Origin of the sequence: Bacillus sp. MUM 116, from assembly GCF_001866655.1 — a bacterium.
Classification (GTDB): Bacteria; Bacillota; Bacilli; order Bacillales; family Cytobacillaceae; genus Neobacillus.
Genome location: NZ_MLYR01000086.1, coordinates 57,672 through 115,342, shown reverse-complemented (window position 1 = coordinate 115,342; position 57,671 = coordinate 57,672). Strand labels below are relative to the sequence as shown.

The 57,671-nt window shown below is 37.2% G+C and carries 62 protein-coding genes (2 of these 62 cut by a window edge); 32 read left to right on the top strand and 30 right to left on the bottom strand.

Annotated features, from left to right (window positions below; genetic code table 11):
• Positions 1-678 carry the 3' portion of an alpha/beta fold hydrolase gene (locus BIV60_RS20305; RefSeq protein WP_071357531.1) on the top strand. 135 nt of this gene lie to the left of the window's left edge, so 678 of the gene's 813 nt are visible here — the last part of the coding sequence; its start codon lies off the left edge, out of view; its stop codon occupies positions 676-678.
• 673 nt (positions 679-1,351) lie between these two features.
• Positions 1,352-1,768, top strand: a complete 417-nt coding sequence (locus BIV60_RS20300; RefSeq protein ID WP_071357530.1) for a VOC family protein — start codon at positions 1,352-1,354, stop codon at positions 1,766-1,768.
• A gap of 243 nt (positions 1,769-2,011) precedes the next feature.
• Here the strand turns inward: BIV60_RS20300 and BIV60_RS20295 are convergent, their stop codons facing one another.
• On the bottom strand, positions 2,012-2,239 hold the full coding sequence (locus BIV60_RS20295) for a hypothetical protein (protein ID WP_141770502.1): 228 nt from the start codon (positions 2,237-2,239) through the stop codon (positions 2,012-2,014).
• A gap of 709 nt (positions 2,240-2,948) precedes the next feature.
• On the opposite strand from BIV60_RS20295, the gene BIV60_RS20290 reads away from it, so the two are divergent.
• Entirely contained in the window at positions 2,949-3,455 is a 507-nt protein-coding gene (locus tag BIV60_RS20290) for an exosporium protein C (protein ID WP_141770506.1), read from the top strand.
• Positions 3,456-3,780: 325 nt separating this feature from the next.
• On the opposite strand, the gene BIV60_RS20285 is transcribed toward BIV60_RS20290, so the two are convergent.
• The 3 genes from BIV60_RS20285 to BIV60_RS20270 all read right to left on the bottom strand — a co-directional run bounded on the left by BIV60_RS20285 (position 3,781) and on the right by BIV60_RS20270 (position 8,009).
• A complete protein-coding gene (locus tag BIV60_RS20285) occupies positions 3,781-4,068 on the bottom strand; it encodes a hypothetical protein (protein WP_071357528.1) in 288 nt (95 codons plus the stop codon).
• A gap of 1,266 nt (positions 4,069-5,334) precedes the next feature.
• The gene (locus BIV60_RS20275; protein ID WP_071357526.1) at positions 5,335-5,967 is read right to left on the bottom strand and encodes a hypothetical protein; all 633 of its coding nucleotides are present in this window, start codon (positions 5,965-5,967) and stop codon (positions 5,335-5,337) included.
• Between the two features lie 338 nt (positions 5,968-6,305).
• Positions 6,306-8,009 (bottom strand): hypothetical protein, encoded by a 1,704-nt coding sequence (locus BIV60_RS20270; protein ID WP_071357525.1) that lies wholly within the window; start codon positions 8,007-8,009, stop codon positions 6,306-6,308.
• 272 nt (positions 8,010-8,281) lie between these two features.
• On the opposite strand from BIV60_RS20270, the gene BIV60_RS20265 reads away from it, so the two are divergent.
• The 7 genes from BIV60_RS20265 (at position 8,282) to BIV60_RS20230 (ending at position 13,827) form a co-directional block, all read left to right on the top strand.
• Entirely contained in the window at positions 8,282-8,806 is a 525-nt protein-coding gene (locus tag BIV60_RS20265; protein ID WP_071357524.1) for a DUF2695 domain-containing protein, read from the top strand.
• Between the two features lie 224 nt (positions 8,807-9,030).
• Entirely contained in the window at positions 9,031-9,342 is a 312-nt protein-coding gene (locus tag BIV60_RS20260) for a hypothetical protein (RefSeq protein ID WP_071357523.1), read from the top strand.
• An 828-nt stretch (positions 9,343-10,170) separates the two neighbouring features.
• On the top strand, positions 10,171-10,614 hold the full coding sequence (locus BIV60_RS20250; protein WP_071357521.1) for a WapI family immunity protein: 444 nt from the start codon (positions 10,171-10,173) through the stop codon (positions 10,612-10,614).
• Positions 10,615-10,917: 303 nt separating this feature from the next.
• Complete coding sequence (locus tag BIV60_RS20245; RefSeq protein WP_071357520.1) at positions 10,918-11,103, top strand: hypothetical protein; 186 nt, start codon at positions 10,918-10,920, stop codon at positions 11,101-11,103.
• A gap of 141 nt (positions 11,104-11,244) precedes the next feature.
• Positions 11,245-12,231, top strand: a complete 987-nt coding sequence (locus BIV60_RS20240) for an NAD(P)-dependent alcohol dehydrogenase (RefSeq protein ID WP_071357519.1) — start codon at positions 11,245-11,247, stop codon at positions 12,229-12,231.
• A 465-nt stretch (positions 12,232-12,696) separates the two neighbouring features.
• Complete coding sequence (locus tag BIV60_RS20235; RefSeq protein WP_371261570.1) at positions 12,697-13,125, top strand: sigma-70 family RNA polymerase sigma factor; 429 nt, start codon at positions 12,697-12,699, stop codon at positions 13,123-13,125.
• Positions 13,126-13,647: 522 nt separating this feature from the next.
• Entirely contained in the window at positions 13,648-13,827 is a 180-nt protein-coding gene (locus tag BIV60_RS20230) for a hypothetical protein (protein WP_071357517.1), read from the top strand.
• A 375-nt stretch (positions 13,828-14,202) separates the two neighbouring features.
• On the opposite strand, the gene BIV60_RS20225 is transcribed toward BIV60_RS20230, so the two are convergent.
• Positions 14,203-16,251, bottom strand: a complete 2,049-nt coding sequence (locus tag BIV60_RS20225) for a sigma 54-interacting transcriptional regulator (RefSeq protein WP_071357516.1) — start codon at positions 16,249-16,251, stop codon at positions 14,203-14,205.
• 330 nt (positions 16,252-16,581) lie between these two features.
• Between BIV60_RS20225 and BIV60_RS20220 the strand changes: the two genes are divergently transcribed.
• Together BIV60_RS20220 and BIV60_RS20215 are read left to right on the top strand one after the other, a co-directional pair.
• On the top strand, positions 16,582-17,340 hold the full coding sequence (locus BIV60_RS20220; protein WP_071357515.1) for a gamma-glutamyl-gamma-aminobutyrate hydrolase family protein: 759 nt from the start codon (positions 16,582-16,584) through the stop codon (positions 17,338-17,340).
• Positions 17,341-17,485: 145 nt separating this feature from the next.
• Positions 17,486-18,916, top strand: a complete 1,431-nt coding sequence (locus BIV60_RS20215; RefSeq protein ID WP_071357514.1) for a YfcC family protein — start codon at positions 17,486-17,488, stop codon at positions 18,914-18,916.
• Positions 18,917-19,258: 342 nt separating this feature from the next.
• Here the strand turns inward: BIV60_RS20215 and BIV60_RS20210 are convergent, their stop codons facing one another.
• The 3 genes from BIV60_RS20210 to BIV60_RS20200 form a co-directional block, all read right to left on the bottom strand.
• The gene (locus BIV60_RS20210; protein ID WP_071357513.1) at positions 19,259-20,446 is read right to left on the bottom strand and encodes an AraC family transcriptional regulator; all 1,188 of its coding nucleotides are present in this window, start codon (positions 20,444-20,446) and stop codon (positions 19,259-19,261) included.
• Positions 20,447-20,527: 81 nt separating this feature from the next.
• A complete protein-coding gene (gene hutH, locus BIV60_RS20205) occupies positions 20,528-22,087 on the bottom strand; it encodes a histidine ammonia-lyase (RefSeq protein ID WP_071357512.1) in 1,560 nt (519 codons plus the stop codon).
• A 45-nt stretch (positions 22,088-22,132) separates the two neighbouring features.
• Entirely contained in the window at positions 22,133-23,515 is a 1,383-nt protein-coding gene (locus BIV60_RS20200) for an MFS transporter (protein ID WP_071357511.1), read from the bottom strand.
• Positions 23,516-24,362: 847 nt separating this feature from the next.
• Here BIV60_RS20200 and BIV60_RS20190 point away from each other — a divergent pair.
• Positions 24,363-24,896: a GNAT family N-acetyltransferase gene (locus BIV60_RS20190; protein ID WP_071357509.1), complete on the top strand. Its 534-nt coding sequence runs from the start codon at positions 24,363-24,365 to the stop codon at positions 24,894-24,896.
• A 204-nt stretch (positions 24,897-25,100) separates the two neighbouring features.
• Here the strand turns inward: BIV60_RS20190 and BIV60_RS20185 are convergent, their stop codons facing one another.
• Complete coding sequence (locus BIV60_RS20185; protein ID WP_071357508.1) at positions 25,101-25,307, bottom strand: YvdQ family spore coat protein; 207 nt, start codon at positions 25,305-25,307, stop codon at positions 25,101-25,103.
• Positions 25,304-26,002, bottom strand: a complete 699-nt coding sequence (locus BIV60_RS20180) for a VIT1/CCC1 transporter family protein (RefSeq protein ID WP_071357507.1) — start codon at positions 26,000-26,002, stop codon at positions 25,304-25,306. The genes BIV60_RS20185 and BIV60_RS20180 overlap by 4 nt, the downstream gene beginning before the upstream one ends.
• A gap of 307 nt (positions 26,003-26,309) precedes the next feature.
• Between BIV60_RS20180 and BIV60_RS20175 the strand changes: the two genes are divergently transcribed.
• From BIV60_RS20175 to BIV60_RS20160, 4 genes are read left to right on the top strand one after another with little or no spacing between them, the layout of a single operon-like run.
• Entirely contained in the window at positions 26,310-27,200 is an 891-nt protein-coding gene (locus tag BIV60_RS20175) for a ubiquinol oxidase subunit II (protein ID WP_256218478.1), read from the top strand.
• A 21-nt stretch (positions 27,201-27,221) separates the two neighbouring features.
• Positions 27,222-29,225: a cbb3-type cytochrome c oxidase subunit I gene (locus tag BIV60_RS20170; protein WP_071357505.1), complete on the top strand. Its 2,004-nt coding sequence runs from the start codon at positions 27,222-27,224 to the stop codon at positions 29,223-29,225.
• 5 nt (positions 29,226-29,230) lie between these two features.
• Positions 29,231-29,842, top strand: coding sequence for a cytochrome (ubi)quinol oxidase subunit III (locus tag BIV60_RS20165; protein WP_071357504.1), 612 nt, complete (start codon positions 29,231-29,233; stop codon positions 29,840-29,842).
• Positions 29,843-29,878: 36 nt separating this feature from the next.
• Positions 29,879-30,157 (top strand): cytochrome o ubiquinol oxidase subunit IV, encoded by a 279-nt coding sequence (locus BIV60_RS20160; protein ID WP_071357551.1) that lies wholly within the window; start codon positions 29,879-29,881, stop codon positions 30,155-30,157.
• A gap of 492 nt (positions 30,158-30,649) precedes the next feature.
• Here the strand turns inward: BIV60_RS20160 and BIV60_RS20150 are convergent, their stop codons facing one another.
• Positions 30,650-31,537 (bottom strand): LysR family transcriptional regulator, encoded by an 888-nt coding sequence (locus BIV60_RS20150; protein WP_071357502.1) that lies wholly within the window; start codon positions 31,535-31,537, stop codon positions 30,650-30,652.
• A 151-nt stretch (positions 31,538-31,688) separates the two neighbouring features.
• On the opposite strand from BIV60_RS20150, the gene BIV60_RS20145 reads away from it, so the two are divergent.
• Positions 31,689-32,906 carry an MFS transporter gene (locus tag BIV60_RS20145; protein WP_071357550.1) on the top strand — a complete coding sequence of 406 codons (1,218 nt, stop codon included), beginning with the start codon at positions 31,689-31,691 and terminating at the stop codon, positions 32,904-32,906.
• A 332-nt stretch (positions 32,907-33,238) separates the two neighbouring features.
• Here BIV60_RS20145 and BIV60_RS20140 read toward each other — a convergent pair whose 3' ends face one another.
• On the bottom strand, positions 33,239-33,493 hold the full coding sequence (locus BIV60_RS20140) for a hypothetical protein (RefSeq protein ID WP_071357501.1): 255 nt from the start codon (positions 33,491-33,493) through the stop codon (positions 33,239-33,241).
• 26 nt (positions 33,494-33,519) lie between these two features.
• On the bottom strand, positions 33,520-33,960 hold the full coding sequence (locus tag BIV60_RS20135) for a hypothetical protein (RefSeq protein WP_071357500.1): 441 nt from the start codon (positions 33,958-33,960) through the stop codon (positions 33,520-33,522).
• Positions 33,961-34,357: 397 nt separating this feature from the next.
• Between BIV60_RS20135 and BIV60_RS20130 the strand changes: the two genes are divergently transcribed.
• A complete protein-coding gene (locus tag BIV60_RS20130) occupies positions 34,358-34,783 on the top strand; it encodes a GNAT family N-acetyltransferase (RefSeq protein ID WP_071357499.1) in 426 nt (141 codons plus the stop codon).
• A 213-nt stretch (positions 34,784-34,996) separates the two neighbouring features.
• Here the strand turns inward: BIV60_RS20130 and BIV60_RS20125 are convergent, their stop codons facing one another.
• Entirely contained in the window at positions 34,997-35,932 is a 936-nt protein-coding gene (locus tag BIV60_RS20125) for a substrate-binding domain-containing protein (protein ID WP_071357498.1), read from the bottom strand.
• Positions 35,933-36,084: 152 nt separating this feature from the next.
• Between BIV60_RS20125 and modA the strand changes: the two genes are divergently transcribed.
• Complete coding sequence (modA, locus tag BIV60_RS20120; protein ID WP_177177352.1) at positions 36,085-36,897, top strand: molybdate ABC transporter substrate-binding protein; 813 nt, start codon at positions 36,085-36,087, stop codon at positions 36,895-36,897.
• A 6-nt stretch (positions 36,898-36,903) separates the two neighbouring features.
• Positions 36,904-37,560: a molybdate ABC transporter permease subunit gene (gene modB, locus BIV60_RS20115; RefSeq protein ID WP_071357496.1), complete on the top strand. Its 657-nt coding sequence runs from the start codon at positions 36,904-36,906 to the stop codon at positions 37,558-37,560.
• Between the two features lie 193 nt (positions 37,561-37,753).
• Here modB and BIV60_RS31040 read toward each other — a convergent pair whose 3' ends face one another.
• A complete protein-coding gene (locus BIV60_RS31040; protein ID WP_083402354.1) occupies positions 37,754-37,852 on the bottom strand; it encodes a YjcZ family sporulation protein in 99 nt (32 codons plus the stop codon).
• Positions 37,853-37,930: 78 nt separating this feature from the next.
• Between BIV60_RS31040 and BIV60_RS20110 the strand changes: the two genes are divergently transcribed.
• Together BIV60_RS20110 and BIV60_RS20105 are read left to right on the top strand one after the other, a co-directional pair.
• The gene (locus tag BIV60_RS20110; protein WP_071357549.1) at positions 37,931-39,064 is read left to right on the top strand and encodes an aminotransferase class V-fold PLP-dependent enzyme; all 1,134 of its coding nucleotides are present in this window, start codon (positions 37,931-37,933) and stop codon (positions 39,062-39,064) included.
• Positions 39,065-39,237: 173 nt separating this feature from the next.
• Positions 39,238-39,966 (top strand): MOSC domain-containing protein, encoded by a 729-nt coding sequence (locus BIV60_RS20105; RefSeq protein WP_071357495.1) that lies wholly within the window; start codon positions 39,238-39,240, stop codon positions 39,964-39,966.
• Between the two features lie 212 nt (positions 39,967-40,178).
• Here the strand turns inward: BIV60_RS20105 and BIV60_RS20100 are convergent, their stop codons facing one another.
• A complete protein-coding gene (locus tag BIV60_RS20100; protein ID WP_071357494.1) occupies positions 40,179-40,886 on the bottom strand; it encodes a hypothetical protein in 708 nt (235 codons plus the stop codon).
• Positions 40,887-41,168: 282 nt separating this feature from the next.
• Between BIV60_RS20100 and BIV60_RS20095 the strand changes: the two genes are divergently transcribed.
• From BIV60_RS20095 to BIV60_RS20085, 3 genes are all read left to right on the top strand, one after another.
• Positions 41,169-41,813, top strand: coding sequence for a DUF7010 family protein (locus BIV60_RS20095; RefSeq protein WP_071357493.1), 645 nt, complete (start codon positions 41,169-41,171; stop codon positions 41,811-41,813).
• 50 nt (positions 41,814-41,863) lie between these two features.
• Entirely contained in the window at positions 41,864-42,457 is a 594-nt protein-coding gene (locus tag BIV60_RS20090; RefSeq protein ID WP_071357492.1) for a dienelactone hydrolase family protein, read from the top strand.
• 237 nt (positions 42,458-42,694) lie between these two features.
• Complete coding sequence (locus BIV60_RS20085; RefSeq protein WP_071357491.1) at positions 42,695-43,276, top strand: DUF3995 domain-containing protein; 582 nt, start codon at positions 42,695-42,697, stop codon at positions 43,274-43,276.
• Positions 43,277-43,426: 150 nt separating this feature from the next.
• Here BIV60_RS20085 and BIV60_RS20080 read toward each other — a convergent pair whose 3' ends face one another.
• On the bottom strand, positions 43,427-43,762 hold the full coding sequence (locus BIV60_RS20080; protein ID WP_071357490.1) for a L,D-transpeptidase: 336 nt from the start codon (positions 43,760-43,762) through the stop codon (positions 43,427-43,429).
• A gap of 406 nt (positions 43,763-44,168) precedes the next feature.
• Here BIV60_RS20080 and BIV60_RS20075 point away from each other — a divergent pair, with 406 nt between their 5' ends.
• The 3 genes from BIV60_RS20075 to BIV60_RS20065 all read left to right on the top strand — a co-directional run bounded on the left by BIV60_RS20075 (position 44,169) and on the right by BIV60_RS20065 (position 47,055).
• The gene (locus BIV60_RS20075; protein WP_177177351.1) at positions 44,169-44,591 is read left to right on the top strand and encodes a hypothetical protein; all 423 of its coding nucleotides are present in this window, start codon (positions 44,169-44,171) and stop codon (positions 44,589-44,591) included.
• Positions 44,592-44,908: 317 nt separating this feature from the next.
• Positions 44,909-45,604, top strand: a complete 696-nt coding sequence (locus BIV60_RS20070; protein ID WP_256218476.1) for a MerR family transcriptional regulator — start codon at positions 44,909-44,911, stop codon at positions 45,602-45,604.
• 227 nt (positions 45,605-45,831) lie between these two features.
• Positions 45,832-47,055 (top strand): MDR family MFS transporter, encoded by a 1,224-nt coding sequence (locus BIV60_RS20065; protein ID WP_071357488.1) that lies wholly within the window; start codon positions 45,832-45,834, stop codon positions 47,053-47,055.
• A gap of 60 nt (positions 47,056-47,115) precedes the next feature.
• On the opposite strand, the gene bcaP is transcribed toward BIV60_RS20065, so the two are convergent.
• A complete protein-coding gene (gene bcaP, locus BIV60_RS20060) occupies positions 47,116-48,507 on the bottom strand; it encodes a branched-chain amino acid transporter BcaP (RefSeq protein WP_071357487.1) in 1,392 nt (463 codons plus the stop codon).
• A 1,475-nt stretch (positions 48,508-49,982) separates the two neighbouring features.
• Here bcaP and BIV60_RS20050 point away from each other — a divergent pair.
• A complete protein-coding gene (locus tag BIV60_RS20050) occupies positions 49,983-50,183 on the top strand; it encodes a hypothetical protein (protein WP_071357485.1) in 201 nt (66 codons plus the stop codon).
• Positions 50,184-50,405: 222 nt separating this feature from the next.
• Here BIV60_RS20050 and BIV60_RS20045 read toward each other — a convergent pair whose 3' ends face one another.
• A complete protein-coding gene (locus tag BIV60_RS20045) occupies positions 50,406-50,588 on the bottom strand; it encodes a Fur-regulated basic protein FbpA (RefSeq protein WP_071357484.1) in 183 nt (60 codons plus the stop codon).
• A 512-nt stretch (positions 50,589-51,100) separates the two neighbouring features.
• Between BIV60_RS20045 and BIV60_RS29815 the strand changes: the two genes are divergently transcribed.
• Entirely contained in the window at positions 51,101-51,247 is a 147-nt protein-coding gene (locus tag BIV60_RS29815) for a hypothetical protein (protein ID WP_177177350.1), read from the top strand.
• A 140-nt stretch (positions 51,248-51,387) separates the two neighbouring features.
• On the opposite strand, the gene BIV60_RS20040 is transcribed toward BIV60_RS29815, so the two are convergent.
• The 11 genes from BIV60_RS20040 to BIV60_RS19995 all read right to left on the bottom strand — a co-directional run bounded on the left by BIV60_RS20040 (position 51,388) and on the right by BIV60_RS19995 (position 56,878).
• Positions 51,388-51,534: a YvrJ family protein gene (locus tag BIV60_RS20040; RefSeq protein ID WP_071357483.1), complete on the bottom strand. Its 147-nt coding sequence runs from the start codon at positions 51,532-51,534 to the stop codon at positions 51,388-51,390.
• Positions 51,535-51,602: 68 nt separating this feature from the next.
• Positions 51,603-51,821, bottom strand: coding sequence for a DUF2922 domain-containing protein (locus tag BIV60_RS20035; RefSeq protein ID WP_071357482.1), 219 nt, complete (start codon positions 51,819-51,821; stop codon positions 51,603-51,605).
• 36 nt (positions 51,822-51,857) lie between these two features.
• Positions 51,858-52,076, bottom strand: a complete 219-nt coding sequence (locus BIV60_RS20030) for a DUF1659 domain-containing protein (RefSeq protein WP_071357481.1) — start codon at positions 52,074-52,076, stop codon at positions 51,858-51,860.
• Positions 52,077-52,327: 251 nt separating this feature from the next.
• Complete coding sequence (locus tag BIV60_RS29810; RefSeq protein ID WP_177177349.1) at positions 52,328-52,465, bottom strand: hypothetical protein; 138 nt, start codon at positions 52,463-52,465, stop codon at positions 52,328-52,330.
• 334 nt (positions 52,466-52,799) lie between these two features.
• Positions 52,800-53,549 (bottom strand): ABC transporter permease, encoded by a 750-nt coding sequence (locus BIV60_RS20025; RefSeq protein ID WP_071357480.1) that lies wholly within the window; start codon positions 53,547-53,549, stop codon positions 52,800-52,802.
• Positions 53,550-54,311: an ABC transporter ATP-binding protein gene (locus BIV60_RS20020; RefSeq protein WP_071357479.1), complete on the bottom strand. Its 762-nt coding sequence runs from the start codon at positions 54,309-54,311 to the stop codon at positions 53,550-53,552.
• A 172-nt stretch (positions 54,312-54,483) separates the two neighbouring features.
• The gene (locus tag BIV60_RS20015; RefSeq protein ID WP_071357478.1) at positions 54,484-54,825 is read right to left on the bottom strand and encodes a DUF1048 domain-containing protein; all 342 of its coding nucleotides are present in this window, start codon (positions 54,823-54,825) and stop codon (positions 54,484-54,486) included.
• Positions 54,826-54,896: 71 nt separating this feature from the next.
• Positions 54,897-55,217 (bottom strand): PadR family transcriptional regulator, encoded by a 321-nt coding sequence (locus BIV60_RS20010; RefSeq protein WP_016131412.1) that lies wholly within the window; start codon positions 55,215-55,217, stop codon positions 54,897-54,899.
• Between the two features lie 346 nt (positions 55,218-55,563).
• Positions 55,564-55,911: a VOC family protein gene (locus tag BIV60_RS20005; RefSeq protein WP_071357477.1), complete on the bottom strand. Its 348-nt coding sequence runs from the start codon at positions 55,909-55,911 to the stop codon at positions 55,564-55,566.
• 240 nt (positions 55,912-56,151) lie between these two features.
• Positions 56,152-56,445 carry a DUF2653 family protein gene (locus BIV60_RS20000; protein WP_177177348.1) on the bottom strand — a complete coding sequence of 98 codons (294 nt, stop codon included), beginning with the start codon at positions 56,443-56,445 and terminating at the stop codon, positions 56,152-56,154.
• 16 nt (positions 56,446-56,461) lie between these two features.
• The gene (locus BIV60_RS19995; RefSeq protein ID WP_071357475.1) at positions 56,462-56,878 is read right to left on the bottom strand and encodes a hypothetical protein; all 417 of its coding nucleotides are present in this window, start codon (positions 56,876-56,878) and stop codon (positions 56,462-56,464) included.
• Between the two features lie 541 nt (positions 56,879-57,419).
• On the opposite strand from BIV60_RS19995, the gene BIV60_RS19990 reads away from it, so the two are divergent.
• On the top strand, positions 57,420-57,671 hold the 5' portion of the coding sequence (locus BIV60_RS19990) for a beta-propeller fold lactonase family protein (RefSeq protein WP_071357474.1). Its footprint extends 714 nt past the window's final position; 252 of the gene's 966 nt are visible here — the first part of the coding sequence; its start codon is at positions 57,420-57,422; the stop codon falls past the right edge of the window.

The following is a 57,671-nucleotide window of genomic DNA, read 5'->3' as shown; positions in this document are numbered from 1 at the left end:
AACCTTGCTGACAGATACACAGTTATTACATACGACCGTCGTGGACATTCTCGGAGCATTCTTGACAACCCAGCCGGGGATTACAGCGTAAGCATTCACAGCGAAGACGCTCACCACCTGCTATCCGAACTGACCAATGAGCCTGTATTCGTATTTGGAAGCAGCTCTGGTGCTGTCATCGGACTCGATTTATCCATACGTCACCCAGAGCAAATACGAGTATTGATACCACACGAACCAGTGTTATTGCAACTATTATTCGGAAATGATCTCGAACAGGCAAAGCAATTCTTAGAATCCCTTAAGAAGAATCATCGAAGCGAAGTTTTAAAATTATTGTCAACATCGGAAATGGATATTAGCAATTCCGAGCAATCGAAGGATGTGATTACGCACCGTCTTTTAAGTAATTCAACTTACTTTGTTAAAGATGAAATTCCAGGGATTATAAACTACTCATTAGATATAGATGCATTGAAGACTGCATTAAAATCTTCATCGATGCAGGTACTTCCAGCAGGTGGAAGTGCTTCACGAGATTTTTTTACTTACGGATGCTCAGTAGCATTAGCCGAACAGCTTGGAACGAATTTTGTGGAGTTTCCTGGGCATCATGGGGGTTACAACTCAGAGCTTCATAAAGAGTTTGCTGAGAAGTTGCACGATGTTTTTCGTTAAATTGATATAATTCGGTTCCTTTTTGTGGTTGTTTAAATAATAACCAAGGATTGTGAAATGGTGTACTTAAAGTAACGGGTGCTTATGTTAAAGAAGGGATCGCTACGGTGGTCCCTTCTTTTTATTGAACTAAAGTGGCAGTTTAGTCGAATAAGGATTTAATGACAAAAAAAGATATTATATCCAATTATTAATCCAATATGAGGTATTGTTTAGATATTATTTATAAATGGGGGTTATAAGAAAAAATGAAACGATTAATCACAATTATAATACCGTTACTTGTTTTATTAGGCATGAGTTACGGTATACCTTTAAAAGCGGTGGACCATATCACCAAATTTCCATCTCAATAACCGATATTAGGGACAGAGGTTGGGAAGGTAAAAAATTATGAAATTGATGATTACGAGGATGGAACACTTCACTTTTATTGTCCAGAGATTGAAGTAATGTCGGTCAATGAAACAAATTATTTTATTTGAATTTATCAACAAACGGATGCTTGAGTTGAACAAAAGGGTCGCACTACGGCTCTTTTTCTTGTTCCACTAACGGGGCAGGATAGTTGAAAAAGGATTTTATTTCCAAACAAGAGGGAAAGATTATAATAAATATTGAATTTATATAGGGGTGAGTAATCACTTCATCTCTATATCAGGAGGCTGTTAGTATGTCGAGAGAATTATGGTTGAACCTGCCAGTGCGAGAACCAGAACGGGCAAAGGCGTTTTATACGCAGCTCGGTTTTCGGTTGAATGAGCGGTATGCGAGTCAAGACGGCTCATTCAGCTTGATAGTCGGCGATAATCAGGTTGTTTTAATGCTCTTCCCGGAATCCGCGTTTCGCGGTTTTACTGGTAATGCGGTTGCGGATTCGTGGCAAGGTACTGAAGTGTTATTCTCTCTGGGGGCGAACTCCAGGGATGAAGTTGATGAGCTCGCCTTGAAAGCCGAACGTGCCGGCGGTACTGTATTCAGCAAGCCTGGTGAAAAGGGTGGCTGGATGTACGGCTGCGGTTTTACGGATCCGGACGGTCATCGGTGGAACGCTTTGTATATGGATATGAGCAAAATGCCGAAAGGCTAAAAACCGATTCGCCATTTCGAGACGAGTGTTTAAAAAGAACGTAAAGCCTTTTTTTCTTCAACTAAAGGGTGCGATACTTCAAGAAGAAGGTCGCCTTTTTTCTTTTTCTACAAGAAAGATTGTGAAATGTTGTACTTAAACTATCGTGGCAGTTTTGTGAAACAAGAATGAGTTAAAAGGGTAGATCCCTACAGAGAGAAAAAAGCTGGAATAAACCCAGCTTCCATCTCTCCAGTTACGATTTTAGAAAGAGAGATTATCAAGATAAAGGTCAGTGTTTTTTACAATTTTATGGAAATTTAAAATTTCCTCACACGGAATCATTGCATCATCATGTCCTGTAACAAGTAGAAGGTGCTCTTTTTTTATCGCTGCTTCTATGTCCGACGATGTTTCCAGCTTCTCGCCGGATATTTTGAAAATAAATCCTATAAACGGATTCTTTCTGAGCCTTGTATTGACAGCGAACATTAAGATCCCTCCCCCATCGATACTTTCCACCTTTATATTCATATGTGCGCGATAGTTTTTCAGAACCGTACCCATAGAACTCATTATACGATTACGATAGCCTAGAACCATTGACAGCGAGCCTACACCCTTTGTAATCCCAAGAATTAGAGACGGGAAAAAACACTCCCGCCCCCTAACCCTTAAGATTATGCGACCAAGGGTCAATTACAGTAAATGAACCTAGCGACCGAACTCTCTATTTGCGCGTATAGTTATTGAGCCAACGTAGCAGTTTAGTTCAATTTGAAATCACAAAAACTAAATAAAAATGCTTCTGAAATCAGTGCCATATTTAACTTATTGTCAAATCAGTAGCTCTTATATTTGAAACTTTTGGGGAATTTTTTCACAATTGCAGCAGTTATTATGTTCGCCATTTGTAAAGCTTCCGCCTCATTTTTATCAAACACGGCAATACTAGTTTTAATATCTTTTTGGAGGATAAATACTGCTTCCATTTTAGTAAGGCTAGATGCTCGAAAATTGGTTACGATCTAGACAAGTGGTTTTACTTTATAAAACACATAAACAAAATAATTTGTAATTGGAAACTATTTCAACATTTACCCAAGCACTCTATTAAATCCTGAATATATAGATAGTACAGACTTTAAAGCGAGGTGATTATATAATGCTGGATAATAAAAATGAACCCGGTTGGTCGGATATGAGTGGAGCAGTTCAACCGAATGGAGGAAGTGGCTCAGGTTCCCCCTTAAGAGTCTTTGAAATTTTAGATTTCCAAACAGTCCAACCAAGGAATAGCACGAATCCTGGCGATCCCGAGCCTATTCCCCACAGTCCTAATCGTCTAACACTTGCAACACTCATTGTAACTATTCCAAGATTTATTACAATTAATACAGTCGAATTGATTGCCACCGTAGGTGTACAGGGTTTATCCGGAACATCGCAATTAAAATTTCGTATTTTCCGCGATGGTGCACAAATTTTTCAAACACAGACTGGAGTCGAATCAGATCCTACATCAGAAGTATTTTATATAGAAACATTCCAAGCCATCGACAATAATTTAAGATTTGGAACTCATACGTTCGTGCTGACCGTTGAAAATGCGACAGCAGGTACAGAAGCAGCTGTAGTTGGACCTATCTCGTTTAGTGCATTAGCAATTAGACGAGGCAGGACAGGCTCTGAAGGATCCTGCGACTAAAAGTCGATACTGAAATAAACAAGTAAAAGAGATTATCCTTTCAGGATGATCTCTTTTTGTTGGGAAATGTATATGAGAATTTTGTGCGTCTAACAACAAAATAGCATTTCTCCACGAGATAGATGTAATTTTAAGTGACTTAAATAATGAATAAGAAAATTATTAAGTAAGGTTTGAACATGATTGTGAAAAAACATACTTAAGTAACGGGTGCTTATGTTGAAGAATAGGGGCTGCTTCGGCAGCCCTTTTCTTGTTCGATATACACAGAGATAAAGTGTTTTTACTGAGTTGTTGTTATAAAGAATTTTGCTCCCTTTGCAATTCAATTTATTTGGATTGTGGAAACCACCAAATGATTATGGTCCACCTCTATATGATACTGTTTTCCATTTGCTCCTTTTACTAAATAAATCAGATCTGCACCAATTAAAGATCCAGTTTTTGAATAAAGGGAATACGAGATCATTTTTGTACCTTTATCTTTCATCGCTTGCCTTAAACTTTCATCAAGAGTTGACCGGTTTATGTAGTTTGAAAAAACAATAAAAATAATGACGGCAACTACTACTGCAACAAGAAAGTACCAACCTTTTTTATTAGCTTTAGACATGGGTTCCCTCCTAAACTGTTTTAATAATAATTTTATTATGATTATTCAGAATATTGATTAATACATGAATAGAATTCAATTAAATTTTAATAAGAAAGGTTGAGAATTTTTGAGGTAGTAAGCTTATTCAATAATGAAATTTGGTTGCATGACAAAATGGGGCTAATACAAAGGTACTTATAAATAGAAGAAACTCATCAAAACAATCTTTTTTAACTAAAGCAAGGAATTATTTCATATTCAACTAACAGGTCAAATTGTGGAGGAAACAGTACGAGTAAGAACACTGTTCCTAGACTGTTTTGTGAAGTGTTTCACTTAAACTATCGGGGCAGGTTAGTTAAAGAAGGAATTGGAATATTTTTGGAGAATTTTTAATGGAAAGGGGGAGTAAATTTTATGAAGAAGTTTTTCAACTGGTTGCTAACATATGACAAATCATTCGATATAAGTTCTTTAATCACCGTTATAGTTGCGTTATCTTTTATAAACTTATTTGATTATAAGCCCATTAGAAATAATCTTTTTTTATTAATTCCATTTTTAATTATTGTTTCAATAGCTATGAAGATATGTGAGTGGATATTAAGAAGTATTTTCCGAAAGCTGAATTTTAAAATAAGTAAATCCTATTTTTATGTTGCGATATTTTAGTAATAACGGTTACAACATTTATAAAGGCATTCATCTAAAGGATGCTATACTTTCACAACAAATGGACTGTTTCAGCAGTCCTCTTTCATTGTCGTTATTCAAATAAAGGGGCAGGTTAGTTAAACAAAAAGAAGGAAATTTAATGGGAAATGCCGAAACAAAGAATGATAAAAAGGGGTGATTTGAGTGGGTTTTTTTCAAATACTTTCCATTTTTATTGTCTTTTACATAATAAGATACTTTATGGACTCCAATTATAAAAATAGAGCAAAAAAATATGTAGTAATGGACATATTCATTACTTCAGTTTTAGCAATTATTGTAGAGTTAGGAATACGTTAGCGGAACCCTCTATCAATCGCAGCAAGAGGATGCTCGATTGGATTATCGGCGTATTCATATGGGTGTTGATGCCTGAAATGACATCTTTGTGGAAATGGTGATGATGAAACAATTCCTCAAGTTTAAGAAAAGCTAATTTCTCAATGACCTGGTATCATAACCCGAATTAATCCCCCAATTGATTAAGTCGGTTCTTGCTTGAATGAATTCATTTCGAAAGAAAATTATTACCATTTTATTTTCAAAAATAAAAAGGAGACCTATCCGGTCTCACATTGTTTGGTCACCTAAAATTTTTTCGAAATTTTTATATATGGCATACTTTTGAAGACCTTTTGTTTCTTTTACAGCTTGAATTGCACAGATTTTGGCTTTTTCATTATTACCTTCCTTAAGATAAACTTCAGCCATTATTATAAGCTTCATCCATTTTGGAGAATTAATTTTATTCGATATTGTGACAGCATCTTGAAGATTACCTTCCTCTACACAAACTAAAGCTCGATAATATTCCCTATATTTTAAAGGCTGTATCCCTTCTAAGTGTGTTTTTGCCTTTTCGGTATCATGCTTGTATAGGGAATAGATAGTAAGAAAAAGTGCATGCCTAAATGGAGCTTTATATTTTGATAATACCTTTTGAATAGCATCCTCAACATCATTTTCCAAATTGTTTGCAATTGAAAAATTTAAGTCATAAAAAGGTTTTTTCCGGTTTTTAATTAAAAATTTTTCTGTTTTTGAAATGTCGTTAGTAAATAAAATAGGAGAAAACAATATAAACAAATAAGCACTTGCTACTGCGGCAATACAAATAAGAGATAATATCCAATTAACGGAGAAAAATCCTAATGCAAAACCTAATACAAGCATAATTCCGATATAGAATATAAAATTTTTCATTAAATATCCTCCATAGCGCCGTTTTCAATATTCACCTCCATCTCCTGCCACATTTTGTTTGAGAAGGAGATGGATTCGAGAATTATAACACAAACACAACCTTTATTCTTCAGGGGCAATTTACCAATATTTTTTAAATGATTCAATTTATTTTTCTTTAAATCCTTCTTTGTTTTTGTCTCGTTTGTTCGGATCTTCTAAAAATACGAGGTCGTGAACGACTAAAAAGGTTTTTAAATTAAATGATATAATTTATCTAAGCTCTTTTCTCAAAGTTTGTTGCTTATACATAGAACAACTAAAAAAACGCCCAAAGACGTTTTTTTAAGTTTTGATATTTAGTGTTTTTCAATTAAAGGCGGTTCCTGTAAGTGCTTAGTCATATTGTCCAAAACGAAAGAAAACTCACTATAGTTTACAGATTCAAAAGGGATTTCCATCGTTAACTTTCCTTTTTTGTCATAGACAGAAATTAATTTAGCTGTACGATCAAACAAGCGAGATTTAAAATTCGCTTTTCTTACCGTTACTTCTTTGATATTTTCCAGTTTAATATTTTCTTCATTATTACGGTCTAGAAGCTTCAATAAAGAACCAGTTATATGTATGATTCGCCTTGATTGTTTCCATTTCCGAAAATGCAGAAAGAGGATAATCAAAGCAAAACAAATGGTTAAAATTATATATACCATATCCATTGTAGAAAATGCTTTGTAAGCTCTTGCAACAAGCACCACATATACAAGATAAAACCAAGGTTTAATTGTAGATTTACTTGAATAAAAAATTTCCGAATCGCTTTCGTGTCTTTCCATTTCTCGATTTTCCAAAAAGGATTGAATATACTCTTCTCTAGTGCGGTCAAATTCCCCTTCTTCTAAAAATGTACCCTCCCACATATCGATAGAATCATTGTCTTCCTCCAAAGCGTATGCTCCAACCCATGCAGGGGTTTTAGAACCTTCAGAAACTACAGACGCAAAGTAATAACGAACAGGTTGATTGTATTGATTTGTTGTATCAACCTTTTCAATCAAGTTTATATTATCAGGGAAAAATTCATGCTCTGTGACAATGTAATGAAACAAATGACATTTAGCAAAAAATTCTTGTTTGTTTTCTTTTACGGGAAACATACTATCTTTTTGGATTCGTAGTAATTCCAAATAAAAAAATTCTGAGGATTCTATATTGGTTGCACATTCCGCTAAAAAATCGTCATTCACCGGGATATTGCGCTGTAAGGCAGTTATCACGGCGCTACTCTTGATTATAGGGTCTTTGTATTGAATGGCTTCTTCGATTAATGTTTGAAACTCATCATTCCAATAATATTCCATTAAAGATAAATACAAAGTCATATTTGACCGAATGATTAGATACGTTTCCTTCCAAGAGCTAAAAACAAATCTTGGATTATAGTCTTTGTTATAATCGATATAAAGTTCCCTTTGTTTATGGTAGTCATCCAACAAAATAGGGACGATATAGTCCGGTTTAAAATCTTGTAAATATTCATTATCCAAACTAAAGGATAGAAATTTATAAAATACCTCCTTATATTCATCATTCTCAAAATGTTTATAGTGCTTTTTGAGAATCGCAATCACTAAAGAAGGTATTTTGAATAATTCTTCTAACGGAAAGATCGCCTGATTAATGGATATATCATCATCTATCATGTTCAAAATAGTGGATTTATGTTTTTCCCCGTCCGTTAAACACAAATAACGAATGACTTCTTCTTTTGCAGCCATACTAAAATGAGGGTAATATTTAATTAATGACTCTGCAACCACGGGAATAACAAAGTTAGTAGCAAAATGAATCAGTTGATAGCTAGGGTCATCCCAAATATCAACTGGTGGAGGAAAGGGGTTTCCCGCTTCTTTTATTAACCATTCTAATGTTTTAGCATTAACCGTTAAATTTTCGATCTCTTCTATTTCCCATAGCATTTGAACAGATTCAAATCGAATATCTGGGTTCGGATTATTAAAACCTTTGACAATTTGTTCAAACTCTCTATTATTTATAGCCACATGACACCTCCGGTTGTATAAGATAAGATTATATCCTTAGTGTGTTTTATTCAATATTAATCTTGTATCCTTCCTTGAATCGTATAATTCGTTTATTTTTATATGTTATTAAGTTATTTCAAACTTGTTAAAAACAACAATGTGTACGAAAACAGCCTTTATCTAAGATAAAATAGGAGGAAACTGGCGCCGATTCGCTTTTTAAATGCGGTCCATTATTTAAAATATTGGCTGTTTTTGTAAACTTTGCTGCTCTTGAATAAGGTGGTTTAATGGATAGATTAAATGAATTAAAAGAAATTCTAATAAAAGGACAACAATTATCAATGCAAGGTTCCCTACAAAGGAGAGCTCCATCAAAAAAAGCCGTACCTTTTTTATTGAGTGCTCGGCAAGGTTTAAAGGAATTTGTTATTGATAATCCGAATAATGCTTTGGCTTGGCGTTTGCTTTCCCAGGCAGAAGAATGCTTGTTGAATTACAAAGAAGCTATCATCTGTCAGGAGAAAACAATGGAATTAGGTCACAGAGACCGTAAGGATTTAAAAAGACTGGCACTGTTAAAAGAATACGGTGGTAAGTGGGAAGAGATAAATCTATCTCCAGACCAGTTGGAAACACTTGGGGCATTTTTGGATGAGATGATAAATTCAGAAGGATGCGACCATACACATAAATTAACAAAGAGTTGGCTAGAAAATAACGTTCCTAAAAGCAAAATTTCAAAAATCATAAAAGCTATGCGGAATCAGGGAGGATTTTGTGATTGCGAGGTCCTTTTAAATGTTGTGGATTAGACATAGATTATTTCTTTCACTACCATGGAAGAACGATAAAAATTCCATCCTCTGTGGTGCAGCCATGCTGCATGGATGGCTAACGGGTGCTTATGTTCAATAAGAGGTCGCTGCGGCGACTTTTTTTCTTGATCCACTAACGTGGCAGTTTTGCTGAAGAAGGAAAAACAAATTTTATCACGAATAATATCTTACTTAGAATGGATTACTTAGGAGAAATAAATATGACTATTGATTTAAAAAGAACAATAAAGGTATGTAATGAAATCAATGAATTGATTAAAGAAAGGGAACACATTGAAGTAATAAACAAAGAGGAACTAGAAGATAAAGTAGATAATATGAAGGAATTATCTATTACAATAAAGGATTTGAATGGAATAATAGATACTTTATCTAATCCAAGTCAGTTATCTTCTCAAGAAATTGAAAGTTTATTTCTTAAACTCCATATTCTTTTTTCAGATTATATCTGGCACGTAGATGAAGTACATGAGTTAATTAAAAACATAATTGCAAATTTTCCAGATAAGTAAACATAGTATTAAAATAGTCGTTAAATTGTGAAATATTGTACTTAAGCTAATGGGTGCATTAGTTTAATTTAGGAGAGAAAATATAGTGGATGACAAGATTATGGAAACACCATTTCCAGAACTATACTCAAAACTTGCGGTAGCTCCCTTGTATATAATTCAACTGATATTTTGTATTGGCTACTTAATTTTCACACGAAAAGAAAAAGGGATACTTATATCTATATTTAAAATTTATTGCATTTTTATAATTGTTAATTATCATATTGCACTTTATTTTCGTTTTTTTCACTAACGGGTGCTTGTGTTTAAGTAGGGACCGCTGCGGGCGACCCTTTTTCTTATGCAACTAACGATAGCAGTTTAGCTGAAGAAGGTTAATTAATAACAAGCAGAGAATTATTATGTATATAAATCGAGTGCAATAGTTCAACAATAAACTAAGTTTAGGTAGTGTGATTTATTTGGTGGCGGTAGATATTTTTCTATATTCATTAGTATTAGCAATCTCTTATGTGACTTTTTGGCCGTTGTTTATTTTAATAACGATTGTGCTTTTAATATTTTCTAGACAACGATGGTGGATTAAGCTTATTTCTTTAATTCTTGCTATACCAATTGTTATTTTATTTATGATTTTCCTCCCCCAATTATAAAAGCGTTGTTTTCGCCATTTTCTTATTTAACTATCGGGTGCATTACTGGAACAACGGAAATGCACTTTCTTCTTGAAGTAACGGGGCAGGATAGTTGAAAAAGAACCTGTTAAGTTTTGCCTAATTTTGCTATTGTGTAATTAATGGTTGCGATGAAAAGAGCTGATTATTTGTGAATACATTTGAAATTGTTGGTAAACAAGGGTTCATAAGAATTGAATTAATTGAAGTGTTTGGTTTCCCAAATGGAACAAGTTATTTGGGTGGTTATGATGTTAAAGGAAAGATTGAAATTAAGAGTGGAAATTACTACGTCAAAGATGCAGAACTATGGTTTTCAACTGGACAGGTATACCAGCTCTTGACCCTGTTGAAAAAATGTTATAACGATTTAGAAGGTGATTTTACCTTTTCGGATTCAGAGAATAATCTTAAAATTGACCTAAATTTTAATAATTTTGGTCAGATAAATATTCAAGGATACTTTCAAGAATTTACTCACCAAGAAAATATTCTGCAATTTGAGTTTGAAAGCGAACAAAGTTATTTGGTATCAACATTACTTCAGTTGAAAAATATTGTTGACCAATACGGTGACTTAAAGGGTAAAAAATAGATTCTTTCTTAATTGTTCTAACGGAGGCGTTTCTGTAAAAGCAGGGACGCTTTTTTATTAACGTCTCAGGTTTGTTGAAGAAGGAATCAATTTATTTACGTTGAATTAATATAAATCACATTTTCAGACCGAGGTGTAACTGGTGGGCAAGAACAAATATGTAGGAAGCTGGTCAGAATCAAAATTTATTGAGATTGACTTGGCGTTAAATAAAGAAAATTTAGTTGAATTATTGATGAGTGTAGTAAATAGCAGTAACAAATTTTCACATCTACAATTTGTAACTGGTGTGATAAACAGTATATGAAATATATTGATAATGATAATGTTTATAACAGCGAGTTATATAAAGTTTTAGAAGATATTTCTGCACAGTGGGATTTATATTTAACAAACACTTACTCATTAGAGGAACTACAACAGTTGGATTTTTCTAAAGTTAAACTACCTAAAGAATGGTTTGACGGCTGGTTAAAAGAATTATCTTAAAATCTTTTTATTCGAGTTTGTGAAGTAATGTTCTTAAAGTAACGGGCAGGATAGTTTAAGAACTGTTATCGGACTATTGGTCTAATTTATTCCTAATATTCGTATTTATATTAAGGAATAAAACGAATCTGAGGTGGATAAATGAAAGCCATTGTGTACACAAGGTACGGTCCCCCCGATGTTCTTGAACTAAAACAAGTAGAAAAACCTATTCCGAAAGAAAATGAAATCTTAGTTAAAGTAAAAGCCACAACCGTAACAGTAGCAGATATAAGGTCACGGAGTTTTACAGTTCCTCCTGCTTTTTGGCTACCCGCACGAATCACACTAGGTTTTAGACAACCCAAAAAAGAGATATTAGGAATGGAGTTAGCTGGAGAAGTGGTATCAGTTGGAGAAAATGTTAAACAGTTTAAGCAAGGAGACCAAGTTTTTGCGGCATCCTTGGTTGGATTTGGTGCTTATGCCGAATATAAGTGTTTGGAGGAAGATGGACCTGTCGCTATTAAGCCTTCCAATATAACTTATGGAGAAGCTGCTGCCATTCCTATTGGTGCTCGTACAGCATTGTATTTTCTTAAGAAAGCGGGTGTAAAGAGCGGTCAATCGGTTTTAGTGTATGGTGCTTCAGGAAGTGTAGGAAGTTATGCAGTTCAGATTGCCAAATATTTCGGAGCAAACGTTACAGGGGTATGCAGTACCACGAATTTGGAATTAGTAAAATCTCTGGGAGCTGACAAAGTAATTGATTATACAGCAGAGGAGTTTTCTAGTACAGACGAAACATATGATATCATCTTTGAAGCGGTAAACAAGAGCTCTTTTTCAGCTTGTATGAAATTGTTAAAGAACAATGGTACCTATATAAATGTTACTGAACCGCTGCCAAGTGTTCAAATGCTATGGACTAAATTGACGAGTGGCAAGAAACTATTATTGAGTCGAAATCCACCTGAAACTTCAGAAGCATTAAACTTCCTTAAAGAACTTGTAGAGATGGGTAAGTTAAAAGTGGTCATCGACAGATATTATTCGTTTGATGAAATTGTGGAAGCTCACAGATATGTCGAAAAAGGACACAAGAAGGGAAATGTTGTCATAAATGTTGAACATAACAACAAATCCTAATAAATGAAGCACTAAATGCATGCCCTATGGTGAATAAATTTGTAGTGTAAATCACCAATTTTGAATAATAAGATTGTGAAGAATTGTACTTAAGCTAACGGGTGCTTGAGTTGAACAAAAGGGTCGCAGCTGCGGCTCTTTTCCTTGTTCCACTAAATGACAGTTTAGTGGAACAAGAAATTGTTACAGATGAGAGGAGATTCATTATTAAAAGTGTAAAATGTTTTTGTACAATATACTTTGGCACAACGTAATAAAAAATTATCATTACTTTAAAAGAGCTAAGCTTTGTAGAGAAGCATAGCTCTTTTTTGTTATCAAAAAAGGAATCTAAGGGATTGGAAGAAAAGTATGGATTTGCTGAAAGATAAATTTAGTAAAAAATGCAATTTTTTGGTAAGTTAAATCGTGGATGTGATGAAAGGGGGATTGGTAGTGGAGCTTGAAGGGGTTTTTAAACTCTATATGAATGATTTATACCGTTATTTGTATTCCCTTTCCAAAGATCACTATATAGCGGAAGATCTTGTGCAAGAAGCTTTTTACAGAGCATTTACAACATTGGAAGATTATGAGGTTCGTAATATTAAGGCTTGGTTATTTAAAGTTGCTTATCACGCGTTTGTTGATTATAAGAGAAAAAACAAGCGAATGATTATTGATCATTATTTGACTTTAGATACAGACATTAACCCAATAACTCCAGAGAAAAAAATGTTAGAAAAGGAATCATTAAGTCTGTTATTACGGGATTTAAATGGGTTAAAGGAAAAAGAAAAGGACGCAATTAACGCAGGATTGTTGTTGAAAACAGTAGAAATTGCCGATTTCTTTGTATATAGGCTTCCTATAATTGGATTGGTGTTAGGAGTTAGGTTTAATATCCAAAGGTAGATCCCGACTATACTCATGGTGGGGAGTTGGATTAAATATGTTTACCCTATTGTTTATTTTCTTGATGTTTGGGCTTGCATGGATAGTCAGTGGAAAACCATAACCAATAGAGTGAATAGTGGTCGAAGTAGTTCTAAAACACAATTGTACCTAGAGCTAACTTAGCACAAGGTCAAATATTTTTGGCTAAAAGTAAGGAATTAGGAAGGTTTTCTGGTTTCGATACCATTAAACAGATACTCCTTATGGAACTAACGGGGCGTTGATCTACGAAGGATTAATGCTCTTTTTTTGAGGCCTCTTCTTGTGCTAAAGTGGCAGTTTAGCACAAGAAGGACTACAGAAAGAGAGTACATTCAGATTAGCGTGTTATTGTAACAAATAGACATAGAGCGCCTTCTTTCGCAAGAACCAGAAGAACAATGTAAAATAAATTCAAAAAATAGTAAAAATTATGTATTCTGATGTTACCTCAGGTTTATTATCCTAGTATTTAGTACCTAAATGCTGGGGAGAGTTGTTATGTCTTTATACGAAAAGTTACCAATAGAAGCTCTAGTGCAGTTTCATTATGAAATAAGAAAGAATATTGAGAACGGAATATTGTCAGAGAAAATGAACTTTGAACTAGAGCTTATCAAAGCTGCTACGGCAAAAAGGGGCGTTATGATTATTGAACAGTGTTCAAATAAATGTAAATAAGTGAACGGCAAGGGCATATATGTGCGCTCTTTTTTTCTTCGCGTTGTTAATGAAGCCGATGACGACATAGAGCACCTTCCTTCGTCAAGTAGTAATCAAGTAACGCCGTTCTTAGTTCCCCGAACATCAGAATAATATCAATTTAAATAAGGCACCATCTTTTTTTGTTTTAATCGATATCATAATATTGGATTTATACCTTATATTAAGATTGTGAAATATTGTACTTACGCTAACGGGTGCGTTAGTGAAATAAGTTTGGGCTACTTCGGCAGCCCGGAATTGCAAGATCTAAAATGTGGTATCTTGATATAATAAAAGCATGGTCTATTACCAGCAAAAAACTTAGAATTGTACTGCACCGATGAAAAGTAATCAAAGGTTACATTCCAAGTTTGTGGTTATAATCTCCCGACCTTTTCTTGTTAGATTAATTCCTCCCCTTCCTCTTTTTGTTTGTAAATACCCTCGACTTTTTAAAAAATTCAACCGATGTCTAACCTGTGCCTCAGATAATTTTACTTCGACTTCTTGGCTCTTTTCAGAAATAATCCTTCTTCCGATTACTTTTCCTTTTTCTTCATAATTCATGATGAGGTTAAGGATGAAAAGTGATTCTTCATCAAGAGTGATTGAACCTGAATAAAAGGTCCGTATGCTCTCGATCGGGTCAGTATCTGTTTTCCTTTGCGGAGGTTTTTGAAAATAATGTTGATTAGGCAAATCATTCTTCGTTATTTGGTTTCCGGTACGGACAGCAAGCATATAATCCATGGTATTTTTAAGTTCTCTTACATTTCCATACCATGGATACCCTTGAAGTTCTTCAATTAATTCTGGTTCAATTTTGACCTTACTGTCCGATCGCGCAACAAAATGTTTAGACAATAATTCAATGTCATTTGAACGAGCCCTTAATTCGGGAAGGTGTATAAAGAGTACCTTAAGCCTATGGTATAAGTCTTCTCTAAACAAATTTTCTCGAATCATTTTAAGTAGATCCTTATTGGTTGCGGCAATAATCCGAACGTCTATGGGGATAATTTGGCTTCCGCCCACACGCATGATTTCTTTTTCCTGCAATACTCGAAGTAGTCGTGCTTGAAGTTTTAGACTAATATCTCCAATCTCATCCAAAAAAATAGTGCCGCCATTTGCTTGCTCAAACAATCCCATTTTTCCGCCCTTTTTTGCTCCGGTAAACGCTCCGTCCTCATAACCGAATAGTTCACTCTCGACTAAATCATCCGATAAAGCACTAAAGTTAACGGCAAGAAAAGGGCCGCTATTTCGAAAAGAAGCATTATGAATGGCACTTGCAAACAACTCTTTTCCGGTACCACTTTCACCTTCAATTAAAACAGTTAAATCAGTCTTAGCTAACCTTTTGGCAATTTGTTTCGTTTCTTGGATGGTGGAGCTAATCCCAACGATATCATGAAAGGTGTATTTTGCTACGTATCCTTTTTTAACAAATTCTTTTCTCAATTTACGTTCAAACTCAATGGTCTTAAGGGCATTTCTAAAAGTAACAATAATTGATTGATCATTTATATGCAGACGTTCTACGATCACGTCCAAACCGTTTACAACAAATATACTGCTTTCTTGTTGACTGTTTGAAAGGATAAACGTTACCAAATCAGTATTATCAATAATGGTATCAATAGGATGACCAATAGCATTTTTGCTTTCTATTTTAAGCATATTTTCCAGGATTTCATTAAAAACAACAATCCTTCCTTTACAATCAATAGCTAGTATCCCATCACCAACACCATCAATCACTTGGTGAAGTTGTCGATGAGCTTTAGCTAGATTCTTCGTTAAATCTACTATTTTTCGATAGTACCTCTCAGAAACATGGTTACCGTATTCCTCCATTAAACGGAATCGCTCCAGAATGGACATAATCGTAGTAATATCTATTAGTCTATGACCAATATTAATCACTTTTTCTACAAAGTTGGGGATAATTTTAAGTTCGCCAGGTGTGATGGCAAGCTTGATCCTTTGGATATTCGTTTTTCCAGGATAGTACGGGATATATTCAATATGGTTCAGCCCCAAATGACGCATGGTTTCAATCGATTCATATACAGTTTCAGGATTATCATTCACATATAGGGCTTGTGTTCCTTCTGGCAAAAATAAAAGTTGATCCACGTTTTCATAATTTAATGTTCGTTTTGTTATGATTACTTCGCAGTTGTCCCCAATAAAGCCTTTGACCTCTTCTTTCATCATATTAGAGAGTAACACGATTAAGGATGAATGAAATACTCTTGGGATACCTTCTTCTACAGAAAAACTTTCAATATCTATAAAATCACTTACCATCTCCGCTAATTGTTGATGGAGGGCTTTTCGTGTTTCTTTGAACCCGGTAATCAATACAATGTGGTTGTTTTCAAATTCGTTCATAGAACACCTCTTTAGCTTGCATCTAATTGGTCTAAAATTGGTTATTTAATTTGGTTATTGCATAGCCAAATAATAACCAATTATAATACATATCAACATAGCAAGCACTAGTAAAATAACAAAATATTTAAAACGATGGGAATAATCATTTGAATTTTAATGTTGGTACGATATTTGCAAGTATAAATAGTGTGTAAAGAAATGATGAAATTAGTAGAGTAGTAATCCACATATTCGAATTCTTTACCATTTCCTAGAAAAAGGGGGAAGAGAATATAAAATCACTTAGTGAAAGACAACAAAACCATTTAAAATATGAGGTGTGAGGAAATGAAACCACTAATTGGCGTTACCGGGTATTATGTTGACCATAGCGAAATAGGGAAGGAGGGCTTACGGGGGCTCCCAGGTCAAGATATGGCTATCTTTTCTTATGACTACATCCGTTCACTTCAACGGGCGGGTGCAACGGTTGTTCTACTTCCAATCGAAGAAGTTGATCAAATCGATTCCACACTTAACCATTTAGATGGATTGTTATTGGCTGGCGGCGCAGACATCAATCCACTTTATTATGGTGATATTCCCCAATCGTATTTAGGCACTGTAGAGGAAGAGCGAGATAACTTTGAATTAAATCTGGCAAGGCAGGCTTTAGAAAGAGATATTCCTATTCTAGGAATCTGTCGAGGATTACAGGTGTTGAATGTTGCAGCTGGCGGGTCTCTTTATCAAGACTTGGAACATGAGATGGGTCCTGAACATTTCCATGCTCGGGAACAGTTTCGTAAATGGCAAGGCTCCCATTCTGTAAATCTTCTTGAAGGGAGAAAAATTTATGAGGCGATTGGCGAAAAATCCTTAATGGTTAATTCTTTTCATCATCAAGCAGTGAAAACGCTGGGAAGAGATTTTGAAGTGAGTGCTTGGTCCTTTGATGGTGTAATAGAGGCCATTGAATCCACAGCTCATCATTATGTAGCAGCAGTTCAATGGCATCCAGAAATGATGTCGGAAAGGGATGTGCTGCAGCAGCGTTTATTTAACTACTTTGTGAATGAAATTAGTAATACGGTGGTTAGATCCTAGCGTGTTATAAGTAAAAGAAACGTTGGAATTCAATTACCTCTTAAAGATTTCAAGAGTTATTTGTAATATGACGGCCTGGTACACTCGACAATTGAGTTAACCAGTCTGTCGGTTGCCAAAAATTTATTGAAAAGGGGATCGGTATATGAGTCAAATGTCAGAAAAAGTACTTTCATTCGAGTCAGGAGAAAAAAAGGAAAAAAGGGAACGGAAAATAAACGTATTTGCACTGTTACTTGTCTTTTTAGTCATTGCAACCATTATTACACATATAATGCCAGCTGGAGAATATACACGTATTGAAAAAAATGGGTATACGACAGTAAATCCAAATTCATTCAAATGGATTGCATCAGCGCCGGTTGGATTCTTTGATATGTTAAAAGCTATTCCTACAGGGATGGTAGAAGCGGCTAATATTATCTTTTTTGTTCTTATTATCGGAGGATTCTTTGGTGTATTAAAGGCATCAGGTACGGTTGAGGCTCTTGTTTCAACGATGGCAAAGAAACTCGCGAACCGCGAAAAGTTGATGATTCCTATTATAATGCTATTCTTTGCACTTGGCGGATCATTAATGGGAATGGCTGAGGAAACCTTGGCTTATGTACCTTTGTTTATCCCACTGACTCTTGCGATTGGATTTGATACTATAACAGGAACTGCGATTGTATTGGTAGGGGCGTCCGTCGGTTTTACAACCGCAATTATGAATCCGTTTACAGTGGGGCTTGCGCAAGGAATAGCAGGTCTTCCTATGTATTCGGGGATGGGGTTCCGTCTGGTTTTATTCGTAGTCATATATCTTATTGCTGTTACATTCGTCTATCGTCATGCCATGAAAGTCAAGAAAAATCCATCAAAGGGAATTTTTGGGAAATTTGATACAAGTAGGTCAGATACCCTATTAACAGCGAAAGTAGAGTTAACAACAAGGCATAAATGGATTTTAACAGCATTTTTTATCAATTATGTTATTCTTGTATTCGGTGTTATTAAATACAAATGGTATATAACAGAAATTGCATCCTTATTTATTATCTTAACTATAGTCATTGCAATCCTCGGCAAGATATCTATTGATGATACCGTAGAATCTTTTACACAAGGATCGGCATCTTTAATCAGCGGAGCATTAATCATTGGTGTATCACGCGCCATTCTGGTCGTATTGAATCAAGGGCATATTATTGACCCCCTACTTCACCAAGTATCGGAAGGAATGAAACATATTCCTGCATTTTTAAGTGTTGTCGGAATGTACAACTTTCAAGCGACTATCCATTTCATTTTGGCATCAGGTAGTGGCCATGCGATGTTGACAATGCCTATAATGGCACCGCTTTCAGATTTATTGCACATTACACGCCAAACAGCAGTATTATCCTTTTCATTCGCGGATGGTATTGGAAATATTATTTTTCCGACAGGTGGTACGCTAATGGCTGGGTTAGCAATTGCAGGAATTTCCTGGACAAAGTGGGCAAAATGGATTCTCCCTTTGATTCTAATTGAATACTCAATCGGTTTAATAGCGGTTATCATTGCTCATGCTATCGGATATGGTCCATCCTAATATAGGACGGTTAGTTTTTGTAGTGGGGATACCGACTAAGATAAAGGCTGTATATAAATATAATTGGGATTATAAAAAGTTAATTTATTTGGATCGGCAGAAGGAAGGTAAAATGTTGCCTGATGCTGACTTTGACAATGATATTTAAGCAATAGGTATATTTTTATCTTTAAAAGTTTGTTTCCAAAAGTAACAAGTTCCTCCATAAAAGGGCGCAAGAATTGAACAATGATGGACTGTTTCAAAAAGTTCCTTTGATATAAAAAGACGACTCAAAATTGAATCTGTGAATTTTGAGTCGTCTTTTATTTTGAAGTTGCTTTAAAGACCCATAATAAATTTTTAAATCTCCATCTTTAACCGCCGATATTCCGTTGGGCTGGACTTCATATATTTTTTAAATAATCGGCTAAAGTAATTAGAATCATGGAAACCCACTTGATTAGCAATTTCCTGTACGGGAAAATCAGTTTTTTCCAAATAAAATAAGGATTTATCAATTCTAAGTTTATTAAAAAAATCCATGACACTGATTCCAACTTCTTTTTTAAAAAGATGGCTAAAATGATATCTACTTAAGTGACAATAGTGGGCAATATCTTCTAAAGAAACTTCTTTTTGATGATTCTCTTTCATATAACGAATCGCAAGTTTAATATTGGATGAAACATCACGAGTATAGATATTTTCTACCTGTTCGGTTAACCATTCTGCATATTTGCAAACTTTCATAACAAATTTGTCATATCGGATCGTATGATAGAGATCTTGAATCACATTTGCCGTATTGGTCAAAATCGAGACAGGACTTACTCCGGCTTCTAACACAATTCTAGACATCATCATGAGCAGATCAATGACCTCAGATTTAAAAACATCTTCATTATAGTTATAAATCTCAGCAACTCTATTCATGATTCCTTTGATTTGAGTCAAGACCCCTTCTGTGTGCCCGATTCTAACGATCGAAAATAGTTCCGACTTTTCTTTCGTTAAAGGAATCATAAATGATTCAACCATGTTTTTTCTCATATCTGTGTGAAAAATTAATTTATTCCCTTGAAAAAACCTTCCGGACATTGATTTTTTCGCTTCTTCATATGAACAAATAAGGTGAGCAGGGTCATCATAAAAATTTCCTATACCAATCGAAACATGTATGCCAATTAGATCGGAAGCCTTTTGAATCTCTCCCGCAAGTGATAGGACTTCCCTCTTTCTATCTTGTCTATTCACCTCATGAAAATCCAGTAAGAGCGCTAGAACCCCCTCTTCCGTCCATGTCCATAAAAATGGAATAGGTAAGAGGATGTCTAATTCATCTAAAAGCTTTCGTCCAATATTGATTTTCCATTCAATCGATTTTCCCTCAGCCAAATCTGGATAGCGGTCCATCGAAACTAAAACAACTACATTGGGCTGAATTTTCACGCCATACTTTTCTTGCAAATCCTTAAAAGGTGCTACATGTACAAAGGTTCCAGAAATCAAAAGCTGAGAAAAAGATATTTGTGTCAATTCTTCGACCATATTCTAAGCCCCCAAAATAGAATGGAAGCTATTCTACTCGAATGAAAATGAGTAAAAAAGCTTCCATTATTCTAAACCATCCTACCAATCTAGTTTACCAATAATTAATTCTCCAGCGTTTAGGATTTCTCCTTCACTAATAAGGTTGGTAATATATTGTATATCCGGATAGAAATATCGATCTTCTTCTATAGTTGGAACTACATTCCTAATTAGCTCATAAACCTTTTGGCTGACAGGGGAAGGTTTTAAAGGTTTATGAAAATCCAAGGCTTGAACAGCTGCCATCAGTTCAAGTCCTAAAATATACTCCAGCTTTTTAGCGATTTGATAGGCTTTTTTAGCTGCAAAATAGGCAAAACTGACAACATCCTCTTGATTTGCACAGGTTGATGTATTATCAACGGTTGCGGGATGAGCAAGAACCCTTATTTCATTAATCAGCCCTGCTGCAGTATACTGTGGAATCATATAACCGCTGTTTAAGCCTGGTTTTGCTACGAGAAAATTCGGAAGTTCACTTACATGAAAGTTGACGAGCCGGTCTAGCCTTCTCTCTGACACCTTTGCGAGATTGGCCATCGCGATGGCTATCGTATCCGCATAAATACCGACGAATGTTCCATCAAAATTCCCTCCCATAAGGGCATCTCCCTGATCCTCTGTGAGAATCAGTGGATTGTCACTTGATGAGTTTATCTCATTACAGATGGTAAATTCCGCATCTTTTAAAACCTTTTTTACGGCTCCATGGACTTGAGGAATACATCTCAGGCTAAGAGCATCCTGTAATCGGTAATCCTGATATTTTTCAGCAATCTCACTGCCTTTGAGCATATTTATAATGTTTCGTGCTGTACCAGCTTGCTCTTCATGTTTCTTAACCGAATGGGTTCGTGGATCAAAGGCTTTAAGAGTTCCCTTTAACGCTTCTAAAGACATGGCACCCACAATATCCGCTGTTTTTGCTGACTGAATACTGTTATAAAGAGCTAATGACGCGAAAGCAGTGACCGAAGTCGTACCACTTATAAGGGCTAATCCTTCCTTACAGCCCAATGAAACAGGCTGTAAACCTGCTTTTTCTAAAGCTTCACTCCCAGAAATCAGCTCACCATTGTACCATGCTTTTCCTTCCCCTATTAACACTAAGGCCATATGGGCTTCCGGAGATAAATAACCAACCGACCCTTCTCCAGGGGCAAAAGGAACAATTTGGTGATTGAGCAGCGACCTTAAAAGTTCTAAAGTCGCTAAATTTACACCAGATAAACCATGCCCTAAATTTACCAGAATCATGAATTGGATGGCTCTTACAACTTCTTTTTCCAGCGGAGCACCAACAGATACAGCATGAGAACGAATGATATTTTTTTGAAGGGCCTCAGCGTCTTCTGAGGAGATATTTTTTGTTACGTTACTGCCAAATCCCGTTGTGACTCCGTAAATCACCCGGTCTTCGTCCAAAAACTTTTCAATGACCGATCGCGAAAGATTTACTCTGTCACGGTAATCTTGTGAAAATAAAACCTCTGCATCATATTTAGAAACAGCAATGATTTCATTTATCGTAATATCTCCATCACCTAATGTAACTTTTTTTATTTCCTTTGGGTGGGTGTTTGAAATGTCAGTAATCATTTTCCTTCCTTACTCCCTTCCGTCATTACTAAGAAATAAATGTTATCATCCTACTTCAGCACTCTTTCCCTCTGCATTTATGCTACTAGCAACATCTAGATTTGGATCACTCTCTCCATTCAAGCTAAGTGATTTCGTTTCTGGTGCCCATGCAATCGAGATGACTGTACCAAGAAGGAGAACCGCCGTCATCCCCAACATGGTGGTACCCAATCCATAAGAATGAAGTGTAATAGGCAAAAGGAAGGTTCCAATTGCGGAGCCGATCCTACTGATTGCTGAAACAACCCCTATTCCTGATGCACGAACTTCGGTAGGGAAAAGTTCAGCGGGGTAGACCATTGTAAGATTCCCAGCAGCAGCCATGATGAAAGTAAATATAATAAAGGCCGTCATGATTAAAAAATGTGAATTGGTGTTTGTGATGCTAAGTATAAATAAAGTGACGCTCATGATTGCAAAAGTATAAATGGTAAAACCTCTCCGGGAAAACTTTTGTATGCACCAAAGACCAGCGATAGTACCTACGAGCAAGAATAAATTCAATAACATGTCCACTAGGAAGGTTTCAGTAAAACCCATGTACTCTAGGATCACTGGAAGGAATGTATAAATAGCATAATAAGGAAGGACCTGACAGGCATAAAAGAGACCACCAAATGCTGTACGCTTCCAAAGATTCCGACTAAAAAGATGCTTAAAACCTGTTATCTCCTTGGACTGATGACTGATTGCATTATCAATATTAATATCAACATCTTGACCTAAATACTTTTTCACAATTCTTCGCGCTTCCTCTATACGCCCAACACTGACAAGCCATCCTGGCGATTCAGGCGTTCCGATTCGCAGCACAAGCACAATAAATGCAGGAATTGCCGCACTAACAAGCATCCATCGCCAAGATTCCGGTCCAGTCTTTGCCATGTAATAACCAACTAGATTAGAAGCTACATATCCAACCGTCCATATAACATTTAAAGAAGCTAATAAGAAACCACGATACTTTCGGGGAGCAAACTCGGCAAGTAATGTCGTCCCTACAACGAAGTCCCCTCCAAGAGCGAATCCAATCAACAGTCGGAGAATGAACAAGGTTACTGGATCATTGACAAAGAACTGCAGCAACGAAGCAATGGTAATTACAAGAAAGTTAAGTTGGAAAATTTTTTGTCTGCCAATACGGTCGGACAATCTACCTAGTACTAAACAGCCCAAGAAGATTCCAATTAAGGCCGAACTTCCAATTAACCCCTCCCATACCGAGCTCAATTTCATTGCCGGACTAAGAAGGGCAATAGCCATTCCGATAATTCCAAGGGCATAACCGTCTGAGAAATTTGCCCCGAATGTAAGGGCTGTGATTTTTAAGTGAAATCTATTTAGCGGAGCGTCATCTATCTTAAATGTTTGTTCGTTCACGTTCACAGGAAATTCCCCTCTCTGCTTTTTGATTTTTCAGATATATTTTTAAAAAAATTAAACTACTCAAAATCCTCCCCCTCAATGCCACATCTATTTAAGCGCTTTCAATTGATTAATTAATTAGTAATTAATTAATCAATTAGTATGATAAAGTGATTATATCTATTTTAATATCATTTTACTCTAGATGATATTTCGAATCATTAGCACATTATTGCTATTTTTAGAAAATTCATGCTCCCCGTAAAGAAAACTCGCCGATTGGGCAAGCTCGTTAGTGATTCAAAAATATTAATAAGCATACTGCCATAACATACTTTAGTTAAATGCTAGAATCATGGGACGGTTTTGGCAAAAACATGAGAACTATCCCTGTGGAACCAAAACGAATGAGTAGAAGTCTAGTTTGTCAAAAATGGTACAATTATGTGAGATAAAGTCATTGTTTGATAGTTTGGGAGAAATAAATCGGGAAAAGCAAAACGAAATTATCGACAAAATATTTCCTCGGAAACAGGACAATGTTCGTTTTTCAAAAGGCTTTGTGGTGGTTTTTATCAAACGTTTGATTGAAAAAATAAGTATCAGAACATGTCGGTTTGTAAACGATTTGGTGTTATTATCAAAGTAATGTTATATTCGGTGAATTTCGGATCATTCCTTATTAGTTCAAATACAAATAAAAATGATAGCTGAAAATAAAGTTCTTCAATTTAAAATAAAATGGTAAAAAAACAGTTATGATAGTCCATTAAAGGGCCATTTTGTTTAATAAAACTAGTAAAATATGGATTATGATGTTAAAGACTACCATGTTTTCATAATAATCATTATAGAATGGGGGAGCTTGATGAAGGACTCTATTGTGTTACGTATAGTAGATATTGGAAACCTAGAAGATTTATCGTTTGTAAAGAAAGCAGCACAATTATTACAGGGACTCGTTTCAAACGGTGCAGCAATTGGGTGGGTTGATCCGCCTTCAACAGAGGAGGTGACTGGCCTACTTCGAGAGTTGGTCATCGCAAGTGGAAATAATAACGCATGCCTAATTTCGATTTGGGTCGATCAAGATCTTGCGGGTATTGGGTATTGGAAACGGTATAGCCGCCCGACCCATCATCCACATGCCGATATAGAAAAAGTGGCAATTGACCCACGTTATCAAGGTCATGGTTTAGGTCACCTCCTCATGAATAAGTTGATTTCCACCGCTATCAATGCTGGAATCGAGATGCTAACCCTTGACTTCCGGGAAGACAACTTTCGAGCATCTAAACTCTATAAATCCCTAGGATTCAAAGAATACGGTCGATTACCCCGTTTTGTAGCTGTAGGAACTGCTCGATACGACAAAATATTCTATGCCCTTGATCTTCGATAATCCAGAAACGAGCGCTATTCCGAAGTAATGATAAAAGTCCAATTTCTTAATTTTAATGTTGAAAAGGATTTAAAGGATAGAAAAAAGTTCTAGACGATTTCAAAATAAAATTGTTAGCAGTTAAGCCTAAATTATTTTAGAACCAAGTTTTCCAAAATCGCGCGCAATTCTAAAAGTGATCGCTTATGTTATAGAACTATTTATTCAATTGGACGGAAGAAGATAAGGAAAATTTAATTGAATCCAATCCTCAATCTGTGGATGTTCTTCCATCCAGCCATTTTTAATCATTTTTCCTCCATCTTGAGAAAAGGTAAAAATATCTTTTGAAAGTGGAGCCATTTTTGCTGGCAAGTCATTCCGTAAACTAAATACACCTCCTAATGCATTATCTTCAGGTTTTACCGTCAAGTGAGAATTCTCGCTAGACCAAACGCAACTGCTGCTGCAAGTCCTCCAGTGATCATCGTTTGAACACCGCTCTTAATAGGTGAAGTTCCCGTGAACCTTCCTTTTACGTATCCAAAGATCATCAAGGCAATCAGTGTGACCAGTACAGAAACCATTAATGCTGTTGCAGGTTTGTGAAAGATAAAATATGGAAACAAAGGGATTAACCCTCCGACAATATAAGAAATAGCAATGGTAATTGCACTGTTTCTCGCTCTTGTCGGCTCCGGCTTTTCTAGCCCCAATTCAAATTTCATCATAAAATCCACCCATTTTTCAGGGTTCTTTTTCATGGTTTCTGTAATCGATTTGATTTGTTCTTCTTCAAGTCCATATTCCCTGAAAATTTCCGATACTTCTTCTTCTTCGCGCTCCGGAAATTCGATTACTTCACGCTGTTCACGAGCCAGTTCAGATTCGTAATGTTCCGCATCTGTTTTTCCTGCCAAGTATCCACCAAGACCCATTGCAATTGACCCCGCTGCAATTTCAGCACCTCCTGCCGTGAGAATCAATGTTGTTGTATCAACAGCACCTGACAAACCAGCAGCTAATGCAAACGGTACGGTTAATCCGTCTGACATACCAATTACAACATCCCGAATGAAGTCAGACCCAGAAAAATGTTCTTCTACGTGATGCAGGTGTTGATCCATGTTTTTTACCTCCAATTTAACTAATCTAACACCAAAATGCGCCTATTTTTGTTGGTTTTATTGTTTTCATAATTCCTTTTAAAAGGAAAAAGTTTTGTATAGTATTAACTTTCGCTTGTAAAAAATTCTAAGAATGCTTTCCTTATACTTTCGAATGGAGTGGGGAAAGGTGGACACCTTGTCACTTTTTTTACCCGAAACCATGTTTTGGTTGTTTTGGTATTATGCAATCAGAGTTGGGTACCATACTAACTATTCACAAATTGTTTAAGTTAAATACCACAACTAAATCGAAGGGGAAATGAAAGTGAGAACATGGATTCAATATTCGATCTTGGGTTTATTGGGCACAGTGCTTCTGGCTGGTTGCGACAAAAGTAAATATATTGTTCTTGACCCAAAAGGACCTGTCGGCCAAATGGAGTTAGATTTGATTGTGATCTCTGTCATTTTGTGTGCAATTGTTATCATTCCAGTCATGGCAATCTTTGTTTATATCATTATTCGTTATAAAGATAAGCCTGGAAACAATGCACCCTATCAACCTGAATGGGCAGACAGCAAAGTGTTGGAAATTGTATGGTGGGGAATTCCTGTTGTGATTGTAGCGATTCTAGGTATTTATACAGCGCAAACCGCCATTAAAGTATCGAAACCCCCTGTTAAAGATGTGAAACCGATTGTTGTCCAAGTCACATCATTGGATTGGAAATGGCTGTTCACCTATCCCGATAAAAGGGTCGCAACGGTTAACTATGCGGTCATTCCTGCAGGGGTTCCGATTCAATTTGTTTTAACCTCCGATGCGCCGATGAATTCATTCTGGGTACCGCAGCTTGGAGGACAAGAATATTCGATGCCTGGTATGTCAATGGGATTGTGGCTTCAGGCGAACAAAATAGGGGAATATTTCGGGAGCGGTGCCAACTTTACCGGAACAGGATTTGCCCATATGCAATTTAAGGTAAAGGCTGTAAGTCAAGCGGATTACAATAAATGGGCAGCCGATTTGAAGAAAAATTCTCCTGCCCTTACAAACGCCGGGTATCAAGAATTGTCCAAACCAGGCAATGTGAAAGAATTAAGTTATTCTTCCTATCCAAACAAATTATACGAAAACATCGTGAATAAAAATGGCGGAACCTATCATCACCATATGCACCATTATGGTGAAGACACAATCATGCCAAAGAAATAGTAAACAGGAGGAAAGATTTCCATGAATACATCGCATTTTTTTGTAACCGGCGATCCCATGATTTACGGTGCGGATGTCTCCATCGTTTTGGCGATCGTAGCGATTATCTTCTCGCTTACCTATTTTAAAAAATGGGGCTGGATTTGGAGGGAATGGATCACAACGGTCGACCATAAAAAAATCGGGATTATGTACCTTTTATCTGCGCTGCTTATGCTCTTCCGCGGCGGCGTGGATGCCATTTTAATGCGGATCCAGCTGGCAGTGCCGGATAGTAAATTTTTAGCCTCTGACCACTATAATGAAATATTCACAACCCATGGAACAATCATGATTTTATTTATGGCCATGCCATTTATGTTTGCTTTATTTAATATCGTCGTTCCGTTGCAAATTGGTGCCCGTGACGTGGCGTATCCATTTTTAAATGCGGTCAGCTTTTGGCTGTTCTTTATTGGCGCCATGCTCTTTAATATTTCTTTTGTGATTGGCGGTTCGGCAAGTTCAGGCTGGTTATCGTATCCGCCTTTATCGGAAAAGATGTTCAGTCCGGGTCCCGGGCAAAACTTCTGGATATGGGGAGTTCAAATTTCCGGTATCGGAAGTCTGGCAACAGGAATTAACTTTGTCGTCACCATTTTAAAAATGCGGGCCCCAACGATGCGGTTAAGGGATATGCCTTTATTTACCTGGTCCGTTTTAGCTTCCTCAGTTGCTGTTTTAGGTGCATTCCCGATTCTGACTGTAACATTAGCGATGTTAACGATTGACCGTTTACTTGGCGGGCACTTCTTTACCATTACGGCCGGCGGCAACCCGATGATGTATATCAACTTGATTTGGATGTGGGGTCACCCTGAAGTGTACATCGTTGTCCTGCCTGCTTTCGGGGTATTCTCCGAGGTGGTTGCCACATTTTCGAAAAAACGGACCTTTGGCTACAGCTCCATGGTTTATTCCATGATTGCGATCGCCATCGTTTCTTACTATACATGGGTTCATCACTTCTTTACGATGGGCGCCGGTGTAGACGTTAACATCGTCTTTGCCATTTGTACGATGATTATCGCGATTCCAACAGGGGTGAAAATATTCAACTGGCTGTTTACCATGTACCGCGGCCGTGTCCAGTTTTCACAGCCTATGCTTTGGATGTTTGCGTTTGTACCATGTTTTCTCGTCGGTGGTGCAACAGGAGTAATGCTGGCGGCAGCACCTGCAGACTATCAATATCACAATAGTTACTTTTTGATTGCCCACTTCCACCAAGTACTAATCGGTGGTGTTGTGTTCGGCTATCTGGCAGGGATGTACTATTGGTTCCCGAAAATTTTTGGATTTGAATTAAATGAAACGCTCGGAAAATGGGGTTTCTGGTTGTGGCAAATCGGTTTCTATGTCTGCTTCATGCCGCAATATGCTCTTGGCTTTATGGGGATGACACGCAGGATTTACACGTATAATCAGGCTGCCGGTTGGGATATGGGCTGGGCTCCGCTCAACTTTATTTCTTCGATTGGTGCGTTCCTGATGGGGATTGCCTTCGTCATCCAAGTTTGGCAAATTCTTTACAGCGTTAAATATGGTAAGCGTGATGTAACAGGGGATGCCTGGAATGGCCGGACATTGGAATGGTCGATTCCGTCACCGGCTCCTGCTTACAATTTTGCCATCATCCCTGAAGTAAAGGGAGTAGACGCCTGGTGGTACAAAAAAGAAGAAATGCGGCAAGAAGGATATAAAGCAGAAACACCCAAATACGAACCGATTCATATGCCGAAAAATTCCGGTATTCCTTTTATCATGTCGTGCTTCTTCTTTGTTGCCGGATTTGGCTTTACGTTCGAATGGATGTGGATGGGAATTATCGGATTAATTGGTGTCGCAGCCACTTTATATGCGCGTTCATTCCAATATGATACGGATTATTATATTCCAGTTGATGAAATTGAACGAACGGAAAAAGCGTTAAGGAGTCATAACGGTTCTGTCGATGTTCCAACTGGAGAAACTTTTGGGAGGTAGTTAGTTTGTCACAAAGCGTGTCCGTTCATGCTGCCGGCCATGGTACCGACCATGGCCATGCAGACCACGAGGAATTAAAGGTTTTAGGTTTTTGGATTTTCCTTGTCACAGACTGTCTTTTATTCGCGACATTTTTCGCTGCTTATGCTGTTTTGCATTCACGTACAAATGGTGGATTTACTGCAAATGACTTTGATATTCCCGGTTTTATTGCGGAAACTTTTATCTTGTTAGTCAGTTCCTTTACAAGCGGCATTGCGGTCTTAGCCATGCATAAAGGAAAGAAAATGGCTTTAATCGGCTGGCTGATTGTAACCGCAGCCTTGGGGGCAACGTTCGTGGCCCTTGAAATCAATGAATTTATAAGCATGGTTGCCGAAGGAGCCACCCTTACCAAAAGTGCGTTTCTTACGTCCTTCTTCTCTCTTGTAGGAACCCATGGAGTGCACGTTTCTTTTGGGATTATGTGGATGATTGGGTTGATGATTCAGATTGCAAGAAAAGGGATTACCCCCGTTACGACACGGAAAATTTCAATCATTAGTTTGTATTGGCACTTTCTGGATGCTGTTTGGATTTTCATTTTTACCGTTGTCTATTTAATGGGGGTGATGTAATTGTCCGCTCACGAACACGCTGAACATACCGGATCGATGAAAGCGTACGTTATCGGTTTCCTTTTATCGCTTATTTTGACGATCATCCCGCTTTTTCTTGTATTAAACCATTTGATGGGTAAAACAGGGCTTACGGTCAGTATTTTGATTGCAGCTGTTTTGCAATTTGTCATACAGCTTTTCTTCTTCATGCATATTCGCGACGGGGAAGGACCAAGATACAATGCAGCCGCATTAATTTTAGGAATTATTTTCGTTTTGACCATCGTCATCGGATCCTTATGGGTGATGTCCTTTAACTATGTGGTTCAATAATGGCAGGAAAGAACTTCATCGCGCGGTGAAGTTTGCGATACGGAAATGGGCGTTTCTACATAGCAGGCAAGTTAGGGGTGAAAAAATGTATAGCTGCGGGCTTTATATCATTTGTGGATTGTTTGCTGTGACACTTATTTACATTACCGTGATGTTTTCGAAATCAATGAAGGAATGACCTGCATGGAAAAAATGTGGGGGTCCCAAAAGTATCACTTTTGGGGTAGGTAATTCCGATAATGTGGAGAAAATTCAAAGTCACAAATTAAATAACATTTGAATTAGCAATCCAAATAAAAATGTAAATAGCACACAAAAAAGCTTGAGGAAATTTTTCAAACCTCAAGTTTTTTGACTTTAATGTGGTATGTCACTTCTTTAACTAAACCTGCTCCCGTTGCTTTAAGGAACCGACTTTTTTATTTGACTTTTTCAAGTAAATGGCCGTTAGTGCAACAAGCCCTTTACTAATATAAAAATCCAGCCAGAGCGTTATGTCTTTGACTCGATTAGATTCTTTTTCAAATAGTGAATGAATGGATGCTCGTTCTCATCCATTTTCCTCATACAAATAAAAAAACTTTGATTGACTTCCGCCTGCTCCACAAATACTCGGGCAAGTCTTCCTTGTGCTAATGCTTCATTTACGCTGCAGGCTGGCGCGAGCAACATTCCAAAACCTGCCTCAACAACCTTGATCGATTCGGGTAAGCCTTGCATTTGTATGCCTAATTTCGGTAACGGGCAATTATGGGTATAAAAAAGCGCCTCTAACAAATCACGCGATGAACTACCTCGTTCCCTGTAAATAAAATCATGTTCATGTAAATCAAAAATCGTCACCTCTTTATTTGCTAAAGGATGCGATGGGTGTACAACAAACCAAAATGGGAGATCTAGTATTTTCTCGAAGTGTAAATCTTCATGACCAATGTTACTTTGCACAACAAAGCCAAAATCGCTTTCGTAATTTAGGATGCGACGCTCAACAGATACCACATTCCCTAACGATACATATACATCGACATCTGGATTTTCTAGTTTATAACCAGCAATTAGTGGCGGTAAAATATAATCCATAGCAATATAGTTCGAAGCAATTTGCACTTTCCCCTTCTTTTCTAAAAATGTTTTAAATTTTTCATCAATCTGTTTTTCTAATTGAAACAAACGTAATCCTTGCTCATAAAGAAATTTGCCTTCAGATGTAAGCTGAATTCCTCTTCCCTTGCCAGTAATTAATTTGACCCCTATCTCCCGCTCTAGTTTTCGAACCTGAGCTGTGACAGCGGGCTGACTAATATGTAGTAAATTCGCCGCTTCGGTTATACTCCCTAGTTTAGCAACATTTGTAAAAATTCGTAGCGTATGTAAATTCATTTCTTCACCCACTAATAACTTTAATTTATGAATAAACAAAAATTATATATTTGTCTTATGAATAGTATAGCAGTAATTTAAGTGTAGGGGGGATTTGATTGAAAGCATTGTCTATAGCCATAACACCATAAACGCAAAAAATGATATCGTAATGAGAGGAGAGAAAATCTTGGTAAGTGTCTCCAAAGCAATCGTTAAAGGAAAAGAACCCCTATACCGAAGGGGAATCTTTACCTTCAGTGGTTCGCATCTTTTAAATGATTTAGTGACCACAGGGATGGTCCCGGCATTAGTTGTGCTCTATAAAAACGCGTTGCACCTTAACTATACCCAATCCACTTTAGTGGTTTTGATGTCCTATTTAACTTCATCCGTTTCTCAACCGCTTTTTGGCATGTTTGCAGATCGGAAGCCCCGGGCCTGGCTGTTCTCAGTTGGGTTGTTTTGTTCCATTATGGGGCTTGCTTTGACAGGACTGGCGCATTCCCTTCCTTGGTTGCTGCTGTTTATTTCCATTTCTGGTCTTGGTTCCGGTGCGTTCCATCCGGAAGCCTCACGGGCGACCCACCTAGCGTCCGGTACAAAAAAAGGTCTTGCCCAGGCTATTTTTCAGGTAGGCGGGAATTCCGGACAAGCCTTGGGACCCTTATTTGTTTCGCTCTATATAATTCACTCAGGGATTCATGGACTGCTATGGTTCATTCCTGTAGCGGTCTTATCCCTTGGATTAACCGGACAGATTTTGCCTTGGTTAAGTCAAAAATTAGAGTCTGTTAAACTTGATAATAAGAAGCAATTAAAAGGAAACAACAATTATCTAGGAGCAACTCTGCTTTCTAGTGTCATCATCCTGCGTTCATGGTGCCAGATTGGGGTGGTGGTCTTTTTGCCCTTTTACCTGCACAACCTTTCAATCCAGCAGTCTGAAATCCTCAGTTTCGTTTTTGTCGGAGCAGGTGCACTCGGCACATTCTTTGGCGGAGTTCTTGCAGACAAACTTGGCATGAAACGTTTACTCGTCAGCTCCATGCTGATTGCCACACCGTTTGCCCTTATTTTTCCTTATGTACATGGGGTGTTGTCGGTTCTTGTTTTGCTCTTATTTGGATTTAGTGTTCTTTCTTCTTTCTCGGTCAGTGTGGTCTATATGCAGCTCATGCTTCCCAAGAGCATTGGTCTCGCCTCCGGACTTTCGATTGGATTTGGCGTGGGAGCGGGAGGTATTGGTTCTGTTTTTATGGGAGGAATTTCGGACATCTTTGGCGTGACAACGGTGTTCACGATTCTCTCGATTCTTCCGCTTGCCGGCTCCCTTATTGCTGTCTTTTTACCGAACGATCGGAAGGAAAAGAAACAGGCAGCTTTATGACGCAAGAAAAACCGGAGATTTCCCCGGTTTTTCTTGTTCCTACTGTATCTGTGGTCACGGACCATCATTTCCACCAATCAACAAAAAAGGGCTGCACCCTCCAAAGTCGTTTTTAACGACCTTCTAGGTCAGCCCATTTTCAGTCATGTGTATTATTCATTCATCATCCGGTAAAACATAAAGGAGGAGGCTCCTATTGCTGCAGCAAATAATCCGACATAGGCAATTGTATAATAATAATACGGATCCATTTTTACCACCTTTCTACCCTGCGATAGGATGAAGAAACCAGCTTCTAGGCTGGTTTCATTAAGTAAAGGGGAGCTGTGTCATCAGGAATTATCTTTAGGTTTGTACGAACGATCTCTGCTTTGGATCGAGCCCAAAATGGAACCAAAAATAAAAGTGAATCCCGCACCAGTAAAACAGCCGAGTGCGACGTTAAAGTGGAAATTTTCATCCATTGTCCATGGAACCCCATCGACTGCCCATGGCTGTCCGGTTAAAAATTCATAAAGCAAAAACAGAATTCCGATGGCTAGTTCTACGAGCGTCAATATAAGGGTTAATCTTCCCAAATTTCGCATATTATTGCCTCCATTACATAGTAAGATTACTGTGTTGAAATGACGGAAACACCCAAAATGGGAGCAATGGTTTGGAGGTTTTTCCGGTTTTCCTTAATGAGTTTTGGAACTTTGGATTGATCCTTGTTGGAAATGGCCTCTGTTAGCTCATCAAATTTTTTGTCGATGTTTCCTGCATAGGTTTTGCCCTTTTTCACTGTTAATGGAGGCAAAATGGCGTCATGAAATTCATCGTAAAGGTTTCGTGAAAGAGTTGTGGCGTTTTCATAATCTCCTTTTGCGACATACTTCTCCATGACCTTAAATCCATAAAGCAAGTCTGAAAAGGGCGCAGTTAAGGAACGTTGGGAGTAACTAATTTTTTGTGGTTGAATATCATTTATGCTATTGTTTAGTGAATCTCCACAACCTGCAAGACCTAATGCAGTTAGTGTTCCCATCGTTACCATAAATATTTCTTTTCTCATTCTATAACCCCTTTTTTAAAAGTCCTGTTCAATAATATTCCCATTAAATAATTTTTTTAATATACCGAAGAAAAATGTACGAATATTATTCAGTATAAAAGTGATAAAGCATGTACGGCAGCGAATATTGATTAGAGCCAATGAAATGTACCATCCTTGATATATTCTTCCCAATTAATGAAAATTATTGTACCGATGAATAACAGACTGTTTGCCACTTAATACGTTCTGAATGAACGGAGCACTTGAAGAAGAGAGGACATGAGAATAAAACTTCCGAATATATTTGTAAAAATTAAATTTACTTTAGACATTGGTTCGAAAACCCACAATCTTTCCGAAAACAGCGTCCTAAAAAAATGGCTTTTTATTATTTAATACATTATAGGGGGTAATTATGGAAAGAACGTTTGAAATTTTAAAAAAGACCCCAACATTAGAAGAATTTACAAATTTATGCTCAGTTGTTGGATTAGGCGATAATATTAATTTTAATGTTGCTGAAATTTCATTAGAAAACTCCGTTCATGCCGTCTTAGTTAAGGATAACGATAAGGTCATTGGAATGGGAAGAATTGTAGGAGATGGGGCTATTTATTTCTTTATTCAAGATGTCATAGTTCATCCAAGTTATCGAGGGATGGGGCTTGGTATAGAAATAATGAATTCATTGATAGAGTACTTAGAGAATAATGCACCGAATAAGGCAATTATGGGTTTATTCATATCGAAAGGAAAGGGAACCTTTTATGATAAATACAATTTTGAGGATGTTACACCTAATATGAAAGGAGTGTATACAGTCATAAAAAAATGCGAGTAGACAGAAATTTTTATAATCAAATAAATGTATTTATCATCTTCAGGTAAGGTCAATGTGGATGAATATAGTCAAATGGCAAACCTGATTTACTTTCAAAAAGGCTGTGTTAAAGGACATTGTTGATTTTTAGCCTGTTGCTTGGAGCGGAAATCAACAGACAAGTTTAACACAGCATTCAAAAAAGAAGGCTACTGAAAATTTAGAAGCCTTCTTTTAGTATGTCTCGTATATAATTTTTCCTGTCTGTGAGGTATCGTAATCTCCTAAAGAGTTTATTTCTGACTGAAATTGCCGTGAAGATAAAATCTCTTTTACAGAGCTTATTAGTCCTTCGCTTTTAGGGGTTTTTAATATAACTAGGTCATACCTTTCTGTAATTAATGGAACAAAATCGATTCCAACTATTTTAGCAGCTTTTTCAATCCCCACCCCTACATCTGCTATTCCAGTAGAGACCGCTGAAGCAACACTTAAGTGGTTGGTTTCTTCATGATCATACCCCTTAATGTTTCTAAATGGAATCTTGTTGATTCTGAGCTGTTCATCAAGAAGAATCCTTGCTCCTGAACCCTTCTCTCTGTTCATGATTTTCACATCATCTCGTTTTAAATCAGCCCATGAGATGAGATTTAATGGGTTTCCTTTTTTTACGTACAATCCAGCTTTTCTTGAAAGAAGATTGATTAAAATAAAAGGATAACTAACCAAAATTTTTTTTATGTATGGCAGGTTATACTCGCCTGTATCCCCGTCAAACAAATGCAAACTAACGATGTCACCTTCTCCATTATACATAGAGATAAGGCTGTTTAGACTTCCTGTAAAAGATCTAAATGATTTAAAGGATGAATTTTTCTCAATGTGTTTACCAAGAATATCTAAAACGATGTCTTGTCCGCTAATTACAATGTTATGTGAATCCTTTGGTCCATTCTTGTGAAGATCCATAACAGGAGTTGTAAGAGAAGGCTCCTGATTCGTTTTATGTTTTTTTATATAATTATCCAAGTCTTTTGCATCTATTCTCATCTGTCTCCCAACACGGAATACAGGTAATTCCCCTTTTTTAACAAGGTCGTAAAGTGTTAATTTCGATACTTTTAAAAACTGTGAAACCTCTTCAATGGTATAGGAAAGCTCCTTTGACATAATATCCCTCCATCTTTTATTTTAACTTACTGCATTTAAAAGAGTAAATTTTCTATAAAAAAATGGCAAAATGTGATATTTATTCTACTCATTTTTATTATAACTGATTATAATTAGTTATATTTAATTATAATTAGTTTGAAAGGGAGAGTATGATGAAAAAATTAAGCCTTTTATTTTTCACGATGATGCTATTTTTATTAGCCTTATCTGGATGTGCAACCAAAGAACAAACGAAAAAACCAGCAGAACAGAAACAAGCAGCTTCTGAAAAGAAAGTGGAATTAACCATTTCAGCAGCAGCAAGTTTGCAGAATGCCTTAACTGACATTAAAGCAGAGTTTGCAAAAGAACATCCTAATGTAACTGTAAACTATAACTTTGGAGCTTCTGGGGCACTTCAGCAGCAAATTTCTCAGGGAGCGCCTGTCGATTTGTTCTTTTCTGCTGCTGAGGATAAATTTCAAAAATTAGTACAAGGTGGCCTTATTGAAAAGAAAAACGGAACAGATTTAGTAGGGAATGATCTTGTCTTGGTCGTACCAAAAGATTCAACTAAAGGAATTAAAACATTCGAAGATCTAACAAAAGCTGATAAGGTAGCACTTGGTACCCCTGAGTCTGTTCCAGCAGGGAAATATGGTAAGGAGACCTTAGATAAGTTAAATGTTTGGAAATCAATTGAAGGAAAAGTGGTATATGGAAAAGATGTTCGACAAGTGCTTACTTATGTAGAGACGAACAATGTTGATGCGGGAATAGTCTACAAGACGGATGCATTGACTTCTCAAAAGGTTAAAATTGTTGCAACCGCAATGGAAGACACACACGATCCGATTGTATATCCAGTAGGTGTAATAAAGAACAGCGCCCATCCAAAAGAAGCCCAGCTTTTCTACAATTATCTTCAAAATGAACAATCCATGAAGACCTTAGAAAAGTATGGATTTAAGAAACTAAAGTAGTTAAAAATGGCAACAAGCTTTTGGTCTCCTGTCCAACTATCGATTGAGATTGCATCTGTATCTGTTATATGGGTATTTATTTTAGGCTTGTTTTTTGGGAAGGTAATGGCTAATAAGAAATTTAGAGGGAAGGTTTTTCTTGATACGATTTTTCTTTTGCCGTTAGTTTTACCCCCTACAGTGGTCGGTTTCTTGTTAATTATTATTTTTGGACGGAATAGTCCAGTTGGTCAATTGATTGATTGGGTATTTAAGCAGCCTGTGATGTTTACGTGGTGGGCGGCTGTTATTGCTTCTACAGTTGTTGCATTCCCTCTTATGTATCAATCTTCAAGAACAGGATTTGAAGCAATTGATGAGGATATTGAGAATGCTGCCCGTGTGGACGGAGCAAATGAATTCAAGTTATTCTTACTTGTTTCCGTTCCTCTCGCCCTTAGAGCCATCATATCGGGTGCAATATTAAGTTTTGCTAGGGCACTGGGTGAGTTCGGAGCCACATTAATGTTTGCAGGAAATATCCCAGATAAAACCCAAACAATTCCAACAGCAATTTTTGTAGCTATTGATTCAGGCAATATGGAATTAGCTTGGTTATGGGTAACAAGTATGATAGTCATTTCATTATTAATGTTAATATGCGTGCATTTAATTAAATTATAATGCATTTAAATCCTCAATTTTCAAAAATCAAGCCAAAATAGGCTTAATTAATAGGATATTCACTTAAACTGATGCATAGTCTAGAGTGTAGCCGAAAACCCATATTTCCTCCTTAACACATAGACTTGTCAGAGATAGTCTCCATCAAAAAAAGCCCAACTTGGGCTTTTTTGTATTTTTTAATACGTTCTACTTAATAAAAGATAACTGCTCTAATGATAATTAATAAGATAAACAATACCACGATTAAATTGAAACAGCAGTGGACAAACCAGTAGTGCTCATTTTTCATGTAAGGGCCATTTAGTGGAGGAAGGATTTAAAAGTTCACATACAGAATTATTTGAGTGAAGAAACGGAGGAAAAGGAATTGAACCATGATTTTTATCGCTTATTGTTTCCTATATTGGCTACTCATACACACCTAGCTAGTTGTTCCCAAGGTGCTTTAGCAAAGCCTGTTTCAAAAGCAATTGAGGAATATCATAATAGTCTACTTCTGTCAGGGAGTAATTGGAATGAAGCAATAAGTAAAATAGAGGAGACTAGGGTGAAATTCGCAGAATTTATTGGAGCTGAAACAGACGAAGTTGCTGTATTAAGTTCTGTTTCTAATATTATTTCTGCTATTGCAACTTCCCTTCCTAATCAGCAAGAGAAAAATAAAGTCGTGTTTACGGATATAGATTTTCCAACTGTTGGTCATATATGGTTTGCACAAGACCTTTTTAAGGATAATATTTCTATAATTCGTTCTTCCAATGGCGAAATACTTCTGGAACAATATGAAAAAGAAATAACAACTGATACGCTGATTACATGTATTCCCCATGTGAATTATTACAACGGATTTAAGCAGAACGTTAGAGAGATTGCTAGTATTGCGCATAGAAAAGGCTCGCTTTTGTTCGTCGATGCTTACCAATCTGCAGGACATATTCCGATTGATGTGAAAGAGATGGATATTGATATTTTAGCAACGGGAACTCGTAAATATATGTTAGGAATTCCCGGCGTAGCGTTTATGTATATAAAAAAAGAACTAGCAGAGCAATTAAAACCAAGAGTTACTGGATGGCTAGGACAAGACCAAGCATCTTCATTTGACATTTTTAATCCCGTTTTTGCAATGGGGGCTCGTCGATTTGAAACAGGTACGCCTTCTTTTATAAGTATTTATGCAGCCTATGAGGCATTAAAATTGCTACTTGAGGTTGGAATAAGTAATATTGAAACCCATTTAAAAGAGCTAACCCAATTTGCTATACATTATGGACAAGAAAAAGGATTACATCTCATTGGACCATTATCTACTGATAATAGGACAAGCCTGATGTCTTTTCAAGTTGAAAATGCATCAAAAGTGGAAGCGATGTTAAGAGACAAAAAAATTATTGTTTCTGCGAGAAAAGATGTGATAAGAATTGCCCCTCATTTCTATAACATTAAAGATGAAATAAAATGTACAATAGATGAGCTTGTAATCTTAACAAATGGGGATTAAGCGAATATTTACTCAAACAAATCTGAATTAAGAATTGTTTGTTATTCTGTTAAAGGGCGCCATTTTTAAGTAATGAGCGCTTTTTTGTATTGGGTATTTTGTGGAGTAAAAGCTGATTTAACTTATTGTTTGTTATAATTTTAATAAGGAAAATTAGTTAAGGAGTGAATGAAATGTTAATCGGACATATCAAGGAAATTGTTCGCCATCCTGTAAAATCTTTTCATGGGGAGAGTGTGAATCAAACTAAAATTATGGAATATGGTTTGTATGGAGACCGCAGCCATGCTTTTTTAGATGATACAAGACAAGGAAAGTTTTTAACAATTACACAATTTCCAGAAATGGTTCGATATAAAGCAAGATTTGTAGGGGAAGAGTTAATGGAGAAATATCCTAAAGTTGAAATAATGACACCTGAAGGTAAGGTATTCGATTGGGGTGATGAAGAACTAACCAAAGAAATAGAAAACAAATCAGAACGAAAAATCTCTCCAGTTACATATAACCCTTCCCATGTACCTTTAGGGGCCATTGAGGAAGAAAATATTCAACTAGTAACCGATTCCTCATTAGAAAAATTAAAAGAAATATGGGGAAAGGCAGAAGTTAATCATCGACGTTTTCGTCCTAATTTACTTATAACATTAAAAGAAAAAATCCCATTCATCGAGGAAAAGTGGTTTGGCAAACGAATGAAAATAGGAAGAGAAGTAGAAATTCAATTAAAAAGACATTGTGAAAGGTGCATGATTATTACAGTTGATCCTGATAATGCAGAGCGTGATTCGACTTTGCTCAAAACGGTTGTAAAGGAAAGAAATAATCATTTTGGCGTTTACGCTTCGGTGATAAAAACAGGTGCAATTCATGTGGGGGATGAAGTCCTTCTAATCGAATGACCTTTAAATAATCAGCATTCCACAAACGGGCGCAGTTGTAGTTGCGGCACCTTTTTCTTGTTCCGTTAGTCATTCCATAAAAGCGCGCTATTGTTTAATAAAACTTCAACTTTTAAACGAATATGATACCGATTTGTTAAATGAAAATGAGAAAAGCCGGGCAAACTGCCCGGCTTTTCTTATTAAAGGTTCTATTTGTAGATGCTGCATAATTATTTGGTATTCTCTAAAATACTGCGAATTTTATCTGAATAAATTTTGGCTAAAGAATTAGAGGTATATTTAAAATTGGCTATGCTGGCTTTTTTCGGGATGCCCATATCAACCCATTGACGATCAAGTTTTGCAAGAATAAATCGAGGGTCTGCTTCATTATTATCTTCATTGAAACTGGCATAGCTGGAGCCGCCATCACCTAAATCAATTTTTGTACCATCATTTAATTCTATTATGTAATAAAAATCACCTTTTGAGGAACCTAAGAATTGCTTTTTCCCATAAATACCCGCGGTGATTTTAGTGATATTGTTGTAGCTGTATTCCTTTCCCTGAGGTATGAGGAAAGAATGGTTGATAATTTTATTATTCGTTACAACCGCCACATCTGTGACAATAGCATAAAACAACATAATGTTCAGAATGCCGAAAATGGGGAATACCGTTCTACGATGTTTTTTATAAAATCTGGAAAACCATTTTCTTAAATCCTTATATACAAGAAGGGAAAGACCAAACATTAGGTAAAACTCATAAATAAAAACAAATCTTGATGCAGGAGATTTAATAACCCATATGAGGGAATTATTGGGGACAAGTAATTTTTCTTGAATAAATGAAATGAATGCAAAAATAGCTACCGATAAAATAATCACAGCAATTAAACCCAATAAGCCCAATAACATCGATTTTAGCGTTCTCAATAAATACAGCCCCTGACTTATCCATTTGTTTGAGAAGGTATTACCTAATATTATAGGGTAAACATTTCATATAAAAAAGGATGTGATAATAGACTTTATTGATGAGCGTTATTTGTTGTTATTTTTGTTGGCGATTTTCAATTATAGGGCGCATAGCTTGAACATGAAGGCGTCCTTCCCTTATTGGACCATTTAATGATTATCTTTGTTATGGTAAAATTACCCATAATAACGAGCGTTTTTTAACCTTTTAGAATGAAATTGAAAGAGGAGGGTTCGTATATGTCGCAAACCATCATACCTAGAGCTGCTGTGCTTGGGATAGCTTCTGGAGTTATCTTTATGGCATTTTTCGGCACTCTGTGGGCGGGAATTGGAATTAGAGGACTGCAGGGCTGGGGATTTCTCTGGCTGTTGACCTTATCCTTGTTGGTTGGTGTTATACTGCTAATTGGCGGAATCGTATTGATCATGAAGTCAAAAAGGTTATCAAACAAGATGGTGGAAGGTGATTCCCATGGTTGGAAACGAAGGAATATGTGGTTCGGTATTATTTTCGGTTTAGAAGGCGTGTTGATTGCTGCCGCCTCCGCAATTTGTGTGTCTACTAATCACTTGGATTTGTTTGTCCCAGTCATGGCTCTTATTGTCGGTGCTCATTTCTTTCCCCTAGCACACCTTTTCCAGGTCAAGATCTATTATATTTCAGGTTCACTCCTTTGTTTGCTCTCGGCAATCACACTGCTTACTCTACCTGTAAGAGTTACCTGGGAGAATCATCAAATTGTGGTATGGTGGACATCTGTCGGTTTTGGCTCAGCCCTGATATTGTGGGTGACCGGGGTGTCAGTTTGGCTAAAAGGCCATAGATTGCTGAACAGGGCTGGGAATCGATCCAAAGAAGATGATGTAACTTTTAGGTTGTAATGCTTCCTTTAATGGAATCGAACAATTTAGTGTAAAAAGGGGGGAATCGGGTGCTTAAAATAAACAAAAAGTCCGACAAATTAATTATTGTCGTTCACGAAATATATGGAATTAACCAACATATGGTGGATTTATCTGAATTACTATCAGAACAAAATTTTGATGTCATTTGTCCCAATTTATTAGACCAAGAAAAACCCTTTGATTATCCTCAAGAGGTAAAGGCTTACCATAATTTCATGGATAATGTAGGTTTCACAAATGGATTAGATAAAGTAAAAAATATATTATTAGATATTCAAGATACGTATTCAAAAATATTTATAATTGGATTTAGTGTAGGTGCAACGATTGCTTGGTTGTGTAGTGAGGAAGAATGTGTGGATGGTATTGTTGGATACTATGGTTCACGTATTAGGGACTATGTGAATATATATCCAAAATGTCCGATGTTGTTATTTTTTCCGAAAGTAGAAAAATCATTTAATGTTGATGAATTCGTTTCAACTTTAAATAAATTAAATATAGATGTACATATATGTAGTGGTGAACACGGATTTAGTGATCCATACTCTTCTAAATACAATGAAGAATTAGCTCAAACTACATTTAGAGAAACATTGCATTTCTTCAAAAATAACTAAATTTTTTATTCAGAAATCGGGGGCATTACTTGAACAGCCAGGCTGCTATAGCCGGCTGTTTAATTCTTTAACAAAGAGCAGAATAGCGGAATAAAATCCTGAAAAACCAAATAGTCTTATATGATACCACTGTACAGGAAGGATGAAGATAGAAGTTGAAAAAATAAACAAACTGTTTATGATTCAATCGCGAGGACCGTTGTTAGGTGTCCTAGGAAACTGTCGAGGTGATTGTTAGTGGATACGAATCTATCGTCGAAACCACCGCAATCAAAATCAGCCGTTTGGGCTGGGATTGCTGTTTTTGTATGGTCCATTGCTTATATGCTCCCACACCTATATTGGGCTTTAGGCGGAAGAATAGGACTGTCCCTACTAAAACCCAGTGTGGCTGAATCTCCCCATTTTGAATTAATTAATTGGGTCGCGTTACCAATCTTTATTGCTGCGGGACTCGTAGGTCTTGGTTTCATTTATTTAGGGAAAAGTAAAATTCTGCGCACATTGTTGTTTTCCATATCTGTGTTAGGGTGTTCGATAGCCACTGCTCATGGTATTTTTGGCATTATCTATCGTGGCTTGCAAATCGCAGGTGTGATTGGCTTGGATAATGGAACATTTCATATCCCCGATGATATATACGTGGTGTGGGATTTGGTCATCTTCGAACCGTGGTTTTTGATAGAGGGCATTTTACTTGCCATTGCAGGATGGTGTCATTTGAAAGGAGCGCGGAGCAGGAAAATTTGGCTTGCAGTGTGTATGCTTGGCACGATTGTTGGGTTGGTCACAGGGATACTGGGTGTTCGATTTGCATAGGTAATGTGTTATAGATGCTGAGTGATGAGCTGCGGGTACTGTTAAACCGAGGTAAATACCTTACGAGGGGCAATATGCCGTTGTCAAGTTCTTACTATAACGGCACGAGTGACCGAAATTCGAAGTAGAAAAGGCGAGAAAATTATAAAGTTATTTATGAATTAAAACCCTAGTACCAATTGGAACTAAAGATGATAATTCTAGAACATCATGATTAAACATTCTAATACATCCATGCGAAACATTCTTACCTATAGAAGATGGATTATTTGTTCCGTGTATACCGTAATGAGGTTTTGACAATCCCATCCAAAGCACGCCGAATGGACCGCCAGGGTTAGGATCCTTGTTGACAATCGTATATGTTCCTGTAGGTGTTGGAGATAATATTTTTCCAACTGCAATTGGGTAAGTTTTTAAAAGCCTGTGGCGATCAAAAAGTTTTAATTGGTGTTTTGATGTTGAGACATCAATCCATTTTGCCATCAAGATCACTCCATTTTTTGAATAGTTTATGAAGTGAATCAGGTATTTGTTCATTAACAAGAATTTGGTGGACAATTACTAAGAAGAATTAGTCTTTTATTTGATAAACAAAACTGAAAGTACACAACCCAATGGACCTAACGGCGAATATTTTCGATAGATAAATAATAGGTGCCAGGCATTTGTCGAATGCTCTTTCGTCAAGTGCCTAGCACCTGGGCCATTTAATGCAATAAGACTTCTAAACGGGACTAGATAATTATGTTAATAATGGTGTGAGATTATGAATAAATGTAACTTAAAGGAGGATTTAGTTATAACGAAAGCGATCAACGGTTGGCAGAATTCGTCCGCGAGCTTTACAAGGATATCCAAGAGAATGAACCAGTAATTTCTTAGGAGGGTTGTGATCAACATCAAGATTAGGAATTTTTATTATATGATTGCAGGCGTTCTTGCGATGCTGTTTGCCGTCACGCATGCATGGAACGGGCAATCCGCTGTGCTGCCGACGCTCGACATTAGGACGATGTCCACGGATACCCGGACGGTATTCACGTATGTTTGGCACATTATAACGGCGGAAAATCTGGTCTTCGGCATCGCATTCATTTTTATGTCATTCCAAAGTGAGCGATCGAAGATCCGTTTTGCCGCATGGATGATCGCGGCGATCCTGATCGTCCGACTGATGGTCATACTTGGTGTAACGGCAATACTTGACGTTTCGGCTCTTACGGATACGTTTATAGATTCGATTGCTATCGTAATCTATGTTGCCTTGATCATACTGGGCACAACTATGAAGAAAAAACAGTCCGCTGGTTAGCACTACAGTAACAGAGATGTCCGAATGTGGTTTTAAAATAAAGTCACGATGTTTGTAAAAAAGATACGATACTTTACCCCTTTGGATATGCTTTGTCTAAAGGGTCTTTTCGTGTTAAAAATAACATAACTTTATTCCGTAATAGGGCGCTATCCTGGATAAGCGCCCATTTTTCATTTTAGGGCCATTTAATTTAGAAATCTTAATAAAAGGACTTGAACCTAACGTAACGTCAGGTTGTATAGTAAAGTTGCCGGCAATAATTAATCGTACGAAATGAGGGGATGGTCATAAATAAGAGTTGGAAAATAGGTGAATTGGCAAAACAAACCGGATTAACCGTACGTACTCTTCATTACTATGACCACATTGGCTTATTTTCTCCATCCGAGGTTACAAACTCGGGACATAGAATTTATTCCGAAAGAGATATTGCTAAATTGCAACAAATTCTATCCCTTAAACAATTAGGATTGTCCTTGGAAAAGATTAAAGACACGATTGAAAACCCTAATTTTAACCCAATAGGAGTAATTAAAATACAGTTAGAAACGGTTAAAAAGCAAATAGAAGTACAAGAACAGTTGTATAGTCGGTTAAAAGGCATGTACGAAGTTCTTTCAAATCAACAAGAGGTACAGCCCGAACAATTTATTAAATTAATTGAGGTGATCAATATGAGTGAAAAATACTTTACGCAAGAACAATTAGAAAAAATGAAAAAACAGACAGAACAATTTAGTTCAGAGGATAAAAAGGAAATCGAAAATCAATGGTTAGAGCTAATTGCTAACATTCGTACAGAATTAGAAAAGAACACTCCGGCTAATCACCCGGAAATTATAAAGTTAGCTAAACGTTGGCAAGAATTGACTAACAAGTTTACTGGCGGAGACTCTGAAATCGTCAAAGCTGCTGAACGTTTCCATGCTGAGAATCCAAATAATCCATTCCAATATGGAGTAGATGAAGAGCTTTATAAATATATTCAAAAGGCTATGTCACGTATTTAAAATCAATACCTTAAGCAATCGAGCGCTTTCCTTTAATAAGGAAGGTGCTTTATTCCATATTTTTAGAAACAAAGCTAATTTGAAAAATATGATTGAGGAGTTATCTAAAGCTTAACAGGGTGCTGGAGTTAAATGGGCATCAGGCTGCATCAGCAGCCTTTTTTTACTTTACAATTTTCCCATAAATTGTTTAACTAAATGAAGAATCCTAAAAATGCGAGGACATCATGAACAAATTTAAACAGTATATAAACCAGTTTCACCCGATTGTTTGGGTGCTGCTTGTTGGAACCATTATGTCCAGAGGTTCGTCCTTTATGACATTGCCGTTTCTATCAATCTATTTATCGCGGCATATGGATCTGCCGCCTGTCATCATCGGCATAACCGTAGGAATGAGCCCGTTGATGGGAGCGATTGGGGGCTTTATTGGCGGGAATTTATCCGATCGTTTTGGGCGAAAAAAAGTGATGTTGGTCTCCTTATTCGCCATTTCCATTGTTTACTATGGTTTTACGATTGCAGAATCTCAAGGGTGGTTTATTCTACTAAACGCGTTAAATGGGCTTTGCAATTCCTTTTTTGAACCAGCTTCACAGGCATTAATGGGCGACTTAACTGGGAAGAAAAATAGAATGAAAGCTTATTCACTAAGGTATACCGCCATTAATATCGGCGCCTCGGTCGGCCCGCTATTGGGTGCTTACTTGGCTATCACATCTGCAAAACTGTCTTTCGCCTTAACCGGCAGTGTTTACTTGCTTTATGCATTTATTCTATTATTCTTGATGGGAAAACTGGACGTTGGCAAGGCTGAACAAAGCAATAAAAAATCTGCTAACATGATCGATGCTTTTCGGATTATGAAAACCGATAAGGCGCTGCTGTTTTTAGTGTTAGGAATTATTTTAATCAGTCTAGGATATAGCCAGATGAATTCCAATCTCCCGCAATTCATGCAAATGACATTGCCAAACGGGGTGTTTATCTTCTCGGTTTTGTTGACAATCAACGCCTTGCTGGTGGTCATTCTTCAGATGCCGCTCAGCCACTTTGCGGAAAAGTGGACGCCGATGCAATCGATGGTGGTCGGGGCATTATTGATGGCTGCGGGGTTATTTTGCTTTGGTTTTATTAACGGCTGGGCGACCGCGATTCTTTCTATTGTTTTCTTAACGCTAGGTGAAATCTTCATTTTCCCGTCTAACAGTATGCTGATTGACCAGCTCGCACCGGAACACTTAAGGGGAACATATTTCGGAGCTGGCCAGTTTTCGAAAATTGGTAATTTTCTCGGTCCGATTATTGGTGGTTACCTCTTAAGCCATTTTCACGGCCGTATTATGTTTTGGGTCATTTCTCTCATTGTTTTTGCGAGTATTCTATTTTTTAAACTTGGCAATGGGATCTATGTAAAAACGAGGGTGGCAAGTGGGGAAAAAGGCATATAAAAAGGTGTCAGGCATTGAGCTTGACACCTTTTTATATGAAATTCGACAAAAAATATTTGTCTATTCTTTGTTCAATGCTGAATGTCTTTTTCCATAGCTAAAGTAAATAATTAAACCGATAACTAGCCATACGATGAAACTGATCCATGTAATGGATGGAAGTTGAAGGGCTAAGTATCCACAGGATAGGAAGGCTAGGATCGGAATCCATGGGACAAACGGAACGCGGAAACCTTGTTTTGGCGGACCTTGTTTTTTGCGTAGAAATAAAATGCCGACAGAAACGGACATGAACGCAAATAGAGTGCCGATATTCGTTAATTCAGCCAGCTTACCAAGTGGTATTAAGCCGGAAAAAATAGAAACGAGGCAAAATGTAATCCAAGTATTTACAACCGGTGTTTTCTTTTTCTTATCTATTTTCGAAAAAGCTTTAGGAAGCAGCCCATCTCGGCTCATTGAATAAAACAAGCGGGTTTGTCCATAAACCATTACGATTAGAACGGTTGTAATCCCAGCAATTGCTCCAAGGGAAATGAAACCAGCAACCCAGTCTTGATGAATGTAACTAAGTCCAAATGCGACAGGATTTTTTACATCAAGTAAATGATACGGAACAATTCCCGTTAATACAGCTGATACCGCCACATATAGAACCGTACAGACGACCAGTGATGCAATAATTCCAATTGGCATATTGCGCTGTGGGTTTTTTACTTCTTCCGCTGCTGTTGAGACTGCGTCAAAACCAATATATGCAAAGAATGCTGTTGCAGCTCCAGCTGTTACCCCTGAGAATCCGAACGGCATAAAAGGCGTCCAATTGGTAGGCTTCACATACCATGCGCCGACACCAAGAAATAGAAGAACAACGACTATTTTAATGATAACCATAATTGCATTAATTCGTGCTGATTGTTTCGCTCCCCTTGTTAATAGGAATGCGATTAAAAGAGTGATTAAAATTGCCGGTACATCTATAAACGTACCATGCGCCGGGTCATATGCGCTCGAGATTGCTTTAGGAATGTGGATCCCAAATCCGGCAATTAGACCTTGAAAGTAACCAGACCATCCGCTGGCAACGGAAGCACAAGCAAATCCATATTCGAGAATCAAATCCCAGCCTAGAATCCACGCGATAATTTCGCCAAAAGTAGCATAACTATATGTGTAAGCACTGCCGGCTACGGGTACCGTAGAAGCAAACTCTGCATAGCAAAGGGCAGCAAAAACACAGACAAGCCCAGAAATAATAAAGGAAAGGATAAGGGCCGGTCCTGCATGCTCGGCAGCGGCTACCCCTGTCAGAACGAAAATTCCCGTTCCAACAATTGCGCCAATACCAAGCATGGTTAAGTCAAAGGCGCCTAATTCTTTTTTTAAAGAACCCTCTTTTTTTCCTGACTCCTTGATTAAATCTTGAATGGATTTTTTTCTAAACAAATCCATACGATATTTCCTCCTTAAATCAAAATCAACTAAATATTCAGATAAAATTAGTAAATAAGAATTATAGCAAATTTTGTCGAATTTTATAACGGAATCTATAATATAATTTATTTTAGAAAAAATCAAATATTTTTAAAAGTAAAATTCCCCCAAATAAGAACGAGTAAGAATTCTTGTTAAAAACCTAATTAGTAAAATAAATTTCCTCTAATAAAAAATGGTATCTTTCGTTTACAATCACCTTCGACATGTTTATCTTTAAATGATTGTGCCTTTTTAGATGTCAGTTTTCATTATATAATACCTCATATCGAATCAAATCTCCCAATCATACAAGCTTAATCAAGGAGGTCAAATCGCCAGAGTCATTGACACGACTAGATTTTGATGGTTTTTTAGGATAAGATAAGTTAACAAAAGGGAGCCAAAAAATGAAAAAAACAGCTCCAGAACTAACGGTAGCTGCGAAAACTTAAGAAGATAAAGATAAAACTAGTTTTTATAAATTTGCAAAGGATTAAATTCTAAACTTAATGTTATAAAGCATCGGTTCATCTTGAGGTGAACCCCTTAAGTTGGACCAAAAATCCAACATGGGGGTTTTTAATTTTTTTGGTAAGGCTCTTTTCGTAAACTTTGTTGCTTTTGGACCTTTATAAGGGTCAATTACTAAGTTTCTAGGCAATTTTCGCAAATGTCCTTACGAAAAGATGCCACGAAACCTCTAGCTATACGGGTTGATGAAATAATACCAAAAACAACAATCTATGCGAAAATAGCCTTTGGTAAAGATAAATAAATTACTTTTAATAAAAAATTTCACCTGCTATAACACCCAAAATAATAAGAATATCTAATGTTAAAAGTATCCTCATCCATAATTTCATAACGTTATCTCCATTCTTTAACCTTTTTTTCCTTTCCTAAAACCCAAGTAAAAAACACCCAAACTATAGGATACAAACCCGAAAATAATCATAATAACTTTCTTATGCAATTTCCATAGTGAGGCCATATTGGAAATAAGTGTTCCTTTGGTATGTAAATAATAGAGATAGACAATTAGCAGGGATAGGAAAATAAGAAAGAGAACCTTAAGCAATCGGAAGAAACTTATATTTTCGAGAAAAGCTGTTTTCTGTTTCTTCTTTTTTGAGGAAGATTTTTTTATTGCTCTTGTTTCAGCCATAGAATTCTCCTCTCAATTTTTAGTTAGAAAAAATATAAATTACATTTTATGTTTGTTTGAGGTTTATATTTAAAAATAATTATCTTTTATAAGCATACATCATTATTCGCATTCTCACTAATAGATGTTTTGAAATAAATAATACTTGATAGTCAATTATTCTTACATAAAACAATTCTAAACGTTTTCATTTACAATAACTTAACCATTCATTAACTATTTTCCTATTTCTTTTTAACCATATTCCAAACTACAATGGAAACAGATACAAATTGAGGTGAAAATAATGGATGAAGAAAAGGCGTATTTAGGAATTGTCATCATCATGTCCTATTTGAGGGATTATATTTTCAGCTTCACTTTTATCAATGTATTGGTTCTTCTTTTTAACTCTCCTTCTAATATGCTTGTAAATGTTATTGTTTGTGCTGTGCTATCTGTTATCCCTACATACAGAGACTTTGAAGAAAAAAGGAATGATGAATGACGTTACTGTGTCAAAAGCCCCGCTCAGCTACGGCTATGGAAGATCTTCGATATTTTATGATGATTAAGACCACTTGTTGTGACGGTCGTTAAACAAAGAAAAAAGCAACCGCCTAGCCTCCGACCAAAGAGTAAGGTAGCTACTTTTTTTCTATATATAACAATTCACTTTTAGGTTAGTCGCTCTTCTTGCGGTAAGTAGTTGCATAGACTGAGTGTTTCCTTATACCCATTGAATGGAGCCAAACTCACCATGCGGATGGCTTTGTAATTTAAACTCCCTATATTCATATTTTAATCTCGATAATGGCAACTCATAAAGCTTTTGATCTTCTTTTTTATATACGTTTAAAAAAATAAGTTTATTAATAAGTTTTTGTCGTTTTTTTTCATCATTATTTCTCATAAGAACCACTCCTTCACTTTTACAAAAAATTTCCTTTGACGATAACAGCTTGTAAATTCGGACTGATTACATTTGTGTTATGAATTAATTGTATTATAACCTTATAATTCCTATCTGTAAAGTATGAATTAAAAATATTCACAAAAAAGCCAGCATAACCGTCCCCGTGGTCATCCCCTCATAAAGCATCCCGCTATAGCTGGAAAACTCCCGAATTCCTTTTTCATGTCCTGAAACGAAATGACTTCATTTCCTCTCGTAAGCTCGAATTCTAGCGGATATTCGTGACAGTTCAATGGGGTTTTATGAAATGATTGGATATAGAATTGGATGGCTGGGGGAGTAAATAGCAATCACCAAAATAAATATTGTGCCTAGTACGGCATGAATATTGTCGAAGATTAGTAGGTCATTGGTTAGATTTAAAATGATAGAATGGAGTTGCAGCTGAATATTGTTAGGGTGGGTGGTTGTCAGTCTTCTTTCCGTTATTAGGAAAGGAGGTGATAATCATGGAAACATTTCTTGAAATTCCACGAGAAGTTCTGAAGGGAATACTGCGTGAAGTGGCCGCTTATTTCTTTCGGAAAAACATTCTAGAAAACAAGAAAACCACCCTACGCCGTCACAAGCAAAAGGGTGGTTCTCATAAAAAATAGTACTTAGACAACCATCACCCTGACGGTAGAGGTTGCAGGAGAGAAGTGTTAGAGCACTTCTCTTTTTTTATTATATATCCATTATAAACAAAAACATTCCGTTTTAGAAGGTAAATTAAATATTAGGGTCAGCCCCCTACTTATTTCATTTGTTCCCTCATCCGGTCCGGCAGGCTTTGAATGGATTGGACTACCATATCAAGCTTTGATTCAATCCGATAAAGTAAGTAGAGTGTCACCGCGATCGGAAAACCCACTTCACTAATGATTGGAATGATCTGTTCCATTTTGACTACCTCCTTCCATTATAGTAAAAGAGACCGGCTTCTCGAAGAATCCGGCCTTTCTCTCATTCTTAAACAAGCTCATAATCTGTCACATTGCGTTCTACGACTCTTGCACCCTTTGCAGAGACAAGGTCGCCGCTTCCGGTATAGAAAGCACCTGAGCTTACGATTTGATCTATTGATCGCTTCACAACCGCTTCATCAATCGGTTCTTTCGGATTATCAACCGTAATGCGGGCAATTTTACCAGTCGCGGTCACAAACTGTAATTCCAATGTTTTAGCCAATTCAATCACCTCCAATCCTCTATGATCACCTTTTTATTAGGCTAGTAAATCAGAACTGTCTGTTTTCTCAACCCGGTTAAGCGTGTCATTACACAATACAAAGATTGCTTGTGCTGCTTGATAGAGTTGGTCCGCCGTAGCTGTTTTTTTAACATTGTTGAAGGTCTTAGCTTTTAAAATCGGTTTCCCTTGCTCGTCCATGCCCGTTTCGAATACGATGCGAAGCTTGGTGGTTGCTAGTCGCGCTTGTGCCATGTGTATCACCTCCTTACACCTTCTATATAAAGAAAAATGGAGGGAAAAGGACATGGTATTGAAAAATAATTTTCTAGATTTATGGGTCAGCCCCGTCCCTTTGAAAGGTATCTAAAGGCATATGAAGAAGAAAACAACAATATTCTTTAACAGATCCAATAAATAAAAACAGGGCATAGGAAATTTCCATGCCCTGTTTTTTGGTTTATGAAATTTGTGGTCAGCAAGATTCTTTGGTTTGCCGTTTCGGATTAAAACGGCTCGATGGCTTTCTCGTTTTTTCCAGTTTGAGGCTGATTTTCAATTCTTCTTTCTTCAACTTCCTTAGGAATTTCTTTAAGGTGTTTATTTACTTCTTCTACTTGATTGGTAGTTCGCATTTCATCCATTTTCAAAAACCTCAATTCATTAAAATATCTTTGATAAATATAATATGCCTCAGTGATAAAGATTTTATGTCCATTAAATCAGACCTGCAATATTCAACGAATGAACTATTACAAGAAGACCAACAAGGAATTATATGATTTTTTCCAATCCGGCAATACGTTGTCAGTCCGTTTGGTAAGAATTTTTTCCTTCAATCGAAAAAAAACTATGAATCACATTCCAACTGAAATGTAATCCATAGTTCCTTAAGTTAATGACATTGATTACCAAAGCAGTTTTGCTTCGGAATCTAGACTTTTACTGTCAATTATATTAAATCCCATACTGGTGTACTTACCCTAACTGGCGTTTAAATTGTTTACTGGCGAAGAAGTAAGCGATGACCATGATGCCGACGCACCAGGCAAGCGCGATCCAGATACTGTTGCCAACAGACCCTTCGTACAAGAGGGCACGAATCGCATTCACGATTGAAGTCACGGGCTGGTTCTCAGCGAACGCACGGACAATTTTAGGCATAGTTTCCGTGGGGACAAAAGCCGAACTGATAAACGGCAGGAAAATCAACGGGTACGAGTAGGCTGTCGCCCCTTCCATAGACTTCGCTGTCAATCCGGGAATGACCGCCAGCCATGTCAGCGCCAGCGTAAACAGCCCGAGTATCCCAGCTACCGCGAGCCAATCCAGGATATCAGCGTTGGAACGGAAGCCCATTAAGAGCGCGACGAGGATAACCACCACGACAGTAAGCGCATTGGAAACAAGTGAGGTCAACACGTGAGCCCACAATACCGACGAGCGTTTGATGGGCATAGTAATGAAACGTGCCATCAGCCCGCTCTTTCCATCCGTAAACAGCCTTAGTGAAGTGTAAGCGACGCCGGATGCGATAGCCATCAGCAAAATTCCCGGCAATAAATAATTGACGTAGTTGTCCGTGCCTGTCTTTATGGCGCCACCAAATACGTAGACAAACAGCAGCATCATCATAATCGGCGTAATCGCCACCGTGATAATCGTATCCGGGCTGCGCAAGATGTTGCGCATTAAACGACCAAGTAATACCCCTGTTTTGCTTTTCATTTACATTTCCTCCTTTTTGCCGATGATCGCGAGGAAAATTTCCTCCAATGTCGGCTGCTTCTCAATGTACTCCACTTTCGCTGGAGGGAACATCTCTTTGAGTTCGGTAAGGGTACCGGTGGTGATGATTTTTCCACCATGCAGGATGGCGATACGGTCCGCCAGTTGTTCGGCTTCCTCCAGGTACTGGGTCGTCAGCAAGATGGTCGTGCCGCCGCCAGCAAGCTCCTTGACGGTATCCCAGACTTCTATCCGCGCTTCAGGGTCAAGCCCTGTCGTCGGTTCGTCGAGAAAAATGACTGCTGGCGTCCCGATCAGGCTCATGGCGAGGTCAAGCCGGCGCTTCATCCCGCCGGAATATTGGTCCGCCCGGCGGTTGGCTGCATCAGTCAGGCTGAATCTTGCAAGCAGATTGTCGGCGACTTGAGCGGGATTGGAAACTCCCCGCAACTTGGCGATCATCATCAAGTTTTCCCTTCCTGTGTGCATGCCGTCTAAAGCTGCGAACTGCCCTGTCAGGCTGATGCTCTGGCGAACATGATCCGGTTGACGCTGGACGTCATAGCCGCAAATACCTACTTCGCCGCCATCGGGCTTCATCAGCGTCGAGAGGATGTTGACCGTCGTCGTCTTGCCCGCTCCATTTGAGCCCAGCAGTGCGAAAATTTCGCCACGCCGGACCTCAAAATCCACTCCCTTTAAGACTTCCTTGTCTTTAAAGGATTTTTTTAACCCTTTTACAGAAATCGCTGCATTGCTCATACTTTTTTCCTCCTTATAAAAAGTGTCTTTGCGGAGCTAGATTGCCTATACTCTTCTATTTAGTCTGACTGATAATAAGTATTACTTATTACTAGGTTAAAAATATAACTGAATAGCGAAGGCGGCAATTCACATTTGTAACCAGCTAATCAGTCGGATGATCTACCTGAATTTATTTTTTTCCCAATCGATTCATGATACTCTGATTCAAGTCTTCACGATACTTCGCGAAATAGGTTTTAGCGTTTGCCACTAGTTCGTCGGCAAAGGACGCCACGTCGTCCCCCGTGATTTCCAGCACTTGTCTGCCTTCCGCCGCACCAGCTTCGAACAACTCGATTAATTCATACTGCATGTGCAGCATATCCATCCCGTTGCCCGCTGAGAAATTCCACATGTAGTTTTGAATTTTCTTAAATACAAACTGGTAGTCCTCTGGCAGGGCTTCAACCCGTGCCATCATCATCTTATACTCTTTTTTATCACCAATCATTTTTTTGAACATTTCCAACATGTTATTTTTCCTCCTTTTTTATATAGCTGAACAAGACACTCCAAAAATATCGGACGGAATATCTTATGAAGCTAGATTGACTTTAAGACATTGATTTTTGATGATACAAAATCCCATTTTTTCCAAAACAATTCAAGTTCCTGGCGGCCAGCCTCATTAAGTGAGTAAAACTTGCGGGGCGGCCCCATATCTGACGGTTTTTTTTCTATGTTCACAAGTTTTTTCTTTTCTAATCGCACGAGGATGGTGTAGACCGTTCCTTCCACGACTTCGGTAAACCCGAGCTCGTTCAGGCGGCGGGTAATCTCGTAGCCATAGGTTTCATGGCGGCTGATGATTTCCAGCACGCAGCCTTCCAACGAACCCTTCAACATTTCAGTTAAATTTTCCATATTCAGAGTCTCCTTTACCTCCTCTATTTTGTCTGACTTATATTCAGTATAACTCAGTACTGAGGTAAATTTTTACTGAATAACTTTTGGGAAATCATGCTATTCAGTATTGCTTATTACAGGTACATCGTAACACCGAGTAGCAGAGATGTCAACTATTTTTCTAAAAATTATTTCGAGACCAATATTAACGGCTATGCGACACCTTCACAAATTGATACAGTATCTATTTCTTTTAAAGGAAATAAATTGTACAAAGGTTTGGAAAGAAAAAAAGTCGCCGCTGCGACTTTTTATTTAACATAAGCACCCGTTTGTCCACCAAAATATGAATAATTACAACCCCTTATTTCTCCCATAGCTCAACTAATCTACCTTCAGGATCTTCAATCCAAATAAACTTACCAAATTCACTAATCTCTTTTTCCTTTACAAGAGGAACACCAATTTGTTCAAGATGCTTAATAGTCTCGTTTAGATTATAAACTTGGAAATTTAACATCACTTGTTGTTCTGTTGGGAAATAATTGTCATCTTCAGTAAAAAAAGAAAAGATAGTTTCATTTCCTGAATGGGGTTTAATAATAGTCCCATTCCAATTTTCTATTTCAATCTTCAACACTTCACTGTACCATTTTTTTATTGCATCTAGATTTTTAGTCCTCCAAAATATTCCCCCGAACCCTTTTATCATCATAACAAACTCCCTCACTTCTCTATTTACATTAATTTTTCAATTAAATTAGATATTCAAGAAATAAAGATAATTACCTTCTTCACCCAACCCTTTAGTTGAAAAAAGAAAAGAGCAGCCTTTTCTTATCAAGTGAAAAAGCCTTTACTTGTTGGAAGCAAAGGCTTTTTTCAGTGTGTAATATCATTTGGAGCTATTGATAAATGTATTAAGTAAAGCCGGGTAAGGGGGAATCGGCATCTACCTCACCTGAATCGAAGCCATAATTCCCTCATTTTCAGTAAAACGCAAATCAACAAGCAAGCGGTCGGGGGTGAAGTTATGATAATCCCGTAAATATACCGCAACCGCATCAATCAACTCTTGCTCGCTAAGATTTCTAATCCTTCCGCGTACATTGGCTGTTGCTGAAAATCCAAATGATGGATTGAACATTACGTCGGCTTCAACACTTTCTGGATTGGTGTACTCCTTTGCTGCAGTAAATACACAGACGCTGTCAACAAGATCCTGTTCATTAAATAACAACTCCATGATCATTCCATCCTTCCTAATAACGTCTTCTGAAGAAAATACCTTTAATAACGCGAATAATAATCGCAATGATCAGAATATCCACGAGCAATCCAATAAAGGAAAACCCATAGGATTGGCCGTAGTTATGGTAGCCGAACGGATGAAACATGCTTCCTAATAACGTTCCTGCTCCAAATGCGGCAGCGTGGCTCCAAAAGCTGCTTCTTTTCGATGTTGGTGTATTAGAATAGGATTTCGACCTCGAGACACTGCTCGAAGGCGATTTATACCCAGAGTGATATGTGCTGCCAGATCTTATAGTCGACGAATGACTGCTAAAAGAGGAACTATGGCTAATGGTACTATGTCCGCCACTGAACATCTTAGCCTCCGTCATGCTAGGTACCATAAGGGACAAAAGTAACACAAAAGCAATCAATAATTTTTTCATCTATCATTCTCCTGTAATAAAATATGAAATTGGATTATAAATACATCCATACTCAATTTACGGATAAACATTATATAAGATTCAAAAAATCTTACAAAAAAAGAACCCACCCTTCTTGTGAACAATACCAGTATTATAGCTGCCAAGCTTAAATATCACGAGAAAAAGCACTATAATTCTTTGAGATAAACAGAAAAATTGTTAAGGATTTTTACTGCTATCAACATTGTACAGCAACCTTTTCAGCTAAAAAAACGACTTAGGAAGCAAAATTTCCTCAGCCTTAAGACTGATTTACAAATCAAACACCCTTTACCGCTTTTGTAGAAAGTTTAAATTTCGTTGGTAAAGGATTAACCAGGTGATAAATTAACGGACGAACGGCCGGAGGGATGATAATATGACCTCAAATCAAATTAAAGAAGTTGCTCTTATTCATTTTGCCAAAAAAAAATTACTGTTGAAAGATTGGACAAGCGTATAAGAACTCTTATTTATCTTGTAATAAAATATTACATGCTGAATAGAAAGGAGTGATAATTTGACCTACGAACAATACTTACGAAATCGTGAATGTCGATTAAGAAACAATATCCAAGAGGAATCTCCGTTTGTTTTTGTATATGTTACCAATACCGTTAGCGACACTGTATCCGTCATTAACAACTTTAGATTCAGAGTCATAAGTAATATCCCTGTTGGACACACTCCTCAAGGTATAGCCATAGCCAGTGGATCTCTTGCTTATGTAACCAATAGTGGTAGCAATACTGTATCAGCCATTAACCTCCTA

Excerpts from the sequence above, each read along its gene's own strand:
- BIV60_RS20170 (WP_071357505.1), top strand. The coding sequence starts at position 27,222 with ATGAATACATCGCATTTTTTTGTAACCGGCGATCCCATGATTTACGGT.
- BIV60_RS20030 (WP_071357481.1), bottom strand. The coding sequence starts at position 52,076 with ATGGCACAAGCGCGACTAGCAACCACCAAGCTTCGCATCGTATTCGAA.
- BIV60_RS20285 (WP_071357528.1), bottom strand. The coding sequence starts at position 4,068 with ATGTCTAAAGCTAATAAAAAAGGTTGGTACTTTCTTGTTGCAGTAGTA.
- BIV60_RS20040 (WP_071357483.1), bottom strand. The coding sequence starts at position 51,534 with ATGGAACAGATCATTCCAATCATTAGTGAAGTGGGTTTTCCGATCGCG.
- BIV60_RS20215 (WP_071357514.1), top strand. The coding sequence starts at position 17,486 with ATGAGTCAAATGTCAGAAAAAGTACTTTCATTCGAGTCAGGAGAAAAA.
- BIV60_RS20180 (WP_071357507.1), bottom strand. The coding sequence starts at position 26,002 with ATGGATCAACACCTGCATCACGTAGAAGAACATTTTTCTGGGTCTGAC.
- BIV60_RS20245 (WP_071357520.1), top strand. The coding sequence starts at position 10,918 with ATGAAATATATTGATAATGATAATGTTTATAACAGCGAGTTATATAAA.
- BIV60_RS31040 (WP_083402354.1), bottom strand. The coding sequence starts at position 37,852 with ATGAAAAATGAGCACTACTGGTTTGTCCACTGCTGTTTCAATTTAATC.
- bcaP (WP_071357487.1), bottom strand. The coding sequence starts at position 48,507 with ATGGATTTGTTTAGAAAAAAATCCATTCAAGATTTAATCAAGGAGTCA.
- BIV60_RS20225 (WP_071357516.1), bottom strand. The coding sequence starts at position 16,251 with ATGAACGAATTTGAAAACAACCACATTGTATTGATTACCGGGTTCAAA.
- BIV60_RS29815 (WP_177177350.1), top strand. The coding sequence starts at position 51,101 with ATGGAAACATTTCTTGAAATTCCACGAGAAGTTCTGAAGGGAATACTG.
- BIV60_RS20145 (WP_071357550.1), top strand. The coding sequence starts at position 31,689 with ATGAGAGGAGAGAAAATCTTGGTAAGTGTCTCCAAAGCAATCGTTAAA.
- BIV60_RS20235 (WP_371261570.1), top strand. The coding sequence starts at position 12,697 with ATGAATGATTTATACCGTTATTTGTATTCCCTTTCCAAAGATCACTAT.
- BIV60_RS20265 (WP_071357524.1), top strand. The coding sequence starts at position 8,282 with ATGGATAGATTAAATGAATTAAAAGAAATTCTAATAAAAGGACAACAA.
- BIV60_RS20015 (WP_071357478.1), bottom strand. The coding sequence starts at position 54,825 with ATGTTGGAAATGTTCAAAAAAATGATTGGTGATAAAAAAGAGTATAAG.
- BIV60_RS20005 (WP_071357477.1), bottom strand. The coding sequence starts at position 55,911 with ATGATAAAAGGGTTCGGGGGAATATTTTGGAGGACTAAAAATCTAGAT.
- BIV60_RS20140 (WP_071357501.1), bottom strand. The coding sequence starts at position 33,493 with ATGCGAAATTTGGGAAGATTAACCCTTATATTGACGCTCGTAGAACTA.
- BIV60_RS20160 (WP_071357551.1), top strand. The coding sequence starts at position 29,879 with ATGAAAGCGTACGTTATCGGTTTCCTTTTATCGCTTATTTTGACGATC.
- hutH (WP_071357512.1), bottom strand. The coding sequence starts at position 22,087 with ATGATTACTGACATTTCAAACACCCACCCAAAGGAAATAAAAAAAGTT.
- BIV60_RS20295 (WP_141770502.1), bottom strand. The coding sequence starts at position 2,239 with ATGTTCGCTGTCAATACAAGGCTCAGAAAGAATCCGTTTATAGGATTT.
- BIV60_RS20220 (WP_071357515.1), top strand. The coding sequence starts at position 16,582 with ATGAAACCACTAATTGGCGTTACCGGGTATTATGTTGACCATAGCGAA.
- BIV60_RS29810 (WP_177177349.1), bottom strand. The coding sequence starts at position 52,465 with ATGGATGAAATGCGAACTACCAATCAAGTAGAAGAAGTAAATAAACAC.
- BIV60_RS20065 (WP_071357488.1), top strand. The coding sequence starts at position 45,832 with ATGAACAAATTTAAACAGTATATAAACCAGTTTCACCCGATTGTTTGG.
- BIV60_RS20275 (WP_071357526.1), bottom strand. The coding sequence starts at position 5,967 with ATGAAAAATTTTATATTCTATATCGGAATTATGCTTGTATTAGGTTTT.
- BIV60_RS20105 (WP_071357495.1), top strand. The coding sequence starts at position 39,238 with ATGTTAATCGGACATATCAAGGAAATTGTTCGCCATCCTGTAAAATCT.
- BIV60_RS20010 (WP_016131412.1), bottom strand. The coding sequence starts at position 55,217 with ATGGAAAATTTAACTGAAATGTTGAAGGGTTCGTTGGAAGGCTGCGTG.
- BIV60_RS20020 (WP_071357479.1), bottom strand. The coding sequence starts at position 54,311 with ATGAGCAATGCAGCGATTTCTGTAAAAGGGTTAAAAAAATCCTTTAAA.
- BIV60_RS20190 (WP_071357509.1), top strand. The coding sequence starts at position 24,363 with ATGAAGGACTCTATTGTGTTACGTATAGTAGATATTGGAAACCTAGAA.
- BIV60_RS20125 (WP_071357498.1), bottom strand. The coding sequence starts at position 35,932 with ATGTCAAAGGAGCTTTCCTATACCATTGAAGAGGTTTCACAGTTTTTA.
- BIV60_RS20095 (WP_071357493.1), top strand. The coding sequence starts at position 41,169 with ATGTCGCAAACCATCATACCTAGAGCTGCTGTGCTTGGGATAGCTTCT.
- BIV60_RS20150 (WP_071357502.1), bottom strand. The coding sequence starts at position 31,537 with ATGAATTTACATACGCTACGAATTTTTACAAATGTTGCTAAACTAGGG.
- BIV60_RS20130 (WP_071357499.1), top strand. The coding sequence starts at position 34,358 with ATGGAAAGAACGTTTGAAATTTTAAAAAAGACCCCAACATTAGAAGAA.
- BIV60_RS19995 (WP_071357475.1), bottom strand. The coding sequence starts at position 56,878 with ATGAAAAAATTATTGATTGCTTTTGTGTTACTTTTGTCCCTTATGGTA.
- BIV60_RS20290 (WP_141770506.1), top strand. The coding sequence starts at position 2,949 with ATGAGTGGAGCAGTTCAACCGAATGGAGGAAGTGGCTCAGGTTCCCCC.
- BIV60_RS20025 (WP_071357480.1), bottom strand. The coding sequence starts at position 53,549 with ATGAAAAGCAAAACAGGGGTATTACTTGGTCGTTTAATGCGCAACATC.
- modB (WP_071357496.1), top strand. The coding sequence starts at position 36,904 with ATGGCAACAAGCTTTTGGTCTCCTGTCCAACTATCGATTGAGATTGCA.
- BIV60_RS20080 (WP_071357490.1), bottom strand. The coding sequence starts at position 43,762 with ATGGCAAAATGGATTGATGTCTCAACATCAAAACACCAATTAAAACTT.
- BIV60_RS20230 (WP_071357517.1), top strand. The coding sequence starts at position 13,648 with ATGTCTTTATACGAAAAGTTACCAATAGAAGCTCTAGTGCAGTTTCAT.
- BIV60_RS20300 (WP_071357530.1), top strand. The coding sequence starts at position 1,352 with ATGTCGAGAGAATTATGGTTGAACCTGCCAGTGCGAGAACCAGAACGG.
- BIV60_RS20045 (WP_071357484.1), bottom strand. The coding sequence starts at position 50,588 with ATGAGAAATAATGATGAAAAAAAACGACAAAAACTTATTAATAAACTT.
- BIV60_RS20260 (WP_071357523.1), top strand. The coding sequence starts at position 9,031 with ATGACTATTGATTTAAAAAGAACAATAAAGGTATGTAATGAAATCAAT.
- BIV60_RS20240 (WP_071357519.1), top strand. The coding sequence starts at position 11,245 with ATGAAAGCCATTGTGTACACAAGGTACGGTCCCCCCGATGTTCTTGAA.
- BIV60_RS20135 (WP_071357500.1), bottom strand. The coding sequence starts at position 33,960 with ATGAGAAAAGAAATATTTATGGTAACGATGGGAACACTAACTGCATTA.
- BIV60_RS20210 (WP_071357513.1), bottom strand. The coding sequence starts at position 20,446 with ATGGTCGAAGAATTGACACAAATATCTTTTTCTCAGCTTTTGATTTCT.
- modA (WP_177177352.1), top strand. The coding sequence starts at position 36,085 with ATGATGAAAAAATTAAGCCTTTTATTTTTCACGATGATGCTATTTTTA.
- BIV60_RS20000 (WP_177177348.1), bottom strand. The coding sequence starts at position 56,445 with ATGGAGTTGTTATTTAATGAACAGGATCTTGTTGACAGCGTCTGTGTA.
- BIV60_RS20050 (WP_071357485.1), top strand. The coding sequence starts at position 49,983 with ATGGATGAAGAAAAGGCGTATTTAGGAATTGTCATCATCATGTCCTAT.